56 protein-coding genes, 1 other RNA gene and 1 riboswitch (2 of these 58 cut by a window edge) are annotated in these 55,142 nt (G+C 58.8%); of the genes, 32 read left to right on the top strand and 25 right to left on the bottom strand.

Going from position 1 to position 55,142, the window contains the following annotated elements:
• On the top strand, positions 1 to 423 hold the 3' portion of the coding sequence (locus ACR0JB_RS15935; RefSeq protein ID WP_170398294.1) for an RluA family pseudouridine synthase. It extends 225 nt beyond the left edge of the window; the window shows 423 of its 648 coding nt (coding positions 226-648); the start codon falls outside the window, past its left edge; it ends in the stop codon at positions 421 to 423.
• A 2-nt stretch (positions 424 to 425) separates the two neighbouring features.
• On the opposite strand, the gene ACR0JB_RS15940 is transcribed toward ACR0JB_RS15935, so the two are convergent.
• Positions 426 to 611, bottom strand: coding sequence for a hypothetical protein (locus ACR0JB_RS15940; RefSeq protein ID WP_170398297.1), 186 nt, complete (start codon positions 609 to 611; stop codon positions 426 to 428).
• A gap of 102 nt (positions 612 to 713) precedes the next feature.
• Here ACR0JB_RS15940 and ACR0JB_RS15945 point away from each other — a divergent pair, with 102 nt between their 5' ends.
• The 4 genes from ACR0JB_RS15945 (at position 714) to ACR0JB_RS15960 (ending at position 3,689) form a co-directional block, all read left to right on the top strand.
• Positions 714 to 1,406: a helix-turn-helix transcriptional regulator gene (locus tag ACR0JB_RS15945; RefSeq protein ID WP_170351019.1), complete on the top strand. Its 693-nt coding sequence runs from the start codon at positions 714 to 716 to the stop codon at positions 1,404 to 1,406.
• A 118-nt stretch (positions 1,407 to 1,524) separates the two neighbouring features.
• Positions 1,525 to 2,196, top strand: coding sequence for a YiaD family glycine zipper/OmpA-like lipoprotein (locus ACR0JB_RS15950; RefSeq protein ID WP_170351018.1), 672 nt, complete (start codon positions 1,525 to 1,527; stop codon positions 2,194 to 2,196).
• Positions 2,197 to 2,310: 114 nt separating this feature from the next.
• On the top strand, positions 2,311 to 2,853 hold the full coding sequence (locus ACR0JB_RS15955) for an NADPH-dependent FMN reductase (protein ID WP_170398300.1): 543 nt from the start codon (positions 2,311 to 2,313) through the stop codon (positions 2,851 to 2,853).
• Between the two features lie 38 nt (positions 2,854 to 2,891).
• Entirely contained in the window at positions 2,892 to 3,689 is a 798-nt protein-coding gene (locus ACR0JB_RS15960) for an HTD2 family dehydratase (RefSeq protein WP_170398303.1), read from the top strand.
• Here the strand turns inward: ACR0JB_RS15960 and ACR0JB_RS15965 are convergent.
• Positions 3,681 to 4,721 (bottom strand): NAD(P)/FAD-dependent oxidoreductase, encoded by a 1,041-nt coding sequence (locus ACR0JB_RS15965; protein ID WP_170578104.1) that lies wholly within the window; start codon positions 4,719 to 4,721, stop codon positions 3,681 to 3,683. The two genes, ACR0JB_RS15960 and ACR0JB_RS15965, sit on opposite strands and share 9 nt — an antisense overlap.
• 49 nt (positions 4,722 to 4,770) lie before the next feature.
• On the opposite strand from ACR0JB_RS15965, the gene mnmC2 reads away from it, so the two are divergent.
• Together mnmC2 and ACR0JB_RS15975 are read left to right on the top strand one after the other, a co-directional pair.
• On the top strand, positions 4,771 to 5,436 hold the full coding sequence (gene mnmC2, locus ACR0JB_RS15970; RefSeq protein ID WP_170578102.1) for a tRNA (5-methylaminomethyl-2-thiouridine)(34)-methyltransferase MnmC2: 666 nt from the start codon (positions 4,771 to 4,773) through the stop codon (positions 5,434 to 5,436).
• Positions 5,433 to 6,302, top strand: coding sequence for a DMT family transporter (locus ACR0JB_RS15975; RefSeq protein ID WP_480645135.1), 870 nt, complete (start codon positions 5,433 to 5,435; stop codon positions 6,300 to 6,302). The genes mnmC2 and ACR0JB_RS15975 overlap by 4 nt, the downstream gene beginning before the upstream one ends.
• Here ACR0JB_RS15975 and ACR0JB_RS15980 read toward each other — a convergent pair.
• Positions 6,276 to 8,240, bottom strand: coding sequence for a lytic transglycosylase domain-containing protein (locus tag ACR0JB_RS15980; RefSeq protein WP_480790068.1), 1,965 nt, complete (start codon positions 8,238 to 8,240; stop codon positions 6,276 to 6,278). The genes ACR0JB_RS15975 and ACR0JB_RS15980 overlap by 27 nt on opposite strands.
• A 134-nt stretch (positions 8,241 to 8,374) precedes the next feature.
• Here ACR0JB_RS15980 and dapA point away from each other — a divergent pair, with 134 nt between their 5' ends.
• Complete coding sequence (dapA, locus tag ACR0JB_RS15985) at positions 8,375 to 9,247, top strand: 4-hydroxy-tetrahydrodipicolinate synthase (protein ID WP_170362315.1); 873 nt, start codon at positions 8,375 to 8,377, stop codon at positions 9,245 to 9,247.
• A 100-nt stretch (positions 9,248 to 9,347) separates the two neighbouring features.
• On the opposite strand, the gene ACR0JB_RS15990 is transcribed toward dapA, so the two are convergent.
• The 7 genes from ACR0JB_RS15990 to pdxR form a co-directional block, all read right to left on the bottom strand.
• Entirely contained in the window at positions 9,348 to 10,220 is an 873-nt protein-coding gene (locus ACR0JB_RS15990) for a dimethyl sulfoxide reductase anchor subunit family protein (RefSeq protein ID WP_170398313.1), read from the bottom strand.
• Positions 10,220 to 10,969, bottom strand: coding sequence for a 4Fe-4S dicluster domain-containing protein (locus ACR0JB_RS15995; protein ID WP_170362313.1), 750 nt, complete (start codon positions 10,967 to 10,969; stop codon positions 10,220 to 10,222). Before ACR0JB_RS15995 ends, ACR0JB_RS15990 begins: the two co-directional genes overlap by 1 nt.
• Positions 10,966 to 13,785, bottom strand: a complete 2,820-nt coding sequence (locus ACR0JB_RS16000; RefSeq protein WP_480790069.1) for a molybdopterin oxidoreductase family protein — start codon at positions 13,783 to 13,785, stop codon at positions 10,966 to 10,968. Before ACR0JB_RS16000 ends, ACR0JB_RS15995 begins: the two co-directional genes overlap by 4 nt.
• 24 nt (positions 13,786 to 13,809) lie before the next feature.
• Positions 13,810 to 14,841, bottom strand: coding sequence for a YeiH family protein (locus tag ACR0JB_RS16005; RefSeq protein ID WP_170398320.1), 1,032 nt, complete (start codon positions 14,839 to 14,841; stop codon positions 13,810 to 13,812).
• 71 nt (positions 14,842 to 14,912) lie between these two features.
• Positions 14,913 to 15,935, bottom strand: a complete 1,023-nt coding sequence (pta, locus tag ACR0JB_RS16010; RefSeq protein ID WP_480645131.1) for a phosphate acetyltransferase — start codon at positions 15,933 to 15,935, stop codon at positions 14,913 to 14,915.
• Positions 15,936 to 15,939: 4 nt separating this feature from the next.
• Positions 15,940 to 17,715 (bottom strand): sulfoacetaldehyde acetyltransferase, encoded by a 1,776-nt coding sequence (gene xsc / locus ACR0JB_RS16015; RefSeq protein ID WP_170398326.1) that lies wholly within the window; start codon positions 17,713 to 17,715, stop codon positions 15,940 to 15,942.
• Between the two features lie 125 nt (positions 17,716 to 17,840).
• Positions 17,841 to 19,301, bottom strand: coding sequence for a MocR-like pyridoxine biosynthesis transcription factor PdxR (gene pdxR, locus ACR0JB_RS16020; RefSeq protein WP_170398329.1), 1,461 nt, complete (start codon positions 19,299 to 19,301; stop codon positions 17,841 to 17,843).
• 136 nt (positions 19,302 to 19,437) lie between these two features.
• Here pdxR and ACR0JB_RS16025 point away from each other — a divergent pair, with 136 nt between their 5' ends.
• A complete protein-coding gene (locus tag ACR0JB_RS16025) occupies positions 19,438 to 19,746 on the top strand; it encodes an ArsR/SmtB family transcription factor (RefSeq protein ID WP_170398332.1) in 309 nt (102 codons plus the stop codon).
• Positions 19,739 to 20,770 carry a permease gene (locus ACR0JB_RS16030; RefSeq protein WP_170398335.1) on the top strand — a complete coding sequence of 344 codons (1,032 nt, stop codon included), beginning with the start codon at positions 19,739 to 19,741 and terminating at the stop codon, positions 20,768 to 20,770. Before ACR0JB_RS16025 ends, ACR0JB_RS16030 begins: the two co-directional genes overlap by 8 nt.
• A gap of 38 nt (positions 20,771 to 20,808) precedes the next feature.
• Here ACR0JB_RS16030 and ACR0JB_RS16035 read toward each other — a convergent pair whose 3' ends face one another.
• Positions 20,809 to 21,201: a hypothetical protein gene (locus tag ACR0JB_RS16035; protein ID WP_170398338.1), complete on the bottom strand. Its 393-nt coding sequence runs from the start codon at positions 21,199 to 21,201 to the stop codon at positions 20,809 to 20,811.
• A 54-nt stretch (positions 21,202 to 21,255) separates the two neighbouring features.
• Positions 21,256 to 22,017, bottom strand: a complete 762-nt coding sequence (locus ACR0JB_RS16040) for a DUF1013 domain-containing protein (protein ID WP_170351002.1) — start codon at positions 22,015 to 22,017, stop codon at positions 21,256 to 21,258.
• 130 nt (positions 22,018 to 22,147) lie between these two features.
• On the opposite strand from ACR0JB_RS16040, the gene ACR0JB_RS16045 reads away from it, so the two are divergent.
• Complete coding sequence (locus tag ACR0JB_RS16045) at positions 22,148 to 22,777, top strand: ribonuclease T2 family protein (protein WP_170398340.1); 630 nt, start codon at positions 22,148 to 22,150, stop codon at positions 22,775 to 22,777.
• Here the strand turns inward: ACR0JB_RS16045 and ACR0JB_RS16050 are convergent.
• A complete protein-coding gene (locus tag ACR0JB_RS16050) occupies positions 22,774 to 23,262 on the bottom strand; it encodes a hypothetical protein (protein WP_170351000.1) in 489 nt (162 codons plus the stop codon). The two genes, ACR0JB_RS16045 and ACR0JB_RS16050, sit on opposite strands and share 4 nt — an antisense overlap.
• A gap of 102 nt (positions 23,263 to 23,364) precedes the next feature.
• On the opposite strand from ACR0JB_RS16050, the gene ACR0JB_RS16055 reads away from it, so the two are divergent.
• On the top strand, positions 23,365 to 23,886 hold the full coding sequence (locus ACR0JB_RS16055) for a hypothetical protein (RefSeq protein WP_170362305.1): 522 nt from the start codon (positions 23,365 to 23,367) through the stop codon (positions 23,884 to 23,886).
• 34 nt (positions 23,887 to 23,920) lie between these two features.
• Here ACR0JB_RS16055 and recR read toward each other — a convergent pair whose 3' ends face one another.
• The 3 genes from recR to ACR0JB_RS16070 form a co-directional block, all read right to left on the bottom strand.
• On the bottom strand, positions 23,921 to 24,514 hold the full coding sequence (gene recR, locus ACR0JB_RS16060) for a recombination mediator RecR (RefSeq protein WP_170350998.1): 594 nt from the start codon (positions 24,512 to 24,514) through the stop codon (positions 23,921 to 23,923).
• Positions 24,515 to 24,578: 64 nt separating this feature from the next.
• On the bottom strand, positions 24,579 to 24,923 hold the full coding sequence (locus ACR0JB_RS16065; RefSeq protein ID WP_170398342.1) for a YbaB/EbfC family nucleoid-associated protein: 345 nt from the start codon (positions 24,921 to 24,923) through the stop codon (positions 24,579 to 24,581).
• 235 nt (positions 24,924 to 25,158) lie between these two features.
• A complete protein-coding gene (locus tag ACR0JB_RS16070; RefSeq protein WP_170398343.1) occupies positions 25,159 to 26,919 on the bottom strand; it encodes a DNA polymerase III subunit gamma/tau in 1,761 nt (586 codons plus the stop codon).
• Between the two features lie 133 nt (positions 26,920 to 27,052).
• On the opposite strand from ACR0JB_RS16070, the gene ACR0JB_RS16075 reads away from it, so the two are divergent.
• Entirely contained in the window at positions 27,053 to 27,547 is a 495-nt protein-coding gene (locus ACR0JB_RS16075; protein ID WP_170398345.1) for a protein-tyrosine phosphatase family protein, read from the top strand.
• 1 nt (position 27,548) lies between these two features.
• Here ACR0JB_RS16075 and ACR0JB_RS16080 read toward each other — a convergent pair whose 3' ends face one another.
• A complete protein-coding gene (locus ACR0JB_RS16080; RefSeq protein WP_170398347.1) occupies positions 27,549 to 27,956 on the bottom strand; it encodes a hypothetical protein in 408 nt (135 codons plus the stop codon).
• 83 nt (positions 27,957 to 28,039) lie between these two features.
• A riboswitch (cobalamin riboswitch) is annotated at positions 28,040 to 28,260 on the bottom strand.
• Positions 28,261 to 28,395: 135 nt separating this feature from the next.
• Between ACR0JB_RS16080 and ACR0JB_RS16085 the strand changes: the two genes are divergently transcribed.
• Positions 28,396 to 29,253, top strand: a complete 858-nt coding sequence (locus ACR0JB_RS16085) for an alpha/beta hydrolase family protein (RefSeq protein ID WP_170398349.1) — start codon at positions 28,396 to 28,398, stop codon at positions 29,251 to 29,253.
• 32 nt (positions 29,254 to 29,285) lie between these two features.
• Here the strand turns inward: ACR0JB_RS16085 and ffs are convergent.
• Positions 29,286 to 29,384: signal recognition particle sRNA small type (gene ffs / locus ACR0JB_RS16090), an RNA gene on the bottom strand.
• Positions 29,385 to 29,423: 39 nt separating this feature from the next.
• On the bottom strand, positions 29,424 to 31,304 hold the full coding sequence (locus tag ACR0JB_RS16095; protein ID WP_254437453.1) for a bifunctional 2',3'-cyclic-nucleotide 2'-phosphodiesterase/3'-nucleotidase: 1,881 nt from the start codon (positions 31,302 to 31,304) through the stop codon (positions 29,424 to 29,426).
• A gap of 189 nt (positions 31,305 to 31,493) precedes the next feature.
• On the opposite strand from ACR0JB_RS16095, the gene nudC reads away from it, so the two are divergent.
• Genes nudC through ACR0JB_RS16110 form a run of 3 tightly spaced genes read left to right on the top strand, consistent with a single transcriptional unit; the run spans position 31,494 to position 33,460 of the window.
• Complete coding sequence (gene nudC / locus ACR0JB_RS16100) at positions 31,494 to 32,474, top strand: NAD(+) diphosphatase (protein WP_170398351.1); 981 nt, start codon at positions 31,494 to 31,496, stop codon at positions 32,472 to 32,474.
• Between the two features lie 40 nt (positions 32,475 to 32,514).
• Positions 32,515 to 32,982: an SRPBCC family protein gene (locus tag ACR0JB_RS16105; protein WP_170398353.1), complete on the top strand. Its 468-nt coding sequence runs from the start codon at positions 32,515 to 32,517 to the stop codon at positions 32,980 to 32,982.
• A gap of 10 nt (positions 32,983 to 32,992) precedes the next feature.
• Positions 32,993 to 33,460, top strand: a complete 468-nt coding sequence (locus ACR0JB_RS16110) for a GNAT family N-acetyltransferase (RefSeq protein ID WP_217355403.1) — start codon at positions 32,993 to 32,995, stop codon at positions 33,458 to 33,460.
• A 10-nt stretch (positions 33,461 to 33,470) separates the two neighbouring features.
• On the opposite strand, the gene ACR0JB_RS16115 is transcribed toward ACR0JB_RS16110, so the two are convergent.
• The gene (locus tag ACR0JB_RS16115) at positions 33,471 to 34,304 is read right to left on the bottom strand and encodes a prephenate dehydratase (RefSeq protein ID WP_170350990.1); all 834 of its coding nucleotides are present in this window, start codon (positions 34,302 to 34,304) and stop codon (positions 33,471 to 33,473) included.
• A gap of 119 nt (positions 34,305 to 34,423) precedes the next feature.
• Between ACR0JB_RS16115 and ACR0JB_RS16120 the strand changes: the two genes are divergently transcribed.
• The 5 genes from ACR0JB_RS16120 (at position 34,424) to ACR0JB_RS16140 (ending at position 40,784) form a co-directional block, all read left to right on the top strand.
• On the top strand, positions 34,424 to 34,933 hold the full coding sequence (locus ACR0JB_RS16120; protein ID WP_170351131.1) for a c-type cytochrome: 510 nt from the start codon (positions 34,424 to 34,426) through the stop codon (positions 34,931 to 34,933).
• A 236-nt stretch (positions 34,934 to 35,169) separates the two neighbouring features.
• Positions 35,170 to 37,008: an extracellular solute-binding protein gene (locus ACR0JB_RS16125; protein ID WP_437436469.1), complete on the top strand. Its 1,839-nt coding sequence runs from the start codon at positions 35,170 to 35,172 to the stop codon at positions 37,006 to 37,008.
• Positions 37,009 to 37,017: 9 nt separating this feature from the next.
• On the top strand, positions 37,018 to 38,103 hold the full coding sequence (locus tag ACR0JB_RS16130; RefSeq protein WP_170350988.1) for a microcin C ABC transporter permease YejB: 1,086 nt from the start codon (positions 37,018 to 37,020) through the stop codon (positions 38,101 to 38,103).
• A complete protein-coding gene (locus ACR0JB_RS16135; protein ID WP_170506663.1) occupies positions 38,104 to 39,210 on the top strand; it encodes an ABC transporter permease in 1,107 nt (368 codons plus the stop codon). It begins immediately after the preceding gene.
• Positions 39,207 to 40,784 carry an ABC transporter ATP-binding protein gene (locus ACR0JB_RS16140; protein WP_170398364.1) on the top strand — a complete coding sequence of 526 codons (1,578 nt, stop codon included), beginning with the start codon at positions 39,207 to 39,209 and terminating at the stop codon, positions 40,782 to 40,784. The genes ACR0JB_RS16135 and ACR0JB_RS16140 overlap by 4 nt, the downstream gene beginning before the upstream one ends.
• Positions 40,785 to 40,812: 28 nt before the next feature.
• On the opposite strand, the gene ACR0JB_RS16145 is transcribed toward ACR0JB_RS16140, so the two are convergent.
• The 3 genes from ACR0JB_RS16145 to hemN all read right to left on the bottom strand — a co-directional run bounded on the left by ACR0JB_RS16145 (position 40,813) and on the right by hemN (position 44,851).
• Positions 40,813 to 41,292 (bottom strand): DUF995 domain-containing protein, encoded by a 480-nt coding sequence (locus ACR0JB_RS16145; protein ID WP_170398366.1) that lies wholly within the window; start codon positions 41,290 to 41,292, stop codon positions 40,813 to 40,815.
• 96 nt (positions 41,293 to 41,388) lie between these two features.
• Positions 41,389 to 43,320 carry an elongation factor G gene (locus ACR0JB_RS16150; RefSeq protein ID WP_170398370.1) on the bottom strand — a complete coding sequence of 644 codons (1,932 nt, stop codon included), beginning with the start codon at positions 43,318 to 43,320 and terminating at the stop codon, positions 41,389 to 41,391.
• Between the two features lie 175 nt (positions 43,321 to 43,495).
• Positions 43,496 to 44,851: an oxygen-independent coproporphyrinogen III oxidase gene (gene hemN, locus ACR0JB_RS16155; protein WP_170398373.1), complete on the bottom strand. Its 1,356-nt coding sequence runs from the start codon at positions 44,849 to 44,851 to the stop codon at positions 43,496 to 43,498.
• 61 nt (positions 44,852 to 44,912) lie between these two features.
• Here hemN and fnrL point away from each other — a divergent pair, with 61 nt between their 5' ends.
• On the top strand, positions 44,913 to 45,656 hold the full coding sequence (gene fnrL / locus ACR0JB_RS16160; protein ID WP_170350982.1) for a transcriptional regulator FnrL: 744 nt from the start codon (positions 44,913 to 44,915) through the stop codon (positions 45,654 to 45,656).
• A gap of 74 nt (positions 45,657 to 45,730) precedes the next feature.
• The gene (locus ACR0JB_RS16165; protein WP_170350981.1) at positions 45,731 to 45,982 is read left to right on the top strand and encodes a GlsB/YeaQ/YmgE family stress response membrane protein; all 252 of its coding nucleotides are present in this window, start codon (positions 45,731 to 45,733) and stop codon (positions 45,980 to 45,982) included.
• Positions 45,983 to 46,020: 38 nt separating this feature from the next.
• Here ACR0JB_RS16165 and ACR0JB_RS16170 read toward each other — a convergent pair whose 3' ends face one another.
• Positions 46,021 to 46,860, bottom strand: coding sequence for a universal stress protein (locus ACR0JB_RS16170; protein ID WP_170350980.1), 840 nt, complete (start codon positions 46,858 to 46,860; stop codon positions 46,021 to 46,023).
• A gap of 195 nt (positions 46,861 to 47,055) precedes the next feature.
• Between ACR0JB_RS16170 and ccoN the strand changes: the two genes are divergently transcribed.
• Genes ccoN through ccoP form a run of 4 tightly spaced genes read left to right on the top strand, consistent with a single transcriptional unit; the run spans position 47,056 to position 50,464 of the window.
• The gene (gene ccoN / locus ACR0JB_RS16175; RefSeq protein WP_170398376.1) at positions 47,056 to 48,663 is read left to right on the top strand and encodes a cytochrome-c oxidase, cbb3-type subunit I; all 1,608 of its coding nucleotides are present in this window, start codon (positions 47,056 to 47,058) and stop codon (positions 48,661 to 48,663) included.
• Positions 48,664 to 48,677: 14 nt separating this feature from the next.
• Positions 48,678 to 49,406: a cytochrome-c oxidase, cbb3-type subunit II gene (gene ccoO, locus ACR0JB_RS16180; protein ID WP_170350978.1), complete on the top strand. Its 729-nt coding sequence runs from the start codon at positions 48,678 to 48,680 to the stop codon at positions 49,404 to 49,406.
• A gap of 12 nt (positions 49,407 to 49,418) precedes the next feature.
• On the top strand, positions 49,419 to 49,604 hold the full coding sequence (locus ACR0JB_RS16185; RefSeq protein WP_170350977.1) for a cbb3-type cytochrome c oxidase subunit 3: 186 nt from the start codon (positions 49,419 to 49,421) through the stop codon (positions 49,602 to 49,604).
• Positions 49,601 to 50,464: a cytochrome-c oxidase, cbb3-type subunit III gene (ccoP, locus tag ACR0JB_RS16190; RefSeq protein ID WP_170398379.1), complete on the top strand. Its 864-nt coding sequence runs from the start codon at positions 49,601 to 49,603 to the stop codon at positions 50,462 to 50,464. Before ACR0JB_RS16185 ends, ccoP begins: the two co-directional genes overlap by 4 nt.
• Before the next feature lie 136 nt (positions 50,465 to 50,600).
• On the opposite strand, the gene ACR0JB_RS16195 is transcribed toward ccoP, so the two are convergent.
• On the bottom strand, positions 50,601 to 50,738 hold the full coding sequence (locus ACR0JB_RS16195; protein ID WP_170398381.1) for a hypothetical protein: 138 nt from the start codon (positions 50,736 to 50,738) through the stop codon (positions 50,601 to 50,603).
• Positions 50,739 to 50,838: 100 nt separating this feature from the next.
• On the opposite strand from ACR0JB_RS16195, the gene ACR0JB_RS16200 reads away from it, so the two are divergent.
• The 4 genes from ACR0JB_RS16200 to ACR0JB_RS16215 all read left to right on the top strand — a co-directional run.
• Positions 50,839 to 51,714 (top strand): LysR family transcriptional regulator, encoded by an 876-nt coding sequence (locus ACR0JB_RS16200; RefSeq protein WP_170398384.1) that lies wholly within the window; start codon positions 50,839 to 50,841, stop codon positions 51,712 to 51,714.
• 101 nt (positions 51,715 to 51,815) lie between these two features.
• Complete coding sequence (gene ccoG, locus ACR0JB_RS16205; protein WP_170506659.1) at positions 51,816 to 53,243, top strand: cytochrome c oxidase accessory protein CcoG; 1,428 nt, start codon at positions 51,816 to 51,818, stop codon at positions 53,241 to 53,243.
• Between the two features lies 1 nt (position 53,244).
• Positions 53,245 to 53,703 carry a FixH family protein gene (locus ACR0JB_RS16210; protein WP_170350972.1) on the top strand — a complete coding sequence of 153 codons (459 nt, stop codon included), beginning with the start codon at positions 53,245 to 53,247 and terminating at the stop codon, positions 53,701 to 53,703.
• 4 nt (positions 53,704 to 53,707) lie between these two features.
• Positions 53,708 to 55,142, top strand: partial view of a cation-translocating P-type ATPase gene (locus tag ACR0JB_RS16215; protein WP_170398393.1) — the 5' portion only. 743 nt of this gene lie beyond the right edge of the window; the window shows 1,435 of its 2,178 coding nt (coding positions 1-1,435); its start codon is at positions 53,708 to 53,710; the stop codon falls past the right edge of the window.

Genomic DNA, 55,142 nt, shown 5'->3' on the forward strand with positions numbered 1-55,142 from the left:
CACGCTCAGCGGCATTTGAGTATGCAGTTCGAAAACCGTCAGACCCGCAAGATCTATGTGGCGCGCGTCTGGGGGAGGGTCGAGGACAAGACTGGAACCGTCGATCTGCCGCTGATCGTGGACTGGCCCAACCGCCCGCTTCAGATGGTGTGTCATGAGACCGGCAAAGCGGCCGTCACCGACTGGCGCGTGGTCAAGCATGAAGGCGAAACAACCCGCATGCGGCTGTTTCCAAAGACCGGCCGGTCGCACCAGCTTCGGGTACATATGCAGGCGCTGGGTCACCCGATCCTGGGTGACCCATTCTATGCCGAAGGTGCGGCGCGGCAATTCCCGCGCCTGATGCTGCATTCCGAAGAGCTACGCCTGAAAAGCCCCGAAGGCGGGGTTGCAATGAAGTTTCGCGCCAAGGCGGATTTCTAATCCTAGGCTGTGCTGGTCCAGAACAGTTTCAGATTGCCCAGTGAAAACCGCTTCGCTCGTTTCTTAGGGGCGCAAGGTCGGCGAGCGGTCATGATTTCGCGTTCGATTTCAAAGGCGCGCAGGGTGTGATCCTGCGCCCAGCGGTCCAATTTCAAGGTCATCATCACGTGATTGTCGCGGCTTGGCATGGGAACTCTCCTTTCAACTGATCCCAAGTCTGGCCCATCACTCCTGACACCACCCTGTCAGGGGGGTGTGCTAGTGTGTCAGCAGATCAATCGGAGACCCCCATGCGCCGTTCGACACGCCTGTTTGAAATCATCCAGATTTTGCGTTCAGCCGAAACGCCGGTGACGGCTGAGATGTTGGCAGAAAAGCTGGAGGTGTCTGCCCGCACCGTCTATCGCGACATTGCGGCCCTTCAGGCGCAACGTACCCCGATCGAGGGAGAGGCTGGTGTCGGCTATCTGATGCGGCGCGGCTATGACCTGCCACCGCTGAATTTCGATGCCGAAGAGGTCGAGGCCTTGTGGGTCGGCCTGTCGATGCTGGCACGGACCGGGGATAGCACGCTGCAGCAGGCCGCCGACCGTGTGTGCCGCAAGATCGAGGCGTTGCGCGTGCCGACAGACTGGTTGCAGGTTGCCCCATGGGGGGCGCCGATGGATGATCCTGAAAAGGGTTGCGTACCGGTTGTGAACTATCGCGAGGCCATACGGAACGAGCGCAAAATCCGCATCACCTATGTCAATGCCAACGAAGATCGGACCGAACGGATCGTCCGGCCCGTTGCGCTGATCTATCATATCGAATGCACCATGCTGGCCGCGTGGTGCGAGTTGCGGAACGGGTTCCGCCATTTCCGTACCGACCGTATCTGGGCCTGCGAGTTGATTGACGATCACTTTTGCGGGCAGGGTGAGCCGTTGCGCGCGATCTGGCAGGAACAGAATCACTGGGATGTCCCCACAGGTACGTCGTAGGTGGCAGGTATTTGCCGATTTCACTTGATTGTTGCTTGAGCCCACCTGCGGGCAACGCGATATACTGCGCCAAACAATACGCGCCCGAAGAACGGGCGCCGGAGCAGAAGGTGATATCATGACGATTTCCAAATTTGTTTTGTCTGCCGGGCTATCCTCGGCTCTGGTTTTGGCGGCCTGTACGGACCCTGGCACGCTGAACCTGCCATCCGACCCCAATCAGAACACCAGACAAGGTGCGATTCTGGGTGGTCTGGTCGGGGCCGGAGTTGGCGCCATTGCAAACGACTCGGATCCGCTGTTGGGCGCGCTGGCAGGTGGTGCCATCGGTGCTGCAGGTGGTGGTCTGGTCGGCAACCAACTGGACAAGCAGGCGGCGGAACTGCGTCAGCAGCTGGCCAATCAGGGCATTACCGTCACCAATGCCGGAGATCGCCTGATTGTCACCGTGCCGAATGATATCAGCTTTGACACTGACAGCGCGACCGTGCGCCCGGCGCTGCGTGCCGATCTGGTGCGGGTAGGGCAGAACCTGACGCGGTATCCGAACTCGAACATTCAGGTCATCGGCCATACCGACAGCGATGGCGAGGCGTCCTATAATCAGGCCCTGTCCGAACGCCGTGCACGGTCCGTGGCAGATATTCTGCAGGCCAATGGGGTGAGCAGCGCCCGTCTCACGACTATCGGGCTGGGGGAAAACCGCCCCGCTGCGTCGAACCTGACGCCCGAAGGCAAGGCCCGCAACCGCCGGGTTGATATCGAGATTGTCCCCAGCGGCCAAACCTGACGAAACGGGGCACCTGCGGGTGCCCCTTTTTCGCACATTGACTGCGCGTCACATGGGCTTTGGTGCGCGCGTGCTTTGGGCTAGCTATTGGGAAACCCAAACCGGAGTTCCCCAATGTCCGCACCAATCCTTCTGAGCCTGTCCGGTTCGCTGCGTCAAAGCGCCACCAACCGCAAACTTCTACGCGAGGCGGCGCGGCTGTTCGACCCCGGCACCTATATCGAAGCCGACCTGAACCTGCCGCTCTATGATGGCGATCTGGAGGATGGTGAAGGCATTCCCGCGCCTGTTCAAACTCTGACCGATCAGATCGCGCAGGCGCATGCGGTGATCATTTCCACACCCGAATACAACAAAGGCCCGTCAGGCGTGCTGAAAAACGCGTTGGACTGGGTCAGCCGAACCGAGGGCCGCCCCTGGGCTGACAAGCCGGTCGCCGTGATGTCGGCGGCGGCGGGTCGTGCCGGGGGTGAGCGCGCGCAGATGGTGTTGCGTGGCTATATGGTGCCGTTCCAGCCGCGCATCCTGCAAGGGCCCGAGATCCATCTGGCCAACAGCTCTAACGAGTTTGATGAACATGGAAAACTGACCAGCGACCGCTATGAAAGCAGCTTGCGAACCCTGATGGAGAAGCTTCGGTCCGAGGCGGGGTTCTAAGGCTTGTTCGCACAGGTCAGGCTGCCTAATCTGCGGCCATGGCAGAGGAAATTCAGACCGATGTGATTGACCCGGCCCGCGCCGCCGCGTTTCAGGTGGCGCTGGGGCAGGAGGGAAGGGTGACCGACGGAACGCCGCTGCCGCCGTTTTTCCATCAGCTCTATTTCTGGTTGCCGCGCCCGCCGTCCCAATTGGGCCGTGATGGTCACCCCAAGGTTGGCGGGCTGATCCCCGACATGGGACTGCCACGCCGTATGTGGGCCGGAGGGCGATTGGATTTTAATGCGCCATTGATTGCGGGCCGTAGTGCCAAACGTCGGTCGACCTGCGACAGTGCAACCTCGAAAGACGGGCGCAGCGGGCCGCTCGGTTTTGTCACTTTACGGCATGAAATCTGGCAGGGGGATACCCATTGTCTGACCGAATGGCAGGATCTGGTGTACCGTCAGGACCCTTCGCCAGATCAGGTCAAGCCCGCCCCACCCACGGCGCGCACCGATGAAACTGACCGACACGAGGTCACGTTCGATTCCACCTTGCTGTTTCGCTATTCGGCGCTGACCTTCAATGGCCACCGTATCCATTACGATCTGGACTATGCCCGCGATGTCGAAGGTTATGCCGGACTGGTCGTGCATGGCCCGCTGCTGGCGCAGCTGCTGATGTTGTTTGCCGAAGAATTGAAGGGGCCTTTGGCGCGGTTCTCATTCCGTGCAACCGCGCCGTTGATGCATTTTGAAACCGCGACCTTGTGCCGGGAAGGGCAAACCCTGTGGGTGAGCGGCCCCGATGGGCGGCAATGTATGATCGCCGAAGCTGTTGCCCGGTCAGAGTGAGGCTTCGGGCCGGAAATCGTCGGGGATGTTATCGCGTCCGTCCAGAACCAGATCGGCCATGGCCTCGGCCACTTTGGGTGCCATGCCAAAGCCGATCTTGAAGCCTCCATTGGCGATGAACTGCCCCTGATGTAGCGGGTGTTCCCCCAGCATCGGGGCACGACTTTTGCTGCGGGGGCGCACGCCGGCCCAGCGGTCGATGACCTCTGCCCCATGCAATACAGGCACCGCGCGGGTGGCGCGATCCAGCACATCATCCAGCGCGGCATCCGTACTGGCCGGGTCATCATATTCGCGTTCCGAGGTCGAGCCGATCGCCAGTGTGCCATCCGCATGGGGGACGATATGGATCGCATCCGCAAACAGCTGTGGCACTTCCCCAGCATCGAACCGCAACAGCGCAGCCTGCCCCTTGACGCCATTGCCGACGGTTTTGCCGAAGGCTTGGCTAAGTTCCAGTAGTCCGGCCAGACCAGTGGCATGGACAACCTGCCCCTTGTTCGGCGCGTCTGTCACCACCTCGACACCCATCACCGCAAGCGCAGAAACCAGCGCAGCGCAGGCGCGGCGGGGGTGCATCCGGGCACTTAGCGTATCGTGGATCACGAAGCCGGTTGGGCTGGGTGGGCACCATGACCCAAGCGTATCAGTCGCAACAACACGCCATTCGGCGTGACCCTGCCACAGCTTGTCCGCCGTAACCGCGCGGGCATGGGCAAGCTCCAATGTGCGGGCGTCAGTGACGGGTTGCAACCGGCCCAGACGCGCATACCCGGCGGAAACCCCGCCGGTGGCTTCGACCTGTTTCCAGAAGGGTTCGGCCAGGATCAGGCTGTCGAATTGAAAGGCCTTCTTGGCGTTCCAGTTTTCGGGCACATGCGGGGCCAACGCGCCGACCAAACCACCGCTGGAGCCTGATCCGGGACCGAACGGATCGACAACCTGTACCTTGGCGCCGCGCCGGGCGCAGGTCCAGGCAATGGACAGGCCAAAGATGCCCGCGCCACGCACCGTTACATCGACCATTGCCATTCCCCTTATCCTTGTTCAGTGTCGCGCCGCTTAGCTACAGGATTCCCCGATGGCAGACCAGCGCGCCGAACTGACATGGACCGAGGATCAGATCCCGGTCTCGGACCGTTTCGACGATCCTTATTATTCGTTGCAGAACGGGTTGGAGGAAACGCGGCATGTCTTTCTGGCGGGTAATGATCTGCCCGCGCGATTTGCGCCGGGGTTTCGTATCGCCGAGCTGGGTTTTGGCACGGGTCTAAACATGCTGACTGTGTGGTCCGAATGGGAGAAATCTGGCCAAACCACGCCCCTGACCTTCACCAGTTTCGAAGCCTTTCCTATGACGCCCGAGGACATGTCCCGCGCAATGGCATCGTTCCCCGAATTGACACCGTGGAGCGACCGTTTTCTGGCGCAGTGGCAGAGTGGCGGGTGCGATCTGGGGACCCTGCGCCTTGAAGTGATCGAGGGCGACGCTCGTCAGACATTGCCTGACTGGGCTGGTCGGGCAGATGCATGGTTTCTGGACGGGTTTTCCCCGGCAAAGAACCCTGAATTGTGGGGGGCTGATCTGATGCAGCAGGTGGCGGATCATACGGCAGCCGAGGGCACGGTAGCCACCTACACTGCCGCCGGATTTGTGCGGCGCGGGCTGGAAGAGGCGGGCTTTACCGTCGCCCGAACCCCCGGCTATGGCCGCAAGCGTCATATGACCCGGGCGCGCAAGCCATGACGCAGCAGAATAACGTGCGGGCCGGAATTGGCCTGATGATCGCGGCCACCATCGTGTTTGCCTTGCAGGACGGTATCTCGCGCCATCTGGCCGGGACCTACAACACCTACATGGTTGTGATGATCCGCTACTGGTTCTTCGCCGCGTTTGTCATTGCGCTGGCAGCGCGCGCGCCGGGCGGGTTACGGGCCGCAGCGCAGACGAGCCAGCTGGGGCTACAGGTGTTTCGTGGCGTCTTGCTGGCGGCAGAGATTTGCGTGGCCGTGTTTGCGTTCACCGTTCTTGGCCTGATCGACACGATGGCTGTGTTTATCTGTTATCCATTGTTGGTCGCAGCGTTAAGCGGTCCTGTGCTTGGTGAGAAAGTAGGTTGGAGACGCTGGTCCGCTATTGGTGTCGGTTGCATTGGAGTTCTGATCATCCTGCAGCCCGGGGTCGGGGTGTTCAATCCGTGGGCCATCGTTCCGCTCATATCCGCGCTGATGTTTGCACTCTATGGTCTACTGACCCGGTTCGCTGCCCGTATAGACAGTGCGGCCACCAGCTTTTTCTGGACTGGAATTGCGGGCGCTGTTGCGATGACTTCGGTGGGAATGTGGTTCTGGGAACCGATGGCCCGCCCGGACTGGGTCTGGATGGCGGTGTTGTGTGTCAGCGGCGTGTTAGGCCACTGGCTGCTGATCAAATGCTATGAGATGGCCGAGGCCAGCGCGGTGCAGCCCTTTGCCTATTTCCACCTGGTCTGGGGTACGATTTTGGGCATCACGGTCTTTGGCGAGGCGCTGCGGCCAGAGGTCGTTCTGGGCGCAGCTTTGGTCGTGGCGGCAGGTCTGTTCACCCTATGGCGCGAACGACGCCAGGGTTGAACCGATTAGTTCCTGCGAGAATGGAATCGGCAGTGCAGGCTGACCCAGACGCGCGCGATAAACAGGCAGGCTTTCTGCCACCCGCATCACGTAGTTGCGCGTCTCGCTGAACGGGATGGTTTCGATCCAGTCGACCACGTCGATCTCACCGGCACGGGGGTCACCATACCGATCCATCCACGATATCGGACGGCGCGGCCCGGCATTATAGCCTGCGGCCATCATCACCACATTGCCGTTGAAATCCTCTGCCAGCCCAGACAGGTAATTGGCGCCCAGCTTGGCGTTGTATTGCCAGTCCGAGGTCAGCTTGATTGTCTTGTGACCGCTGAGAATTCCCAGCTCCTTAGCTACCAGTTGCGCCGTGGCCGGCATCACCTGCATCAGCCCGCGCGCGCCCGCGCCGCTGATCACCACCGGGTCGAACTCGCTTTCGCGACGGGCGATGGCCAAGGTCATCTCTTTCGCCATGGGCAGGCCCATATCGGCGACCGGATGCACCGGGTAATAGGCGGCGGGCAGAACAACGCCCGTTTTCGCCGCCCGTTTGGCGATCATCACCGCCAGATGCGGCTCCTTGAGTTCGATCACCAGATCGCCCAATTGCGTCGCCTGCACCTGATCCAGTTCTTCTACCAGATGGGTTAGGAAGCGCTCGGACAGGTTATCTTCGCCCGCACGCAACAGCAGCAGCCCGGCTTCCAACACGCTGGAGTCGGCAAACTCGGCCTGTTTCCAATGCGGCGCGCGGCGAGGGTTGGCCAATTCGCTGTCAAACGGTCGTCCAATGCGTTCAGCCGCCAACAGGCCATAGAACGACGTCTGATAATCCGCGCCCATCGCATAAGCTTCATAGGCTTTGTCGGCATCGCCTTGCGCGCTATAGGCCCGACCCAGCCAGTATCCGCCGCGCCCTTTCGAGATCGGAGACTGCACCGCGCCTGAAAAGTTCTGGAAATGCCGCACGGCCGTGGCCGGATCGTTCAGCTTGCGCAGGGCCAAGAACCCCGCCAGCCATTCCAGATCGGCATAGGCATAGCCCATTTCCGGCGTCATGTGATGGTTCGCAGCGATCTGATAGGCGCGATTCACGTCGCCATTGCGCATCTCAAGCCGGGCCAGACGGCGGCGGCCCTCGGCCCATTTGTCAGGTTCACCCAGCGCCTCAGGCCCGGTAGAGCGTGCCAGCATCAGGTCAATTGCGCTGTTGTCCAGCTCTTTCCGGTCGCGCCAGACAAAACGGTCAAAGGCCAACCCAGGCGCGTCGGCCAGGGATTTTGGAACGGCTGCAACCTTGCCATCTACGCCGGGCAGGCGTTTTTGCAGGGCAATCCGCGCTTCGGCCAGCTTGCGCTGATCAGCACTGACCAAGGGCAGCATCTGCCCCGCGCTGACCAGATGGTTGTCCCAAAGCATCCGGTCCAGCCGCGCCGCGTGGTGGGGTTTCAGCAGCTTGCTGAAATTCTCAAGGTAATTCTTCTGCAGACCCTTACCCATCGGCATGGTGCGCCATGCTGCCACAATGTCAGCCTCGGCATCACCTTCGCGCCCTTTGGCCATCAAGGCGACGGCATAGTTCAGCGCCCCTTCGGCGGATTGCGGCGGTACGTCGGCGTAGAATTTCAAGACCCGATCGGGATCAGCCCCGGTAAAGACCGGCTCGCTTTTGCGACGCAGCCAGGCCAGACCTGGCCAATCCGGTCGACGTTCCAGAAACACCAGCACATCGCCTGAGCTGCCATAGCCTTCGCGCAGCCAGTGCCAGACAATGATGTCGCGACTGACCGACCCCCGATTGCCCGACACCCGCAGGGCGGCATTCCAGTCGCCCTTACGCATTTCGTTCATCCCGGCCCGCAGATCACCGACCGAGTCGGCCTGCGCTTGCCCCATTGCCCCAAGAATCATTGCTATCAAAAGCGCTAGAACGCGTGTCATGCCTTGCATTTCCCAACCAACCAAGGATAGAGCCATTCAGGATAAACCTTGTGCCAACGGTATCAACTCACATCGCCATGATTGTGACGATCCTTGGGCACAAAAAACACAAACTGCACACTAAGGAGCGTGTCATGTTCAAAGGCTCAATGCCAGCCCTCGTCACACCGTTTTCAAACGGCGAGTTGGACCTGAAGACGCTCAAACACTTGGTGGAATGGCAGATTCAGGAAGGCTCGACCGGGCTGGTTCCTGTGGGCACCACCGGTGAAAGCCCGACCCTTAGTCATGAAGAGCATGAAACCGTTGTGGAAGAGGTGGTCAAAGCGGCCGCCGGTCGGGTTCCGGTTATCGCCGGGGCGGGGTCGAATAACACGGTTGAGGCAATCCGCTTTGTGCGATTCGCAGAACGGATCGGTGCCGATGCGGCACTGGTGGTGACGCCGTATTACAACAAGCCGACCCAAAAGGGTCTGGTGGCACATTTCCGTGCGCTGCATGATTGCGCCGATATTCCGATCATCATCTACAACATCCCCGGTCGGTCGGTCGTCGACATGACCCCGGCAACCATGGGTGAACTGGCTGAACTGCCGCGCATCGTGGGCGTCAAGGACGCCACTGGTGATCTGGCGCGCGTCAGCCAGCAGCGTGCGGCCTGTGGGCCCGCGTTCTGCCAGCTGTCCGGCGAAGACGCGACCGCGCTGGGCTTTAACGCGCATGGCGGTGTTGGCTGCATCTCGGTGACCGCGAATGTCGCACCGAAGCTTTGCGCCGAGTTCCAGCAGGCGACGTTGGCAGGCGATTTTGCCAAGGCGCTGGAATATCAGGATCGCCTGATGCCCCTGCACGAGGCGATTTTCCTCGAGCCGGGTCTGGTCGGGGCAAAATACGCGCTTAGCAAACTGGGTCTGTGCAGTGACGAGGTACGCTCGCCTCTGACACCGCTGGAAAACAGCACCAAGGCCGCCATTGATGCCGCAATGGCCTATGCCGGTTTGATTTGAGCCCGGCCTGGCCGGATGTTTTCACCCGGTTGGCAATCCCTTGGAAAAGATGGATTGGCCTGTCAGGCTAAAAAAGAAGGGGGCTGAGAGCCCCCTTTTATTATCGTTTTCCGTAGTACAGCCCGACGACGTGTTCGGCCTGTGCAAAGAATAGCCATCGGGAAATTGCAACGCCAGTCAGATGGGATAGGACGGCGAGCAATGCCAGTATGTGATGGAATGGCAGCATCAACAGGATCAGCGGTACGAAAATGGCCAACGTGAACGAGATGATCCGCAGCTTTTCGGCGTGTTTGCGCCCGACCACGTGGACGAACTCGCGCAGCAGATAGTTGGTGCCGGTATGGGGTGGTTCAAACGCCCGAACCGAACCGCGCCCGCCCAGGCCTGTAGCGGTGCCCAGATCAGTGCCGGATTGGGCAAAGGCCTTGTCCCCTTGCCGCCAGTACATCAGTTGCACCGCGCCGGCGATCAACAACAACGGCATCGCCCAAGCAAGTTGCCCGGACAGAAGCGCCCCGCCCGCAAGGCTGAAGCTGAGGAACATGGCGGGTGTCAGCTTCATGTTCCAGCGCGGGATGGTCTTGAGCTGGGTATAGATCATCGATGTCGTGAACACTGTTGCCAGTGAGAACAAGGAACCGAGAACGCCCAGAGCGCCCCAGCGCTGCCCAAAAAACACCGCGCCGATGGCGTAAAGCCCCATCAGGACCAGGGCGATGACTGCGCACCAGCCTTCACGGCTGAGCCAGCTTGACCGCCATTGCGTGAAGGCCTTCATCGCGCGTTCCGGGTGGCCCAGGTGGAAGGTCGAGGCCAGCAAGCCGCCGACGGAAAGACCAAAGCCGATGGCAAAAAGCGCAAAGGCGACCCAGCCGGTGACGACGGGCAAGCCGAGGCCGAGGAAAAACAGCAGGCCAAAACCCAGGCCCGAGAGGGTGGTGAAGACGATGACGGAAGGTGCGGGATGCATCAGAGCTTCTCCAGAGTTTTGTCGAGCCAGCCAAGGAATCCTTTGGGTTCTTCGGCGACCGGGGCCAGCAGCGGGGCCAGAATGTCGATCTGATCCTCGATCTGATCCTTGGGCCGGGGTGGCAGGTATTTGTTGACGGGTTTGGTGCCCATTTCCGGCATCAGGTCCATGCCCTCACGCTCAGCCACCAGTTTGCTGACGTCGCTGTCAGGATCGCCAAGATCACCGAAATGCCGGGCCCCGGCGGGGCAAGTGCGCACGCAAGAGGGGACACGATCCACCTCGGGCAGGTTCTCGTTGTAGATGCGATCAACGCACAGGGTGCATTTCTTCATCACACCTTCCGCCTGATCCAGCTCGCGCGCGCCATAAGGGCAGGACCACGCGCATAGGCCGCAGCCGATGCAGTCGCTTTCATTGACCAGAACGATGCCATCCTCGACCCGCTTATAGCTGGCCCCGGTGGGGCACACGGTGACGCAGGGCGCGTCTTCGCAATGCAGGCAGGATTTGGGGAAATGGATTAGCTGTGCGTGACCCTCATCCGGTGTCACTTCGTAGGAATGCACACGGTTCAGGAAGGTGCCCGACGGATTGGCGCCATAGGCATCCTGATCCGACAGCGGCGCGCCATAGTTTTCGGTGTTCCAGCCTTTGCAGGAAATCACGCAAGCATGGCAGCCAACGCAGGTGTCCAGGTCGATAACCAGACCCATCTTACGTTCGGTGGATTGGGGGAGTTGGGTCATTTGCCTACCTTCCACGCCAGATCTTTCGGGCCGGTTCCCACCGGCGATTTAATAGGGTCGAATTCCGGTTGGCTTTCGGCGTCACCCGGGGCTTCGGCTTTTTCGATTTTGACCTTCAGGTCGAACCAGGCGGCCTGACCGGTAATGGGGTCGGAGTTGGCCCACCGCATGCCGTCGCCTTTCGGCGGCATCAGCTCGTGAATCAGATGGTTCAACAGGAAGCCCTTGGTGGCCTCGGGCGCGTCCTCTTGCAGGGCCCAGGCGCCTTTGCGCTTGCCGATGGCGTTCCAGGTCCAGACGGTGTTTTCATTCAGCGCTGCCATTTCCATGACCGGCACCGTGATTGCCCCATGCGGCGAGCTGACCTTGGCCCAGTCACCATCCTGCAGCCCGTGCTCGCGCATCAGTTTGGTCGGGACATAAAGCGGGTTGCGCCCGTGCAACTGGCGCAGCCAGGCGTTCTGGGTGCCCCAGCTATGGTACATTGCCATCGGGCGTTGGGTCAGGGCGTTGACCGTGAAGCCTTCGTTGCTCTGTTGATCGGTCTCGTACCAGATCGGCAGCGGGTCCATCGTGTCCTTGATACGCAGGCGCAGATGCTCGGGTGGTTGCCTCTCACCATGGCCTTCGGCTGCCAGTTGGAATTTGCGCATCGGTTCCGAGTAAAGCTGGAAAAGGTAAGGTTGCGGGCTGTCATAGATACCCATGCCCACGGCCCAGTCCTGATAGGCTGCGTTCCAAGGTTTGTAGTAATCCGCACCTTCGGGAATATGCGCGACATAGAAGCCGCCGTTGTCGATATAGCGGTTCAATTGTTCCGGGTTGACCTCACCACGCCCTTCCTTGTCGCCATCTGGGCCACGGAAACCGGCCAGCGGGCCAATGCCCGGGCGGCGTTCGTGGTTTACGATATAGTCGGCATAGTCCTTCCACTTGGCGCTGCCATCTTCGTTGGTGAAGCCGGGCAGGTTCATACGGTTGGCCAGTTCGATCAACACCGACTGGAAACCGCGGACGTCGCGATCGGGTTCGATCACCGGCCAGCGGATCGCATCGGCGGCGGCATCAGCCTCGCATATCGGGCGGTCCAGCAGCGAAATACAGTCGTGCCGTTCCAGATAGGTGGTGTCGGGCAAGACCAGATCGGCATAGGCCACCATTTCCGAGGAATAGGCATCGGAATAGATGATGTTCGGAATGACGTAATTTCCGTCATCATCTTTGGCGGTCAGCATTTCCATCACGCCTTTGGTGTTCATGGACGAGTTCCACGACATGTTTGCCATGTACATAAACAGCGTGTCGATCTTGTAGGGATCACCCGCAGCAGCGTTTGAAATCACCATATGCATCAGCCCGTGGGCCGACATCGGGTTTTCCCAGGTGAACGCCTTGTCGATGCGAATGGGGCTGCCGTCATCGTCCAGCAGCAGATCGTCGGGACCGCGTGGAAAGCCCAGATGCGGCCCGTTCAGCGGTCGGCCCGGACGGCGGTCGCCATGCGGTGTCGGGTGCGCCTCGACCGGTTTGGGATAGGGCGGTTTGAAACGGAAACCTCCGGGCACTTCGACAGTGCCCAGCAGGATTTGCAGCACGTGCAGCGCGCGGCAGGTCTGGAACCCATTGGCATGGGCCGAAACTCCGCGCATCGAGTGGAAGCTGACCGGACGACCGATCATCTTGGAGTGCTTCTCACCCCGGAAATCGGTCCATTCGTGATCCAGCTCGATCGCTTCGTCAAAGGCAACACGGGCGATTTCGGCCGCGATGGCACGAATGCGGCTGGCGGGGATACCACAGCGTTCGGCCACGGCCTCGGGCGCGTTGTCGTCGCTGAGGTATTTGTCCGCCATCAGGTGGAAGACCGGGCGGTGAGTGACGCCATCTTTTTCGTAGGTCGCCGACAGGTCAGGTCGCGCACCCGGCTTGTCAAAGGCGGTCAGCTCGCCTGTGGTTCGGTCGATCACCAGCGGTTTTCCATCGGCGTCGCGCAAGAACAGGCCTTTCTCAGGGCCTTCGGCGGCATTCACCAGAACCGGCGCGTTGGTGTAGCGGCTGAGGTAATCAAGGTCGATCTTGCCCGCCTTCATCAACACGTGGATCAGCGACAGGATGAACAGCCCGTCGGTGCCCGGCGTGATCCCGACCCAGTCATCGGCGACAGCGTTATAGCCCGAACGGATCGGGTTCACCCCGATTACCCGCGCGCCGCGCTTTTTGATCTTGCCGATGCCCATCTTGATCGGGTTGCTGTCATGGTCCTCGGCCACGCCGAACAGCATGAACAGCTTGGTGTGATCCCAGTCGGGCTGACCGAATTCCCAGAACGCGCCACCCATGGTGTAGATGCCGCCCGCCGCCATGTTGACGGAACAGAACCCGCCATGTGCCGCATAGTTGGGGGTGCCGAAATTCTGCGCCCAGAAGCTGGTGAAGCTTTGGCTTTGGTCACGACCGGTAAAGAAGGCCAGTTTCTGCGGCGCGGTTTCGTGCAGCTCGTTCAGCCAGCCAACGGCAGTGCTGATCGCTTCGTCCCATTCGATCTCGCGAAACTCACCCGAGCCGCGCGGACCAACCCGGCGCAGCGGCTTGCGCAGCCGCGACGGCGCGTTGACCTGCATGATCCCCGCCGATCCCTTGGCGCACAGAACGCCCTTGTTCACCGGGTGATCGCGGTTGCCTTCGATATAGGCGACCTTGCCGTCTTTCATATGAACGTTGATGCCGCAGCGGCAGGCACACATGTAACAGGTGGTGCGCCGAACCTCGTCCGAGACTTTAGGGCTGGTGTCTATCTTCGGTTGCTGGATGGTCATCTGGCGTCCTTCTGTCGGGGCGGATCAGGTCAGGAAAGTTATTCCGGCTAGGATAATTCCTGCAATGAAAAGAGTTTCTACGACGATCAGGCCGATGGCAGCGCCGCCGACCGAAAGGATTTGTTTCAGGTTGGTTTTCATGCCCACCGCCGCGATGGCGATCAGCAGCAGCCACCGCGATGCCTGGCTAAGCAGTTCAGTGATGAAAGGCGGGATCAGGCCGAATGAGCTGGCGGCAGCCAGAACAAGAAATCCAAGGACAAAGCCCGGCAGGATCGGGGGCCGTTTGCCAGTTTCATCCATTTCAGCAACACCGCGGATGATCAGCGACGCGACCAGAACCACCGGGGCCAGCATCGCCACACGGATAAGCTTTACCAGTGTTGCGGTGTCGCCGGTCTGCTCCGAGATCGAAAATCCTGCGCCAACCACCTGTGCCACATCGTGGATCGTACCGCCCAGGAACACACCGCCCGCGATGTCATTCATTCCCAGTGTCCGCACCAGGATCGGATAGGCGATCATCGCTATGGTCGACAGAACGGTCACGCCCAGAACGGTAAAGATCAGCCGTTCCTCGGACCGCTCATCTTTGGGCAGGATGGCACTGATGGCCATTGCGGCAGAGGCGCCGCAAATCGCGACAGACCCTGCCGTCAAAAAGGCAAAGCGCCATTTGTGGCCAAAAAACCGTGCAACCAGAAGGCCAAAGCCGATCGTTGCCAGAACCCCGCCCACGACCAGCGCGATCAAATCCCAGCCCAGCCCCATCATCAGTGTCATCGAAACCCGAACGCCCAAAAGGGCCACGCCCAGGCGCAACAATGATTTCGCTGCAAAGCCGATACCGGGAACGGTTTTACCTTCTTCCCCAAGAAAGCTGAGCGCAATGCCCAACAGCAACGCCATCAGCATGGCTGGCGTCGCATAATGCTCGGACAGAAACTTGGCGGACACGGCAACGATGACCGCCACCAGAATGCCCGGAAAAAGGGTACGGGCCTTCTGCGTGGCGTTTACACCGACAAAGTTTGAAATCTGGGTCTTGGCCAGCATCAATTTAATAGTCCTTCTTGACGCTGTAGCGTCATCGGCGGGCTTGTCGCCGGGGTTGTTATGGGCTCAGGTCAACACGTCTCGGGCTCAGCTTCGGCATGCTGGGCCTGAACAGCTGTAACGGCGATCATGTGCAGCACATCATCGGCTGAACAGCCGCGCGACAGGTCGTTTGCCGGTTTCGCAAGCCCCTGCAGAACAGGGCCGACGGCCTCTGCCCCGCCGATGCGTTGCGCGATCTTGTAGCCAAGGTTACCGGCGTCGAGATTCGGAAAAACAAACACATTGGCTTGCCCTTTCAACGGCGAATCTTTGGCCTTTTTGCTGGCAACTTCGGGCACGTAGGCGGCGTCGAACTGCAGCTCTCCGTCGATCAGCAGGTGCGGGCTTGCGGCTTTGGCGATCCGGGTGGCTTCGACCACCTTGGAAACTTTGGGATGGTTGGCGCTGCCGCCTGTGGAAAAGGACAGCATGGCAACACGGGGTTCTTGGCCGGTCAGTGCGTGGTACGACGCCGCCGATGCCTGCGCGATTTCGGCCAGTTCCCGTTCGTCGGGATCAACAACCAGACCGCAATCGGCAAAGATGTGAACACCCTGAACCGCGTGGTGGTCGCGGTCATAGATCATCAAAAAGAAGCTGGACACCATATGAGCGTCGGGCGCTTTGCCAATGATCTGCAAAGCGGCGCGCACAGTGTCCGAGGTGGTTTCAACCGCCCCTCCGACGGTGCCATCAGCCAGTCCCAGGTGGACCAGCATGGCGGCATAGTTCAGGCGGCTTCTGATCAGTTTCTGCGCGTTCTCTGGCGTCATGCCCTTGTGCTTGCGCAGCTCATAATAGGTCGTGGCGAACCGATCTGTATGGGGGGATGTCGTGGGGTCATGGATGGTAATCCCGTCCACATCGGATCCGCCTTTTTCCGCCAGCAAGGCGGTGATCTTGGCGTGATCGCCCACAAGGATGATATCGGCGGCATTTTCGGCACGCGCTTTCAGCGCACCTTCCACCACACGTGGATCATCGCCCTCAGCAAGGGCGATGATCTTTTTGGAACTGGTCGCAGCCCCAAGTATTTGGCGCAGGGGCTTCACGTAATTATGCTCCGGCCTGGGGCTTCATGTCCGCAGCGTCGATACCAGCGACCTCGACGGGCTTCTTCATCGCATCGCGGCGGAACGGGTCACCCAATTCCTGGTTGATCATCGCTTCGATCAGCGTGGTGATGCCGTTTTTCTGATCGATGATCGCCTGGTTCAGCGCCGCAGTCAGCTCGTCCTGTGTGCGCGCCTGAACGCCCTTCAGTCCACAAGCTTGCGCGATGCCCGCATACGATACTTGCTGGTCCAGCTCTGTGCCCACGAAGTTGTCGTCGAACCACAGGGTCGAGTTACGCTTTTCCGCGCCCCACTGATAGTTGCGGAAAACGATCTGGGTTACAGCAGGCCATTCTTCGCGACCAATCGCCGTCAGCTCGTTCACTGCGATGCCGAATGCGCCGTCACCTGAGAAACCAACAACCGGAACATCGGGGCAGCCAATCTTGGCACCGATAACCGCTGGCAGGCCATAGCCGCAGGGACCGAACAGACCCGGAGCCAGATATTTGCGACCCTCTTCAAACGACGGATACGCATTGCCGATGGCGCAGTTGTTGCCGATGTCGGACGAGATGATTGCCTCTGTCGGCAGCGCCGCCTGAATTGCGCGCCACGCCATGCGCGGGCTCATCCAGTCGGGCTTGGCGGCGCGGGCGCGCTCGTTCCAAGTGGTGCCCGGATCGTCGTTCTCGTGGGTCAGCGAGCTCAGCTCTTGCGCCCAAGCAGATTTGGTGGTGGCGATGGTGTTTTTGCGATCTTCTCGACCTGCGTCACCAGCATGATCACCCAGACGGGCCAGTAGACCTTCGGCAACTTTCTTGGCATCGCCAACGATGCCAACCGTGACATCTTTGGTCAGGCCGATACGGTCAGGGTTCAAGTCAACCTGAATGATCTTGGCGTCGGTCGGCCAGTAGTTGATGCCGTAGCCGGGCAGGGTCGAGAACGGGTTCAATCGGGTGCCCAGAGCCAGTACGACGTCTGCTTTGGCGATCAGCTCCATACCAGCTTTCGAGCCGTTATAGCCCAAAGGACCGGCAAACAGCGGGTGCGAGCCGGGGAAGGCGTCGTTGTGCTGGTAGCCAACGCAGACCGGTGCGGTCAAACGTTCGGCCAGCTCGGCAGATGCGGGGATCGCACCGGACAGAACAACGCCAGCGCCGTTCAGGATGACGGGGAACTTGGCTTCCGACAGAATGTCAGCCGCTTCCTGCAGCGCCTCGTCACCGCCTGCGGTGCGAGCGAATTCAACGATCTTCGGCAGCTCGATGTCGATAACCTGGGTCCACATATCGCGCGGGATGTTCATCTGAGCCGGTGCCGAGGCACGCTTGGCCTGCAGGATTACCCGGTTCAGAACTTCGGCGACACGCGACGGGTCACGCAGTTCTTCCTGATAAGCCACGCAGTCCGAGAACATGCGCATCTGCTCCATCTCCTGAAAACCGCCCTGACCGATGGTTTTGTTCGCGGCCTGTGGTGTGATCAGAAGTACTGGTGTGTGGTTCCAGTATGCGGTTTTAACAGCCGTTACAAAGTTGGTGATCCCAGGACCGTTTTGCGCGATCATCATCGACATCTTGCCGGTCGCGCGGGTGTAGCCGTCGGCCATCATGCCGCCAGACCCTTCGTGCGCACAGTCCCAGAACGAAATTCCGGCCTTCGGGAAAATATCCGAGATCGGCATCATGGCCGAGCCGATGATACCGAACGCATGTTCGATCCCGTGCATCTGCAACGTCTTAACGAATGCTTCTTCAGTCGTCATTTTCATGTGTGTGATCTCCGCGCATGTGTGGAATGGCCGGGCCCGGTGCCCCGCCTTTGCATACGGTTTTGACCTATGGGGGAGGGCTGCGTTAGGGCCAGATGGATTTGCGGAATATGTCCAGTATGGCGCTAACAGCCGCGGATGGCTTCTGCAATCAATTTCACACCCGGTTCGATACGGTCCTGCCGGATCGAGGAATAGCCGATACGGTAGAAATTCTTCGGCTGATCCGGCCCCGAAAAGAACGGCGCGCCGGGTTCGATATGAACGCTCTGGCCCTGCAGCGTGTGGGCCAGTTGCGTTGTGTCGACGTGTTCAGGGGCAGACATCCACAGGGATGATCCGCCCATGATGCCACGCCCGGCCACTGTCAGCCCGTGTTTGTCGATCGCTTGGTCCAAGGCTTCGCGCCTGCGCGCCAAAGCCTTGGACATGCGTCGGATCTGCGCGTCGTAATGGCCCAATGACAGGAAATAGGCGGCGGTGCGCTGGATGTGCCCCGGTGGGTGGCGCAACACCAACGAACGCAGTGCCCGCGCCTCGCGGATGAAAGGTTCCGAGCCAACCATGTATCCCAGGCGCAATCCCGGAAATAGCGATTTTGAAAAGCTGCCGACATAGATCACGCGGCCATCGCGGTCCATTGACTTCAACGCCGGAGAAGGCGCGCCCAGAAAGGCCATTTCGAATTCATAATCGTCTTCGACCACCATCGCGTCCAAGTCATGCGCGCGCTCCAGCAATTTGTGCCTACGCTCAACGGGCATAGTTGCAGTGGTTGGGCTTTGGTGACTGGGCGTCGTAAAGATAACGTCGGCGGTGTCAGGCAATGTCTCAGGGGGCAGCCCGTCGCGGTCGACGGGTATCGGAGTCACGTCGCAATCCCAATGCTCTAGCAGGCTGCGCAGAGAGTAATAGCATGGGTCTTCGATCACCGCGGTGCGATTGTGGGTCAGCAAAATGCGTGAGGCCAGCCACAGTGCGTTCTGCGCGCCCATGGTGATCAGAATCTCTTCGGGGCGGGCGGCGATGCCGCGGCGGGGCAGGGTGTGACGGGCAATGAATTCGACCAGCAGCGGATCATCCTGATCCACGTAATCGGTGGTGAGGGATTCGAAATCCTTGTGCCCAAGGGCGCGTACGGCACACAGGCGCCAGTTGGCGTGGTCAAAAAGATTGCGATCCGCCTGCCCGTAAATGAATGGATAGCGATAGCTGCGCCAGTCCCGTGGTTTCGACAGCATGTCCCCGCCCGAGAATCGGCGGGCCAGCGCAGCATCCCAATCCACGGTTTCGGCACCGCGCTGAAGGGGTGTGTATTTCGGCGGCACCGGTGCGTTTTGCGAGACGAAATAGCCCGATCGCCCCTTTGCCGTCAGATAATCATTGGCCAGCAGTTCGGTATAGGCCAGCGTCACCGTAATCCGGCTGACACCCAGATGAGCGGCCAGTTTGCGTGATGAGGGCAGCTTTTCCCCCACATGAAACCTGCCGGACAGTATGCCTTCGGCAATCATCTGCTGGATCTGCGCCTGCAGCGTACCTTGCCCGTTCAGCTCAAGAAAGAATGTATCGACCGATATTGCCATGAGGTCTTATAGGGTGGACCTAAAAGATGAGCAATCTGGACTTATGACTTTTCCAAAAATTCCCGCGTTGCCGTGGTTGACGGTGGGTTTCAATTCACCTAAATAACTAGAAAACTAGTTTAATGGAGAATCGAATATGTGGGAAACTGCTGCAGCAGGATTTTCGGCCATGGGGTCCGAGGCCCGGTTGAAGGTTCTGAGAACTTTGGTCCGCGCCGGGCAGGCGGGCCTGACGGTTGGTGAAATTCAAGAGCGGACGGGAATAGCACCGTCAACCTTGGCTCATCACCTTCGGTTTTTGGCCGCTGGCGGTGTCGTGGAACAAGAGAAAGTCGGGCGCAGCACGATCAACCGTGCCAGCTATGACGAGTTGAGAAATCTGGCGCAGTTCATCCTTGCCGAATGCTGCGCGGACGAAGTGGGAAAGGCCGCGAACGATGGCTGAACTGACGCAAAATCCCAAAGTGTCCGTGAAGGCGCTTGATCTGATCAAAACCCCTTGGGCATTGATCGTTGCAATCCTGGCCGCCGTGGCTGTTCTGGACCCTGGTAATTGGGTTGAAATCGTGACTTTTGCTGGTAAGGCGCTGATCCATACCGGCCAGTATATCCTGTTTGCCGTTTTGTTGCTGTCCTACCTCAAGGCGACCGGGGCCGAGGTGATGGTCGCGCGCGCCTTTGAAGGGCGCGAGACGCGGATGATCTTCCTTGCTGCGGTGTTTGGTGGATTGGCGCCGTTCTGTTCCTGTGAGGTCATCCCGTTCATTGCCGGATTGCTGGCGCTGGGTGCGCCCCTGTCTGCGGTGATGGCGTTTTGGCTCAGCTCTCCGTTGATTGACCCGCCAACCCTGTTGATCACCGCCGGTGCGTTGGGATGGCCCTTTGCGATAGGCAAGGCGGTTGCTGCGGTGGCGCTGGGTCTGTTCGGCGGTTTCGTTGTGCGCGGCCTGATGCGCTCGGGCGCCTTTGCCCAACCGCTGCGCGACTACAAACCGGCCGGTTGCAGCGCTTGTGGTGGCCCAAAACAGGATGACAAACCGGTCTGGAGATTCTGGCAGGAAGCTGAGCGTCGTCAGAGGTTCCGGTCGGAATTCGTTCACAACGGGCTGTTCCTGCTGAAATGGCTGGCCCTGGCTTATGTGTTAGAGGCGCTGTTGGTCAGCTATGTTCCGGCCGATCTGATCGCCCGCGTGGTGGGGGGCGAAGGTGTCGTACCCATCGTGATCGCGGCGTTGGTTGGGATGCCTGCCTATCTGAATTCCTACGTCGCGCCGCCACTGCTAGCGGGGCTGACAGAACAGGGGATGAGTGCGGGGGCCGCGATGTCGTTCATGATCGCGGGTGCGGTCAGCTCGATCCCGGCGATGGCAGCGGTGTGGTCACTGGTCAAACTACGGGTCTTTGCCACCTATCTGGGGCTTGGGATTACCGGGGCGATCATTGCTGGTATTCTGTTTCAGATGATCTAAAGGAAAAACCGCCCGGAGATACCTCCGGGCGGTTTTGCTTATTGGTTGGCCTCGCACAGGCTCGGCAATTTGAACCTGTACCGTGCTTCTCCGCTGTTTACGTAGACACGTTTTTCGACACAGGCTGTGGTGCCTACTGTTCGTGCGACATGCTCTTTGGGTTCGTTGATGGACGTAGCCGACCCATCCGGCAATTGAACCGAGGCTATGACACCGTTCTTCAAATCCCCGTTCACGGGGGTTGCCGAAAGAACCGAAACGGTCAGGTACGAGTCATGTTCGTGCGTGCCGTTGTCATTGAAAACCAGCAATGCGGTAGCAATTGAGATGGTGCCGACGATTGCAACCGCCAACAAACCCCATGTCTTCAAAAAAGCATAGATCGATACGGCGCGGTGCGGGCCAAAGATTTTGGACAGGATGGTCAGCATGGAATCCCTGCGGGAAAAAAGCCCCAGCCTGTTCGGACCGGGGCCATCTGTGCCTTAGGGGCGCAGATCGTCTTCGTCTTCGTCCTCGGTCCCGCCTTTGGGCAGGTTGAAGAAGCTGTCGGCGTCGATGACCGGCTCTTCTTCTTTCTCTTCCACAGGCTCGTCAGACAGCGAGAAGGTTTCCAGACCTTCGATTGCGGTCGGGATCTTGGGTGCTGCATCCATTTCCAGCGATTGTTCGGTCGAAACCAGCTTGCGGCGTTCGTCATCGCTCATGACGCCACCTTCGGCTGCCTTCTTGGCCGCGGCTTTCTGAACGATGGCGTCCAGCTCGGATTGTTTGCACAAGCCCAGCGCAACCGGGTCGATCGGTTGCATGTTCGAAATGTTCCAGTGGGTGCGCTCGCGGATCGATTGGATGGTCGGCTTGGTGGTGCCGACCAGCTTGGCGATCTGACCGTCGCTAAGCTCGGGGTGAAATTTTACCAGCCACAGGATCGAGTTCGGACGGTCCTGCCGTTTGGACAGCGGGGTATAGCGCGGACCACGACGTTTTTCTTCACCGCTGGCAGCGGGGTTGAACTTGAGCTTCAGCTTATGCAGCGGGTTACCCTGCGCCGAGTCGATCTCATCCTGGGTCAGCTGGTTGTTTGCGATGGGATCGAACCCTTTCACGCCCGCGGCTACGTCGCCATCGGCGATGCCTTGCACTTCCAACTCGTGCATGCCTACGAAATCCGCGATCTGCTTGAAGCTGATCGTGGTGTTGTCCACCAGCCATACGGCTGTTGCCTTGGCCATAAGCGGTTTTGCCATCAGCCCGTCTCCTATAAATACATCTGTCCCGTCGCCGGAATTCGGCGGCCCCGTGGTTTTGGGGCAGGTTTCCGTTGTCGGGGAACTTGGGGCCTATATAGTCGCGGCAAGGCAAGAAGGGAAGAGGCGAATGCGCTGGGTGATTTTGTGGGTCTTGAGCGCGGTCGCCGCACTGGCAGACGGAGAGAAAGCCGGTGAATTCGACTATTACGTCCTGTCGCTGAGCTGGTCGCCCAACTGGTGCGCCCGCGAAGGCGATGCGCGCGGGTCAGACCAATGCGATGCGCGCCATGATCACGGTTGGATATTGCATGGGTTGTGGCCGCAATATCACCAGGGGTGGCCAGCGTTCTGTCGCACGGCTGAGGCGCCGCCAGCGCGCCGCATGACACGCGAAATGACGGATATTCAGGGCTCTTCGGGTTTGGCGTGGCACCAGTGGAAAAAGCACGGAACCTGTTCGGGGCTGTCCGCGCCCGACTATTTCGCGCTGTCTCGGGAGGCTTATGACGGAGTTGTGCGTCCGCAGGTGTTCCGACAATTGGAGACATCGGTCAAGTTACCCGCCTCGGTGGTCGAAGAGGCGTTTTTGAAGGCCAATCCCGGTTTAGAGCGGGACATGATCACAATCACCTGCAAGCAGGGCTATATTGAAGAGGTCCGTCTGTGCCTGTCGCGCGACCTTAGTCCGGTGCCTTGTGGTCGCGACGTTATCCGCGATTGCACAGCCAAAGACGCGCTGTTCGATCCGATTCGTTAGAGCTTCCGGTTCTGGCAGTCGCGGGCATAGTCCAGCGCTTTGGCGGTGCCCTTGAGATCAATTGCCATCACCACTTCGCCTGCCGGGTTATAGACGGTCATGGTTTTGTTCTGCGCGATGGCGTTAACGAAACTGCGGTCGGTGAAGAACACTGTCGCGCCCGGCACGTCACGCTGATTGAAGCCGATGGCAGTGGCATCAAAGCTTTTACCATCGAGTTCGAAGCGGATTGGGTAACTCTTACCCTGCTCAATATCGCCCCAGGCCTTGTTGTAGACGGCGAAATACCCGCGATTGTCCAACGCGTCATAGCCGATACGCACCACCGAGAGGTCTTGATAGATCGTCTGGATCAGACACCCGTTGCCAAGCGCGGGGTCCATCATGATGTTCCAACCCTCAACAAAGCCCTTATCGATCAGTTCCTGCGACCAAGCGGCAGTTGCGGTGAAGGCGGCGATTGTGAGGGCGAGAAGGCGGGTCATCAAACAACTCTCAAACTAACAGGGTTCTATTGACGTTATTAATTTTTTATTGAATTACAAAGGTATAACTTCTTTGTAAGAAATTACAGTGACTTGGAGCCGATGAAGCTGTTGCTCACCGCGCTGTTCAGCGTTTTCGCATACTCTATGACTTCTCTATTCCTGTTCGGAGGTGTTTTTCAGCCAATAGCATTTATTACGATTTGGAACGGTCGATTGGGTGCCCCATTTTGGTTGGCTTTTGTGTTTCTCGGCGGTTTTTTTGGTTTTTTTGTTGGTGCGTTCTTAAGTAAGCTTGGTTTCAAGTCCCAAGTGACCCTGCCGGTGTTTATTGTCATGGCTATGAGCCTTTCAGGCGTGTTTGTCGGGTCGTATACAAGCTTTCTACGTGCCCGAGAAATCAATGCCTTCGGTGCGGACGTAGAGTTTAGGAATTCGTTCTTTCAAACGCTTCGAAATGCGCCAAGAGAGTTTCAGTTCTATTTACATGCAGCAGCCCTAAAAGACTGCGTTCCATATGCTTGGAGTTATCGGAGCATGTCATTTTATCAACTGCCGAACAACGTCGCGGTCAATGTTCTGCCGTATGAATGGTTGGTGCAATGCAATATCACCAGAAATTAGCTTGAGCACTTGTCAAACGGAACACCTGACAAGATCAAAGCTCTTTCCGCGCCCTCAATGCCGCCGTAATCGTCCCGTCATCCAGGTAATCCAGTTCTCCGCCAATCGGCACGCCTTGCGCCAGCGAGGTCAGGCGGACCTGTCCTTCCAACTGATCGGCAATATAATGGGCGGTGGTCTGACCGTCGACGGTGGCGTTCAGGGCGAGAATGATCTCGGTGATCCCTTCGGCTGTCACGCGGTCCTTGAGGCGAGGAATGCGAAGTTCGTCCGGGCCGACACCGTCCAGTGCCGACAACGTGCCGCCCAGAACGTGATAACGACCTTTGAACACACCTGCGCGCTCCATCGCCCACAGATCGGCGACGTCTTCGACAACGCACAGTTCCCCGGTCGCGCGGTCCTCGCTGTCGCAGATGTCACAGATATCGGTGGTGCCGACGTTGCCGCAGTTCAGGCATTCGCGGGCGGTGATGGCAACTTGCTGCATGGCGTCCGACAGGGGTGTCAGCAGCAGGGCGCGCTTGCGGATCAGGTGCAAAACCGCGCGGCGGGCCGAGCGGGGGCCGAGGCCCGGCAGCTTGGCCATCAGATCAATCAGGTTGTCGATATCGCTGTTCGAACTCACCGAGGGTGCTCCTGCAAATGGGCCGGGCAGGGGCGCCCGGCCGATGATCCGTCAGGAGGGTGTATCAGAACGGCAGCTTGATGTCTGCGGGCAGGCCCATGCTTTCGGTCAGCTTCGCCATTTCGGCCTGTGCGCGTTCAGTCGCTTTGGTTTGTGCGTCCTTGATGGCGGCCAGGATCAGGTCCTCGACCACTTCCTTGTCGTCGCCGTTAAAGATCGATGGGTCGATGTCCAGACCTTTCAGCTCACCTTTTGCGGTGGCGGTGGCCTTGACCAGTCCTGCACCGGATTCGCCAACGACCGTCATGTTGTTCAGCTCTTCCTGCATGTCGGTCATCTTGGCCTGCAAGTCCTGCGCGGATTTCATCATCTTGGCCATGTCGCCCAGACCGCCGAGTCCTTTGAGCATCGGTATTCTCCTGTGTATCGCTTTGTCGCCTAAATACGGGTGGTACCCGTGTGGCACAAGGGGGTGGGGTTGCTCCCGCCCGTCGTCAAGGTCTTTGAAAGACCTTTCCTCCCGTTGGGCCCGGCAGCGCGGGCAAAGCCCGCGCTGCCGGGCCCAAGGCCGCTCAGGGCGATCGGCGTCAGCCGATGGCCCGTGGCGGGCGCGGGAGGATTTCGGGGGTGTGTGTTGAAGTGGCTCAGTCTTCCTCGAACGGGTCCCATTCGTCTTCGACCTCGGGCAGGGCTTCGGTTTCGACCTTGGCTGCGCGTTGCTCTGGCGTTTCGATGCTTTTGATCCGCGCCTTCGGGAACTGGGCCAGAACCGCCTGCACCAGCGGGTGTTCGCGGGCTTCTGCCTTCAGTGCTTCCTCAGCCGCGTTTTCCTTTTCATAGATCGTCTCGCCGCCGCCTTCGTTGACGACAGTGACTGCCCAGCGGTTACCGGTCCATCGCTGCAGGGCGGTCCCCAGACGTTGCGCCAACTGGGCCGAGGCACGCTGGGTCGGTTGGAATTCGATACGCCCGGGTTGATAGGCTGCAAGCCGCAAAGACCGCTTGACCTCATCCAGAAGCACACCGTCCCGGTTTGCGCGGATCAGTTCGACCACATGATCGAAGGTCGGATAGCGTGCCAGGGCGGCCTGCACATCCTGCGCCAACGCCGCGCTGGGAGCGCCGCCGCCCCCACCATGGGCGGGAGCTGCGTAAGAAGATGCCACCGGCGCTTGCGTCTGAACCGCGGCATGCGATGGCACCGGTATCCCGCCACCGGGTCCGCCATTTGGCGGTGGGGGCGTGTCTTGCAGACGTTTGATCAACTCTTCCGGGCTGGGCAGGTCAGCCACATGGGTCAGTCGGATCACTGCCATTTCAGCTGCCATCATTGCATTTGGGGCCGCCGAGACCTCTTCGAGCGCTTTAAGCAACATCTGCCACATCCGGGTCAGGACGCGCATCGGCAGGGCCTCGGCCATTTGTTGACCACGCGCGCGCTCGTCCGGCGAAACGGTGGGATCATTGGCTGCGTCTGGCGTGATTTTAACCACAGAGACCCAATGGGTGATCTCGGCCAGATCGCGTAGCACGGCCAGCGGATCGGCTCCTTCGGCATATTGCCCGCCCAACTCGGTCAGCGCGCCTGCAGCGTCCCCGCGCAGGATCATGTCCATCAGGTCCAGTACCCGACCGCGATCAGCCAGGCCCAGCATCGCGCGGACCTGATCGGCGCTGGTTTCACCCGCACCGTGCGAGATCGCCTGATCCAGCAGCGAGGTCGCGTCCCGAGCCGAGCCTTCAGCCGCACGGGTAATCAGCGCCAGCGCGTCATCCGCGATCTGAGCGTTTTCCGCCGCCGCAATCTTGCCGAGCAGGCCGATCATGTCCTCGGGTTCGATCCGGCGCAGGTCGAACCGTTGGCAGCGCGACAGAACCGTCACTGGCACTTTACGAATCTCGGTGGTGGCAAAGATGAACTTCACATGCTCGGGCGGTTCTTCAAGCGTCTTGAGCAGCGCGTTGAACGCGCTGGTCGACAGCATGTGGACCTCGTCGATGATATAGATTTTGTAGCGCGCGCTGGCGGCGCGATAGCGGACACTGTCGATGATCTCGCGGATATCGTTCACACCAGTACGGCTGGCGGCGTCCATCTCCATCACGTCAACGTGGCGGCCTTCCATGATGGCCACGCAATGTTCGCATTGGCCGCAGGGCTCGGTCGTTGGTTTGCCGTCACCATCGGGGCCGATGCAGTTCATGCCCTTGGCGATGATCCGTGCCGTGGTGGTTTTGCCGGTGCCGCGAATGCCGGTCATGATGAAAGCCTGTGCGATCCGGTCGGCCTCGAACGCATTTTTCAGCGTGCGCACCATGGCATCCTGACCGACGAGATCGGCAAAGGTTTCCGGGCGGTATTTGCGGGCAAGAACCTGATAGGCGGGGCTGGGCGTGTCGTTCATATCTGCTCTGTCGGATTCGGGTTCCGATGCAGCGTAGAGACCCCCGCCGCCCGCGTCCACAGCAGGCTTGGGTGAATTTCGGTTTGCAGCACAATTTGCACGCTTTAGAAGCGAGTATCAGGGAGGGTCCGTAGTGAGCCAGTTCGCACTTCATTCAGTTCAGATTGGAAACGGCACCGTTGCCTTGTCGCCCCTTCCGGGGCGCGGTGGCGGGTATACGCGGGACTTGGGAACGATCTGCGACTGGCAGCCGGATCTTGTGATCTCGATGACCACCGAGGTCGAAATGCTGCAAGAGGGCGCAAGTGGGCTTGGCGAAGACCTGCACGCACTCAATATCGAATGGGTGCATCTGCCGGTTGCGGATTTCGGTACGCCGCCTCCTGAGGTTGACGCGGCGTGGGGCAGTGTCAGCCCTGCGGCGACTGATATTCTGTCCCGCGGGGGGCGGGTGTTGGTGCATTGCCGGGGCGGCTGTGGCCGGTCCGGGATGATCGTGCTGCGCCTTATGGTCAAGCATGGCGAAGACCCCGAGACAGCGTTGGCCCGTTTGCGGGCGGTGCGGTCCTGCGCCGTCGAGACCGACGGCCAGATGGAATGGGCAGCCCTTGGGCGGACGCGCGACTAGATCAGAGCGCCACCTGTCGTTCTGCCTGTGCTACCGGGTTGGGCGGGATCGCTGTGACCTCAAGCATGGCGCAGGGTGGGGTGGTTAGCATGCCTGCAGGGCGTATAGTCACATCCGGGCCGAACATCATATCTGCGTAAGCATCCAGCGACTCGAGGGGCGCATCATCACTTGCGTCGCAAAAGACGCGGATCAGGTCTTTTTGCGCGCGAAACCGTGCGCTGCATCCTTGCGTGCAATAGGCCAGCTCAGTGCTGCCGTCGAACTCAAAATCAGGCGTCGTCGCAGGAACGGCCGCGTCCATCGCCTGCACGATCGTGCGCGCCATCCGGGCCAGCGCCGGACAGGTTTTTCCTGTGCGTTGGCAAACGGTTGCGGTAAATTGGTGTGTCTTTGTCTTCCAGATCATATTGCGCCCTCCGCGCGTGGAACGGGGGCATGGATCAGGTGTGGCAGCGTGCTGACGACCTGCCCGGACACCCCGTCCGAGTTTCGGTTTCTTGTTCGATGGCAGGTCTCCTGACTTGCGGGTCGTTGCGTTGCCGACCTTCCCAGCCTTGCGGCCAGTGGTGTTTCGGCATTGCTCACCGCTTACAGTTGCGGGGGCAGTCGCGGCCTTGGTTCGTTCCGGTATTCCGGGCAGAACCGCACCGTGTTCCCTTTTCATCCCGCCCCGGGGACCGGGGACGAGAACCATCACCCAATCGCTAGCGGGTAGGGGTGACCTGAGTCAAGCCGCCTTTTGGTGGGGCAAAGTGGACGCGTGGTCATGCGGAAACAGGATTGACTTAGGGTGGCAAAAGATGCCGTTTGGGGTGGTGAACTAATCGGTTCAGATTGAGGGCGCCATGCTGGATACCGCACAAGCTGTTTTAACCGAGGATTTTCAGTTTCCTTCTGGTTCGACCCAACTGTCGGCTCGGCTGTACCTGCCGGTGGCCGAATCTGGGATCGCAGTGGTGATCCACAGCGCCACCGGGGTGCCGCGCGACTATTATCAGCATTTCGCACGCTGGTTGGCTGCGGAACATGGCATTGCCTGTCTGACCTATGATTACAGCGATTTCGGTCATTCGCAGAGCAGGCCATTGAAGTCAGCTCAGGCCACGATGGCGGATTGGGCGCTGATCGACATGCCTGCGGCTCGGGCCGAGATGCGCAGGCGATACCCCGACGCGCAGCACTGGAGCATCGGCCATTCCGTCGGCGGTATGCTGGGGCCGATTCAGCCCGATATTGATCAGATCGACCGTATGATCTGCGTCTGCGCCGGGCCGGTGACTGTGTCGGACCATCCCTGGCCTTATCGGGCGTTGGCTTTGCTGTTTTGGTACGGACACGCGCCCCTGGCCGTAAAAGCGCTGGGTTACCTGCCGGGCAAGGCACTGGGATTCGGATCGAACCTGCCTGCCAGCGTCTATTGGCAGTGGCGCCGCTGGTGTACTGCGCCGCGCAACTACCTGCCCGAAATCGGCGTGTCCTTGCCCGAGGCCCGCTGGGCACAGTCAGACACACCAGTGGATCTGTTCAGCTTTGAGGATGACGATCTGGTGCCAATGAACGCGGTCTGGCGGCTGGCTGATCTGTACGGGCCCAACGCACGCCGCCATTTGTTGTCTCCGGCCGAGTTCGGACTGTCCGAGGTTGGCCATATCGGTGCCTTTGCCCGGCGCAATTCGGCTGTCTGGCCACGGTTGATTGCCTAGGCCTGTTCGCAACTTTTCAATGTCGGGAGTTAAAGTGAGAGGTTGGACATCGACCCAAGCGGGGCTCGTTGTGGCTGCTTCCTTCCGGACCTGACCAGGTTGGCGAGGCGCTCGCCCGCGCCAACCTCTCGGGGTCTGATATAGGCAACGGGCGCAGGAAACACAACCCGTCAGAGCGTCAAACGGATCAGCAAAAAGCCCTCATCGTCTTCTCTGACGACGTGAGGGTCATATTCTTCAAGCTCGGCAATGTGGGTTTGTGCCTTCGGACCGGTTCTTAACAGCGCAGTCGCGCCCTGCATCGGGGCAAAGCCAAAAGGATAGGGCGCATATTGCAAGGGATCTTGCGGCAGTGCGCCGGACAGATAGTCCTGCAAGACGCGCTGAACAGGCAGGTTCGGCAGCGCGATGGGCTCGGCCTGATCAACAAAGGGAAAGTGACCCCCGCCATTGGCACGGTAATTGTTCAGTGCGACGACGAACCGTTGATCGGCGGCCATCGGTTGGCCGTCAAAGCGAATGTTGCGAATGCGCCGGTTGACGGGGTCGATCAAGTGACCGCCAGCGTCGAACCGAGCCGGTTGAGAGAGATCAAATTGATAAGTAAGTCCCTGTATAATATCAAAATTATGCCCCGCCCTGTTGATGTCGACCAATGTGGTCTGATGTCCCGGCGTAATCTGGTTGAACACACCTGCAGACATCTCAAGCCAGTCGCTGATCTGCTCTCCGGTGACAACTACCGCCTGCAGCTCATTGGGAAACGCATACATGTCGTTGACATGGCGCAGGCATATCTGGCCGGGCGGGACGTCGGTGAAAAACCGGGGGCCGGCACGCCCCCCGAACTTTGAAGGCGCGGTCGCGGACAGAACAGGAAAATCCGCAAATGACGTGTCCTGCAGATAGGGCCGCAGGGCTGCTGCCTGGGCCGCGGCGGTCAGAACCAAACCTCTGTCCGGGGCGCAAAAACTGAAATAGCTGTGCAAATGCTGATCGGTCTGGCCAACGGGTTGCGCCGTGCGCCGCCGGGTTTCCGAATGGCCCCGGGCGAAAAGGCGCGCCAAAACAGGGTCTTCCTGGATAAGCTTGGGTGAGCCGTCGGGTTTGGTTGGGCATATCGAACGCAGACTGACGCGATGATCCTGAACGGTCCAATGGCCATTTCCCGCCCTGTCCAATGTCAGGTCGATCACCCCCAGAAATGACCCGGACGCACCGGGCATGACCACCGGCTTTCCGTGAACCAGACCCCGATTTGCATCGACGTGCTCAATCCCGTCATGTGCGTTTCCGGGCAGTGTCAGATGTGAATGCCCGGCAATCAGCGCATCAATTCCTTCGATACCGGCCAGCGGGATGACGGCATTTTCCAAACCCGTTTCCGGTTCGGCCGACCCTATCCCTGTATGCGCCAACGCAAGGATCAAATCGCAACCCTGCGCTTTCAGATTCGTCACTTTTTGTGCGGCGCAGGTCAGGATATCTTCGATGACGACCTTGCCTTGCAGCAGGTGTGCTTCCCATTTGGCTGTCTGCGGTGGTAGGACTGAGAACGCACCAATTTTCAGCGTAACATGTTGATCATCAAATTTTATTTCTCGATTCAACATCGTATGATCTTGCCAGCAGTTGGGGGCGTCTTGTCGGTGTGCATTGCTGCAAATCACAGGGCACGCAGCATCTGCAATTACGCGGTCCAGCGTTTCCAGTCCAAAGCCGAAATCATGATTTCCGAGGCCGATTGCGTCATAACCCAGCTCGGAAAATGCCTGCATCAGGATGTGCGGTGCATTTTCGGATTGAACCGCCCATTCCCCCAGTGGCGTGCCTTGCAGTGAATCTCCGTTGTCGCACAGAACCACCAGAGCACCCTGCGCTTCGGCCTCGGACCTGGCTGCGCGGATCAGGCTGGCGGTGCGGGTAAAGCCGATTGAGGGGTCGGGGCTGTCCGAAAAATAGTCGAAGCCGCATAGATTCATGTGCAGATCGGATGTTGCCAGAACCCGTATCTTCAGTGGCGCGCGGGACGGGGGAAGGGGATGTGTCAAGTTTCTACTTCTGGCGGTTATATGTTAATCATTTTCTCCAAAAAGTATAATAAATGCAACTTGCATAGCGTGCTTTTAGTCAATTGACGGCTTCAAGTTTTCGGGTGGTGCGAATTGGCATTGCAACATTGGCATTGCAACAAAAGGGCAGCCGTGGCAGCCCTGTGCCGACGACCCAAGGGAAATCCTATGAAACACGCGGAACTGGTGACATTTGGCAGCTCGGGCCTTGATCGCGCGGCGCATATTCGAGGGAATGCAGACCATTTGGCGCAGGTGCGCGCGCATCCGCAAGCGACCTGCCTGTTGCTGTGGCGTGGTAAGCCGCTGGTTCAGGGGGAAGCACTGGACCGCCTGGGGTTGATTCCCATAACCCACGGACTGGTACAAAACGGCCCGGGCGGCAGTATTGAAGAACCTGTATTTCTGGGACTTTCAGACGGTGATCCGGTTTTTGCGCTGGATATCTCGGGCTGGTCCCCCGAGGGGCTGGACATGTCGCAGGTCGGTGCCTTTATCGACCCGTCGGAACAGCAACACCCGGACCTGCCAACAGGCTATGTCTTTGCTGAGTTGCGCCGGATCATGACCCGACTGTCTGCCCGCGATGCGGAATTGGCTGCGGCCGCCAAGGCCGTTATTGGCTGGCACGAAACGCATCGGTTCTGTGCCCGTTGTGGCGCACCCAGCGAAGTATCCCAAGCTGGATGGCAGCGCAGTTGCGCCGAATGCGGTGGTCAGCATTTTCCGCGCACCGATCCGGTGGTCATTATGCTGATCACCCATGGGGATTCGGTTTTGATGGGGCGATCACCGGGCTGGCCCGAGGGGATGTATTCCCTGCTGGCTGGATTTGTCGAGCCCGGAGAAACGCTTGAGGCAGCGGTTCGACGTGAGGTGATGGAAGAGGCAGGCGTGCCGGTTGGCCCGGTCAGCTATCTATCCAGCCAACCCTGGCCATTCCCGGCCTCGCTGATGTTTGGTTGCGCGGGTGAGGCGTTGTCGCGCGAGATCACCATTGATCCGGTGGAAATCGAAGATGCAATGTGGGTCAGCAAGCCCGAGATGATGCAGGCCTTTGCCGGGGAACACCCGGTCCTGCTGCCAGCTCGCAAGGGGGCCATTGCGCATTTCCTGCTGCAAAACTGGCTTGCGGATACGCTGGACTGACAAAATACTAGGCCAATAGACAAGAGACCCACGAACCATCATGCAGTTTACAGCACGCGAAGATATCGAAGCCCCGATCAATGCGGTATTCGAAATGGTCGCTGACTTTGAGCGGTTCGAACGCATGGCCATGCGCCGGGGGATCGAAGTAAGGCGCATGTCGGGTCATATGGGTGTTGTGCCCGGTACGCAGTGGGAAACCGAGTTCAACCTGCGTGGCAAGCCCCGCCATGTTGCGGTTGAGATGGCTGAATGCGATCCGCCTGCCTTGATGCGGTTTCAGGCAGCAAGCAAGGGCATGAACGGGACAACAACTGTCGAGTTTCTGGCCTTGTCGCAGCGCCGCACCCGCTTGAGTGTCGAGATGGCGCTGGCGGCGAAAACTCTGCCGGCCCGGTTGTTGCTGCAGTCACTGAGACTGGGCCAGTCGCGGTTCCGACGACAATTCCAACTGCGGCTCAGCGAGTTCGCGCGCGAGATGGAAGAACGCCATCTGCACGGTTCCTGACAGGAGGCAAATGGACAATCTGATCATCCGACAGGCCGGTTTGGACGACGTCCAAGGCATTTCAGACGTGTTGCATGAAATCACTGCTGCCGGAAAACGCACAAGACCGAGTGACCCGGGCTTTGTACTGACGAACTATGTCGGGCACCCGGATCAGTTGACATGTGTCTTGGCACTCAGCGAAACCCGACTTTTGGGGTTCCAGTCCATGAAACGGGCGGTCGCAGCCAATCCTTACGGAGTACAAGTCGGCTGGGGAATCATCGGTACCCACATTCGACCCTCGGCCGCGCGTTGCGGGGTGGGGCGGGCCTTGTTTCAGGCGACATTGAAGGTTGCCACAGAGCAGGGCATTCCCGCCATCGACGCCACCATTGCGGCGAGTAACGCCGAAGGTTTGGCCTATTACGCCGCAATGGGGTTTATCGATTACAGATCACACGAAGGGGCTGTGTGCAAAGCCTACACAGTTGGATGAAACCAGGCGCTTACCCGCGCGAATGCGCTGCCGGGTAGACGCCCAGTACTTCGACATTGGTGGTGAAATGCTCCAGCTCTTCCATGGCCAGCTGCACGTTGCGGTCTTCGGGGTGCCCGACGATATCGGCATAAAACTGGGTCGCAGTGAATGACCCGTCGACCATATAGCTTTCCAGCTTTGTCATGTTGATACCGTTGGTGGCAAAGCCGCCCATCGCTTTGTACAGCGCAGCCGGAATGTTGCGCACCTGAAACACGAAGCTGGTGATCATGCCATGCGGGCCGCGTCGGGACATGTCCGCCTGCCGCGACATAACCAGGAACCGCGTGGTGTTGTTGTCCTGATCTTCGATGTGACGGGCCAGCACGTTCAGCCCATAGATTTCGCCCGCCAGCTCACTGGCCAGTGCCGCAGAATGCAAATCACCTTGCTCCGAGACCTCACGCGCGGCGCGCGCGTTGTCGGGGCTGACGCGGCCGCGAATGTCGTGTTCTTTCAGAAAGCCTGCGCATTGCGGCAGTAGAACCAAATGCGAATGCGCCTCGGTGATATCTTCAAGCGTTGCCCCGGGGACGGCTAGCAGATTGATATGCACGCGTACGAAGGCCTCATCAATGATGTGCAGCCCACTATGGGGCAGCAGGCGGTGAATATCGGCCACCCGGCCATAGGTGGTGTTTTCGACCGGGAGCATCGCCAGATCAGCTTCGCCTGACCGAACCGATTCGATCACATCTTCGAAAGTACGGCAGGGCAGGGCCTCCATATCGGGGCGCGCATTGCGGCAGGCCTCGTGGCTATAGGCGCCTGGTTCTCCCTGAAATGCGATACGATTGCTCATTTGGTCGATTCCGTGCAACAAGTTCTACAATTGGGCGTTTAGTCGCGGTGTCTATACCTTGCCTCTTGCAAGGGGAAGCCTTAGACACCCCGCAGACAGCTGAAATGGACTCGCGATCAATGTTCGACACGATGACAGTTACCAAGGCCGCCGCAGGCCTATTTGGCACCTTCCTGGTGCTTCTTCTGGCCAAATGGGGTGCCGAAGTTCTTTACCATGCGGATGGGCATGGCGAGACAGCCTCTTACATTATCGAAACCGAAAGCGCTGGTGAAAGCGCCGACGGTGAAGAGGTGGTCTTCGAAGATATGCTGGCCGCCGCCGATCCGGAAAAAGGCGCCCGTGTCTTCCGTAAATGCACCGCCTGCCACAAGCTGGAGGACGGCGCAAACGGTACCGGCCCCTACTTGTACGGTGTCGTAGATCGCCCGGTTGCATCAGCCAACGGCTTCACCGGCTATTCAGCCTCGATGCAGGCCCATGGCGGCAATTGGACTCCCGAAGCGCTGGATGCGTTCCTCGAGCGCCCAAGTGCTTACATCTCGGGTACTTCGATGAGCTTTGCAGGCCTCAAGAAACCGCAAGAGCGCGCCGATCTGATCGCGTATCTGCAGACCATCGGCAATTGATCGTTTGATCAAAGCATGATTTTCTAAGCCGCTGCCTCGCGCAGCGGCTTTTTTTTGCCTAAGAAAAACTTCACAAAGTGTTCACGCATTCTAAACTTGAACCTGACAGTGCTGGTCATTTAGCTGGCGCGAACAAGATAAAAGACACAACGACCCAGAGGATGAGCAAAATGATATCCAATCGACTTACTGCACAGGCGCGCTCGGTGGATATTAAGGGTTGGTCGCACGCTTTGATGTTCGGGTTGATTGTGGTCATGCTGACCTCGGCGCAGCTTTTTGCGGAAGAAAAGATAATCAAAAGCCACGGATTCTCGGAATTCGGCGATCTGAAATACCCCGAAGGTTTCGCTCATTTCGACTATGTGAACCCCGACGCTCCGCGCGGGGGAGAGCTATCTTATGCCGCGCAAGGCACGTTCTCTAGTTTGAACCCGTTTACGCGGAAAGGGCGCGCAGGCGCGCGGTCTGCTGACCAATATGAAACCCTGCTGATACCATCCTATGATGAGCCCGCAGCCTATTACGGGTTGCTGGCCGAAAGCCTGGAATACCCCGAAAGTCAGGATTGGGTTATTTTCAACATGCGGCCCGAGGCCCGGTTTTCAGACGGCAGCCCCGTGACAGCCGAGGATGTTGTGTTTTCCCACAATCTGCTGCTGGATCAGGGGCTGAAATCTTATGCAGATGCGGTGCGCAAACGTATCCCACGCGCCGAGGCACTGGATGAACACAGGGTCAAATTCTATTTCGCACCGGATATCTCGCGCCGGGCATTGATCTCGCAAGTGGGCGGAACGCCGGTGTTTTCCAAAGCCTGGTTCGAAGCAGACCCGGAAAACCGGCGTCTGGATGAACCGCGTTTGGTTCAGGGGGTTGGATCGGCCCCCTATGTTCTGGACAGCTATGACATCAACCGGCGCATCATTTACAAGCGCAACCCCGATTATTGGGGCGATCACGTCAACGTAAACGTGGGTCGCAACAACTATGACACCATCAGGATCGAGTATTTCAGTGACTCGATTGCCGCGATGGAGGGATTCAAGGCAGGTACGTTCACGTTGCGGCAGGAAAACAACTCGAAAAGCTGGGCGACCGCCTATGATTTTCCGGCCATTGCGAACGGCTCAGTCATTCGGGACGAGTTGGCGAATGGAAACGTGCCATCTGCGTCGGGCTTCATCATGAATCTTGATCGCCCACAGTTGCAGGATCCGCGTGTTCGCGAAGCCATCCAGCTCGGTTATAATTTCGAATGGACCAACGAAAGCCTGCAGTACGGGTTGTTCCAACAGCGTAGTTCTTTCTGGGAAGGCACGCACCTTGAGGCGACTGGCCTGCCCGAAGGGCGTGAATTGGAGGTGCTGCAAAGCCTCGGCGATGCGTTGGACCCGGACGTTCTGACCGAGGAACCGGTCAGCGCCCATGAATCGCGCCCGGCGCGTCAGAACGACCGTCGCAACCTGCGCGCGGCGATGAAGCTGTTGGACGAGGCCGGTTGGCTGGTTGGTGATGACGGCATTCGCCGGAACGACAAGGGCGAAGTGTTGTCGATCGAGTTTTTGTCGGACCAGCCGACGCTGGACCGCATTGTTCAGCCCTTTGTCGACAACCTGCGGGCAATGGGTATCGACGCGCTGTATAACCGGGTGGACAATGCCCAGTTCACGCTGCGCCGCCGGGATCGGGATTTTGACATGATCGTCGGCGGGTATCCGAAATCACTGCAGCCTTCGACTGGCCTGTATCAGCAATTCGGGACCGAGGCGGCCTCGTATTCCGTATTCAACCCGTCGGGTGCGCATGGTCCCGATATTGAACCATTGATCGACAACATCGTTGCCGCCACCGAAAGCGAGGAGCTTTTCGCCAATGTCCGCGCGTTGGACCGTGTTCTGCGGGCCAAGCGGATCATGGTTCCGACATGGTATCTGGGCAAATATTGGGTCGCGTATTGGGACATGTACGAATACCCGCAAAACCTGCCACCCTATGCGTTGGGCGTGGAAGACCTGTGGTGGATCAACGCCGAGAAAGAAGCCGAGTTGAAATCCTCGGGCGCGTTGAGGTAATCCGCCCCCATGGGAGCATATATTCTAAGACGCCTGTTGCTGGTCATCCCCACATTGCTTGGGATCATGATCGTCAATTTCACGCTGGTTCAGTTTGTCCCCGGTGGTCCGATTGAACAGATGATCGCCCAGATGCAAGGGGGCGGTGACGTGTTCGAAGGCATCGCAGGCGGCGGCAGCGATATCGAGCAGCAAACCAGCAGCGTGAATGACCGCTATATCGGCGCGCGCGGACTGCCGCCCGAATTTATCGAAGAGTTGGAAAAGGAATTTGGATTCGACAAACCTCCGGTCGAACGGTTCCTTGACATGTTGGGCAACTACATGACGTTGGATTTCGGCGAGAGTTATTTTCGCTCGATCAGCGTGATTGATCTAGTGCTGGAAAAAATGCCCGTTTCGATCTCGCTGGGCCTGTGGTCCACATTGATTGCCTATCTGGTGTCGATCCCGCTGGGTATTCGCAAGGCGGTCAAGGATGGTTCAAAGTTCGATACCTGGACCAGCGGCACCATCATTGTGGCTTATGCCATTCCCGGGTTCCTGTTTGCGATCCTGCTGTTGGTGCTGTTTGCCGGTGGGTCCTACTGGCAAATCTTCCCGCTGCGGGGGCTGACATCTGACAATTGGGACAGCCTCAGCCTGATTGGCAAGATCGCGGACTATTTCTGGCACATCACACTGCCGGTCATTGCCCTGACGATTTCCGCCTTTGCGACGCTGACGCTGCTTACCAAAAACTCGTTTCTGGATGAGATCAAAAAGCAATATGTCATGACTGCCCGCGCAAAAGGTCTGAGTGAGGGCAGGGTGCTGTATGGCCACGTGTTCCGCAATGCCATGCTGATCGTGATTGCAGGCTTCCCGGCAGTGTTCATTGGCGTCTTCTTCGGAAGTTCGATCATCATCGAGACAATCTTCTCACTCGATGGTCTGGGCCGTCTGGGGTTCGAGGCAGCTGTCGCCCGCGACTACCCGGTGATCTTTGGCACGCTGTTCATCTTTGGCCTGATGGGTCTTGTCGTCGGTATCGTCAGCGATTTGATGTATGTGCTGGTCGACCCGCGCATCGATTTCGAAAAGCGGGAGGGGTAAATGGCGCTTTCCCCCCTCAATCAGCGCCGGTGGCGTAATTTCCGGCGCAATGGCCGGGCTTTTTGGTCGCTGATCATCTTCTCGGTACTGTTCGGTATCTCGCTGTTTGCCGAGTTCATCGCGAACGACAAGCCGATCCTGGTGAAATATCGGGGCGAGTTTTATACGCCGATCTTCAACTTCTATGCAGAAACCCAGTTCGGTGGTGATTTCCAGACCGAGGCGATCTATCGCGACCCCGAAGTGAAATGCCTGATCGATAGCGGCGGTCTTGAGGAATGTTTCGACGATCCCGAAGGGATCATTGACGAAATAAAAGACGGGACCTTTCAGGCCGAGGGGTTTGAACGCGGTTGGGCGATCTGGCCGCTGATTCCATATTCCTTCAACACCAGTGTGGATCGTCCGGGGGCCGCACCGCTGCCGCCCAATGGGCAGAACCTGTTGGGAACCGATGACACCAAGCGCGATGTGTTGGCTCGGGTAATCTATGGCTTCCGCTTGTCGATCCTGTTCACATTGATGGTCACAGGGGCCGCCAGCCTGATTGGCATTTTCGCCGGTGCCATTCAGGGCTTTTTCGGCGGCTGGTTGGATTTGGTCTTTCAGCGCATCATCGAGATCTGGTCGGCCACCCCATCGCTGTACGTGATCATCATCATGTTCGCCATTCTGGGTCGAAGTTTCTGGCTGCTGGTGGCGTTGATGATCCTGTTCAGTTGGACCGGATTGGTCGGCGTTGTCCGGGCCGAATTCCTGCGCGCGCGCAATCTGGAATATGTCCGCGCGGCACGGGCGTTGGGCGTGGGCAACATGACGATCATGTTCCGTCATATGCTGCCCAACGCGATGGTTGCGACGCTGACATTCATGCCCTTCATCGTCACTGGCACCATTGGCGGATTGGCATCGCTGGATTTCTTGGGCTTTGGCTTGCCGTCTTCGGCGCCGTCGCTGGGGGAATTGACGTTGCAGGCGAAACAAAACCTGCAGGCGCCGTGGCTGGCCTTCACTGCGTTCTTCACTTTTGCCATCATGCTATCGCTACTGGTCTTCATCTTTGAAGGCGTTCGCGATGCGTTTGACCCCAGAAAGACCTTCTCATGAGCCTTTTGGATGTGAACAACCTTAAGGTCTCGTTCAAGCAGGACGGGCAGGTGAGCGCGGCGGTCAAAGGTGTTTCGTTCACTGTGGACCGGGGGGAAACCGTCGCACTTGTGGGGGAATCCGGATCAGGCAAGTCGGTTACGGCTTTGTCCACCGTGTCGTTGCTGGGGGACAGTGCTATCGTCGAAGGTTCGGTCACCTATGACGGTGATGAGATGATCGGCGCCACGCAAGACAAGCTGATGGACGTGCGCGGCAATGATATCAGCTTTATTTTTCAAGAGCCGATGACCTCGTTGAACCCGCTGCACACCATCCAAAAGCAGATGGCAGAATCGCTGGCCCTGCACCAGGGTCTGAGCGGAGATGCGGCACGCACACGTATTGTTGAACTGCTGACCAAGGTGGGGATTCGTGATCCACAGGATCGGTTGGACAGCTATCCACACCAGTTGTCCGGTGGGCAGAGGCAGCGGGTCATGATCGCAATGGCGCTGGCCAACAAGCCCGACATTCTGATCGCGGATGAACCGACAACTGCCCTGGACGTGACCATTCAGGCGCAGATTCTGGAGTTGTTGGCCGAGCTGCAAAAGTCTGAGAATATGGGGATGCTGTTCATCACCCATGATCTGGGCATTGTGCGGCGCATCGCCGACCGGGTTTGCGTGATGAAGGATGGTGAGATCGTCGAGACCGGCGCCACTGCCGAGATCTTCAACAACCCGCAGCACCCCTATACGCAGAAACTGCTGGGGGCCGAGCCATCGGGCCATCCCGACCCCGTCGCCCCCGAGGCCGAAGAGGTCGCCCGTACCGATCACCTGAAGGTCTGGTTCCCGATCCAGCGCGGGTTTTTGAAACGGACCGTGGGCCATGTGAAGGCAGTGAACGACGCCACGCTTAGCGTGCGTGCGGGCGAGACGGTGGGCATTGTCGGTGAAAGCGGGTCTGGTAAGACGACGCTGGCGCTGGCGATCATGCGCCTGATTGCGTCCGAAGGCGCCATCACTTTCCGCGAACAGGACGTGCGCCGCTGGTCCACGCGAGAGTTGCGGCGGTTGCGCAAAGACATGCAGATCGTGTTCCAGGACCCGTTTGGCAGCCTTAGCCCGCGGATGACCTGCATGCAGATCATTGCCGAGGGCTTGGCGATCCATAAGGTCGACCCCCACCGTGCCCCGCGCGAATTGGTGGCCGAGGTGATGACCGAAGTGGGATTGGACCCGGCGGCAATGGACCGATACCCGCATGAATTCTCGGGCGGACAACGTCAGCGTATCGCGATAGCGCGCGCCATGGTGTTGCGGCCCAAGCTACTGGTACTGGACGAACCGACCAGCGCGCTGGACATGACGGTGCAGGTGCAGATCGTTGATCTTTTGCGCAATCTTCAGCGGAAATACGGGCTGGCCTATCTGTTCATCAGCCACGACCTGAAGGTGGTCCGGGCGATGTCTCACAAGGTGATTGTCATGCGGAACGGAGATGTCATCGAAATGGGTGCGGCCGAAGATTTGTTCGAAAATGCTCAGACAGATTATACCCGTGAACTGATTGCGGCAGCGGGGTAGGGTGAGTACCTACCCGCGCGGCAAAGGGTTATAGACCCAGATCTTTCTTCAATTTGTTGAACTTTCTCTGGTGCGGGTTGCCTCTGACTTGCGAACGGATACTGTGGCGATACCAGTTTGACTTCTCAGGGACAAACCTCTCCCAGATTGTTCCGTCCGGGGCTGTCACAAACTCCCAACATTCTTCGAAACGTTTGTATTGCCTCACCCCGTTTTCGAACCAGTACCAGTCAGTCTCGTTACACAGTTTACCTCTGTTTGTGACGTACCATCGCCCAATGCCAACGGCGCCTTCTTTTTGTCCGATCCCCTGTAAGGTGCCGTTAGGAGCCCAATAGAACGACCCTCCAAGTCTCCAATTTGTTGTCTTGCCGGAATAGAGCTGAGCTATCGTTTGTGGGTCAGTGCGTTTTGCGCCTTTGGGTTTCCCCTTGGCAAGGCTTTCCCCGGCAGCCAGAAATATGGCCGCGACTACAAATGTCGTCAGGACGGTTGTTGAATACGCCATAACTGCGGCTCCTCTTTAAATAACAAACCTGTAATGCGGGGCGGCCCTCCTGTGTATTCTCTGACCGGGGTGCCGGTCAGAGGTTTTCTGAGAATTTCACTGTGCGTTGGCGGCCTCGCGCGCTGCACTTTTCGGAAGTGGTCCGCGCAGCTCTTCATAGTGATCAAAGCTCAGCTTGACCCAACCGGTGCCGCGTGTGGCACTGGCGAGGGTTCGGTGCAACTCGTCCTCGGCCACGGCGGGCAATTGGGCGTTGAAGATCTCCCAGCCTGAGGCGTTGGGATTGCCTTCAAAGCCCAGAACCTGGCCTTGCAGCGAACTTATGGTCGGAACCAGATCGCCTACAAAATCCGACGGCAGGTGGATTTCGGCACTCAGGATCGGCTGCAGGACCACCGGTTTGGCCTGTGGCAGGGCCTCACGCACAGCATTCTTGCCCGCGGTACGGAAGGCATAGTCCGAGCTGTCCACGTTGTGGTGCTTGCCATCGCTAAGCGTGACTTTCACATCAACCACCGGAAAGCCCTCGGGCCCCTGCACCAACGCATCCTTGGCGCCGTGTTCGACCGATGGAATATAGTTCTTGGGCACCGCGCCACCTTTTACGATTTCCTCGAACTGGAACCCCGAACCCCGCGGCATTGGCGCAACCGAGATTACTACGTCTGCGAACTGTCCAGCCCCACCAGATTGTTTGCGGTGGCGGTGACGGTGTTCGACGGGTGCGCGAATGGTTTCGCGATAAGCGGTCTCGACCGCGTCGGCAGTAATCTCGATCCCGAAATCCTCATCTAGTTTGGCGGTGACACGACGCATGTGTTGCGGACCTTGTGAACCCAGAATTGCATGACCGCTAAGTTCGTCCTGTTCCAAATGCAGGCCGGGGTCGATCTCGACCAGTCGGGTCAGTGCGTTAGACAGGCGCACGTCGTCTCGCTCATGGGTGGGCGACACGATCTGACGATGCGCTGCCGGGTGGGAGGCGGCCCATTCGGGCAGAGGGGTCGCCGAAGAACTGTCATAGAGATTGCCGGGATTTAGATGATCGGATTTCACGGCGAGCCCAATTTGCCCAGCTGGTAGCTCGGCAATCTGCGTCTTGGCGTCCAGCGTAGTCAGGTTGCCGACGGTTTCGCCGCCCAGATTCTCATGCGCTTTCACACCTGCGCCCAGCCCGCGCAGAACGACGATCTTGCCGATATGTTTTTTTACATCCGCGAAGCCAGCGATCGCGCGGGCGTTTTCTGCCGCTTCGTCGCGCCCGGCGGCTATGTCAAACTCCGGGGCCTCGTGCCGCAAGGCTTTCATCAAACGAGTCAGCCCGTTTCCATGGCTGGCTGCGCCCAAACAGGCGGGTATCAGCTGGTGGTTCTGCAGCACTTGTGCGGCCAGATCGTAAACCTCGGCGCTGGGCGGTTGCTTGTCTTCGATCAGTTGCTCAAGCAAGTTGTCGTCGAAATCTGACAAAGTTTCCAACAATTCCGTGCGGGCCTCCTGCTCGCGGTCCTCGACCGATTGCGGCAATTCGATCAGGGCCGAGGGCTGGCCCTCCTGATATTTCCAGGCCCGCTCCGAGATCAGATCAACCGCACCGACGATCGTGTCGCCCTCGCGGATCGGCACCTGACGCAGAGCGATGTGGTGGGTGCAATAGGTCTGCAACGCCGCAATGATGTCGCGAATCCGGCCATTGGGGTTGTCCATACGGTTGATGAACAGGAAGCAGGGAATGCCAGCCTCTTCGACCAGTCGCAGATATGGGGCGCACAGAACGGCAGCCAGTGGGTCGGGCGGCACGACCACCACGGCGGCGTCCGAGATTGCCATGGCAGGGCCGACATAGGCCAGATTATCGCCGCCGCCATCGACATCAATGGCGCACCAGGGTTCGTCTAAATAAGAAAAACCGTGCAAATGCACGGTTCCGGATACGTCGAATGTGGTGGACCGGCCGTCGAGGCGGCTGATGGCCTCGACCAGAGTGGTTTTGCCCGATTGGCTGGGGCCGAGGACGGTGAAAACGCGCATGGGTGCTGTCCCTCTTTCAAATTGCAGATCGGCTGCACGAAAGGGATAGCCTTACGCAAATGCGTTGGCGCGAACTGTCTGGTATTGGGCCTGCCTCGGGTGCGGGCGGGTTCCGCCCGCCCTGCAAGTGTGGAAAAAACCGACCCGCCGCGTCAAGCCCTGACCTGCCTTGATGTCAGATTGCCGAACTGTGGCCGGCCAAGCTCAGGTCATAGGCGTCAAAGCTGCGGGCAATCATGCGGGTCAGCGGCCGGGCCTCGGGCGGGATGAACAAGCCATCTTCGGTGATCCGCAGCAGGCCGTCAAAGGCTGTATTGGCAGCCTGATATATAGCCTGCAACTCTGGCCCGGTGATGTCGTGATTGCGCAGAATCTCGGCTGTATTGATCTGGAAATCGCACATCAGCGCTTCGATCAGCCGGGCGCGCAGAACGTCCTGCCCTTTGAACAAGTGCCCGCGTGAGGTCGAGAACCGCCCTTCGCGAATCGCCTTGGTATGGGCAGATGTTGCGGGCGCATTCTGGGCATAGCCTTGCGGAAAGCGCGAGATAGAGCTGGCACCAACCCCGATCAGAACCTCGGCCTGATCGTCGGTATAGCCCTGGAAGTTCCGCTTTAGCTGCCCGGCCTTCAGCGCATGGGTCAGGCCGTCATCCTGCGTGGCGAAATGGTCAATGCCGATCTCGGCATAGTCATCCCACATGAACAGGCGGCGGGCGGTGTCGAACAGATCAAGACGTTCTTCGGGGGTCGGCAGGGCATCTGAGGGGATCAGTTGCTGCCGCTTGGCCATCCATGGCACATGGGCATAACCGTATAGCGCGACACGATCCGGGCTGAGCGACAGAAGTTTCTGCACGCTTTCCGTCATCCGCGATTTGGTCTGGTGCGGCAGGCCATACAGGATATCCGCATTCAGGCTGCTGATACCACGGGCGCGGATCATGTCCACGGCTTTGCGTGTGACGTCATAGCTTTGGATACGCCCGATGGTCTTCTGAATTTCGTCGTCGAAATCCTGCACCCCGATTGAGGCGCGGTTCATCCCGGCCTCGGCCAATGCGTCCAGACGGGCCTCATCAATCTCGTTCGGGTCGATCTCGACCGAGAACTCGGCATTCGGGCCCAGCGGTACGACATCCAGAATCCGCGCGGCCAGATCCCGCATCAGATCGGGGTTCAACAGGGTTGGCGTGCCGCCACCCCAATGCAGGCGCGACAGGGTAATTCCCTCGGGCAGGCGTTCAGCCAGCAGGTCAAGCTCGGCTTTCAGAACGTCCACATAGGCAATCACCGGGTTGTCGGTTTGCGTGCCCTGCGTGCGGCAGGCGCAGAACCAGCACAGCCTGCGGCAGAACGGGACATGGATGTACAACGACACCTCGCTGCCCGGCTTCAGGCCGGAAATCCAGTCGGAATAAAGGCTTGACCCCACGTCATTGCTGAAGTGGGGGGCGGTGGGATAGCTTGTATAACGCGGGACTTTCGCGTCAAATAGTCCAAGCTTGGCCAATTGTGGTTTCACTATCATGGCGATAGCTTTAAGGGACGGACCGTCTAGATGCTTTGACCGAGATCAAGTGGAAACGTGCATGACACCGATACTCAAATTCGACCATACAAACTGCGGAGATTGCCCCATCCGGCATCGTGCAGTATGCGCCCACTGTGATGCGAACGAGCTGGTAGAGCTTGAAGGCATTAAATACTATCGCAGTTTTGAGGCGGGTCAGACGATCATCTGGTCGGGGGATCAGATGAATTTTGTGGGCTCTGTCGTGTCAGGCATCGCCTCGCTGACCCAGACAATGGAAGACGGTCGCACCCAAATGGTCGGCCTTTTGCTGCCCAGTGATTTCGTCGGGCGGCCAGGCCGCGATTCTGCGCCATATGATGTGCTGGCAACAACCGATCTGGTCATGTGTTGTTTTCGCAAGAAGCCGTTCGAAGACTTGATGAGCAATACCCCGCATATTGCACACCGGCTGTTGCAAATGACGCTGGACGAGCTGGACGCCGCGCGCGAGTGGATGTTGGTGCTGGGGCGCAAGACTGCGCGAGAAAAGATTGCCAGCCTGCTGTCGATTATCGCCCGGCGCGATGCGTCGATCAATCAAAAGGGAAACACGGGGCCGATCGTGTTTGACCTTCCGCTAACCCGCGAGGCGATGGCGGACTACCTTGGGCTGACGCTGGAAACAGTCAGTCGGCAGATCTCGGCCCTGAAAAAGGATCAGGTCATCACGTTGGAAGGCAAACGCCACGTGACGATTCCGGATATGGGCCGCCTGATGGAAGAGGCAGGCGACGACTCGGATGGAGGTTTTCTGGTCTGACACGCTTGCAGCGTGACTGGATCGGCTGGCCATGTTTAACTGGGGTCATTTGAAGCAGACCTCAGGAGTAAGTCATGGGATTCAGTAGCATTCTGGCGATGCTGTTCATCGGCGCGATCGCCGGGTGGCTGTCGGGCAAGATCATGGAAGGCCGCGGCTTTGGCCTGATGGGCAATATCATCGTCGGCATCGTCGGCGCGTTTCTGGCCGGTCTGATCTTTCCCGCGCTGGGTTTTGCTGTGGGCGGTGGTGTCTTTTCATCTATTTTCTTTGCCACCATCGGCGCGATCATCCTGCTGTTCCTGATCGGATTGGTGAAAAAGTAAAAACCGCCCCAGGAGGCGGTTTTCTGTAACGGCCTATACTAGTGAGCCAGGAACACCGGTACTGTGGCTTGTTCCAACATGTTCCGTGTCGCGCCGCCCAAAATGGCTTCGCGGAACCGCGAGTGCCCATAGGCCCCCATCACGATCATGTCTGCCTCGGTATCTGCGGCGTGGCGGTTCAGGATATCGGATACCCGCGTCATGGTCTTGCTCAGCACGTCGATTTCGCATTTCACGCCATGGCGGGCCAGCATCTGCGACAGCATCCCACCAGGGTCCGAGCGGTCGGGGCCGTGGCGCGGCGGATCAATCACGACGATGCGCACCAGATCGGCTTGCGTCAGAAACGGCAGGGCGCGGCGGATGGCCCGCATGGCCTCGACGCTCTCGTTCCAGCCGATCAGGATGTTGCCCGGTCGTGCGAACGGGGTTGCATCGTCAGGAACGACTAGAACAGGCGCGTGACCTTCGAACATGGCAGCTTCGACAATGGGTTCGGCCTCGGCGTCGCGGTCAGGTCCGTAAGGTTGCGGGAGAATGACAAGATCGGAAAACCGCGCGCGGTGCGCCACGTGGCGCCCGATATCCGAGATCTGGGCAACACCGCTTTCGGCGGACCAGCGGATTCCAGTCTTGCCCAGATAGTCTTTGGCATAGGCCAGTACCTCTTCGGCTTCGGCATTCGCGCGGCTCAGTGTTTCCTGAAGTATCAGGGCGTTTGCGCCGGCGTAGTAATATCCCGTCTGGCTGCGGTCGACGCCCAGACACAAAGCCTCGGCATGCGCGTCTTGCGAAGCAGTCAGAGCGGCCATCTGGGCCAGAGGCGCGTCACTGTGGTTCGTGTCTGTCATCACCGTGAGAAGAGATTTGTATGCCATTTTGACCTCTTGTCTTTCAGGCTCATGTACCTGCGGCCCTATGGCCCAGTTGTCAGTTTACGATTGTCACAGAAATCAGTGTATTGTCTTGACACAGATCAAAGTAATTCTGGCCGCCGTTCGACAAAACGGCAACCAGTCAAAAGGGTCCTGCGATATACAAGAATCACGTGGGGCATGGCAAAGGGACGCAATATGTCAAATTACATCAAGCTGATCGTGCTTGGTCTGGTTGTGGTGTTCACTGCGATCGGGTCCAACTATGCACGCGATTTGGCGTATCAGGTGCATTCGATTCTGGTGATGCTGATCGCCGGTGGTTTGTTCATCTGGACGCTTAGAAACACCGACGAGCCAGATATTCTTGTAGACCGTTCGGGTGAATACATGGATGGCGTGATCCGCTATGGCGTGATCGCAACTGCCTTTTGGGGCGTGGTCGGGTTCCTTGCAGGGACTTTCATCGCGTTTCAGCTGGCCTTTCCAGCGCTGAACTTCGAATGGGCGCAGGGCTATCTGAACTTTGGTCGTTTGCGTCCGCTGCACACATCGGCGGTGATCTTTGCCTTTGGCGGTAACGCCTTGATCGCAACCTCGTTCTATGTGGTACAGCGCACCAGCGCCGCGCGCCTTTGGGGCGGCAATCTGGCGTGGTTTGTGTTCTGGGGCTATCAGCTGTTCATTGTACTGGCAGCGACCGGCTACGTTCTGGGTGGCACTCAGTCCAAAGAATATGCCGAGCCTGAATGGTATGTTGACCTTTGGCTGACCATTGTGTGGGTTGCCTATCTGGCCGTTTTCCTTGGAACGATCGTCAGGCGGAAGGAACCCCACATCTATGTGGCGAACTGGTTCTATCTGGCGTTCATCGTGACTGTCGCCATGCTGCATCTGGTCAACAACATGACCATCCCGGTCAGCATCTGGGGCTCGAAATCGGTTATCGTCTGGTCTGGTGTGCAGGATGCCATGATCCAGTGGTGGTACGGCCACAACGCTGTGGGTTTCTTCCTGACCGCGGGTTTCCTGGGCATGATGTATTACTTCATCCCGAAACAAGCCGAGCGTCCGGTATTCAGCTATAAACTGTCGATCATCCACTTCTGGGCTCTGATCTTCCTGTATATCTGGGCTGGTCCGCACCACCTGCATTATACCGCGTTGCCTGACTGGGCTTCGACGCTGGGCATGGTGTTCTCGATCGTGCTGTGGATGCCGTCATGGGGTGGAATGATCAACGGTCTGATGACCCTGTCGGGTGCATGGGACAAGCTGCGCACTGATCCGGTTATTCGGATGATGGTGATCTCGGTCGGCTTCTATGGAATGTCCACCTTTGAAGGCCCGATGATGTCGATCCGTGCGGTGAACTCGCTGTCGCACTACACCGACTGGACCATCGGTCACGTGCATTCGGGCGCGCTGGGCTGGAACGGCATGATCACTTTTGGTGCGCTGTACTTCTTGGTGCCTGTCCTGTGGAAGCGTGAGCGTCTGTATTCGCTGCAGATGGTCAGCTGGCACTTCTGGCTCGCGACCATCGGCATCGTGCTTTACGCCGCGTCGATGTGGGTCACCGGCATCATGGAAGGTCTGATGTGGCGTGAAGTGGATGCCAACGGCTTCCTGGTGAACTCGTTCGCCGACACCGTGGCTGCCAAGTTCCCGATGTATGTGGTGCGTGCTTTGGGTGGCGTGATGTTCGTCGCTGGCTCGCTGATCATGTGCTACAACCTGTGGATGACTGTGCGGAAAGCGCCGGCCAAAGAGGCCAGCCTGTCCGTCGCGGTCCCGGCTGAATAAGGAGGGCCGGAGCAATGGCAATTCTCGACAAACATAAGATCCTCGAGACCAACGCGACCCTCCTGCTGATCTTCAGCTTTCTGGTCGTGACCATCGGTGGCATCGTACAAATCACCCCGCTGTTCTATCTTGAGAACACCATCGAGAAGGTAGAGGGCATGCGCCCATACACCCCCCTCGAATTGGCCGGGCGTGACATCTACATCCGCGAAGGGTGCTATGTCTGCCACAGTCAGATGATCCGCCCGATGCGGGACGAGGTTGAGCGCTATGGTCACTACTCGCTGGCGGCTGAATCGATGTATGATCACCCATTCCAGTGGGGCTCCAAGCGTACCGGGCCAGATATCGCTCGTGTCGGTGGCCGTTATTCGGACCAGTGGCAGGTGGACCACCTGCGTGATCCGCAATCGGTTGTGCCTGAATCGGTGATGCCGAAATATGGCTTCCTCGAGCATCGGAAGATCGACGGTAAGTACATCGGTGATGTCATGGCTGCCAACTCTGTGGTCGGTACGCCGTACACAGACGAGATGCTCGAGCAGGCACAGGCGGATTTTCGGGCACAGGCGGATCCGGACAGCGACTATGACGGATTGCTGGAACGCTATGGCGACAAGGTCAATGTCCGCAATTTCGATGGTCAATCTGAGTTGACCGAGATGGATGCGCTCGTTGCTTACCTTCAGATGCTGGGCACGTTGGTTGATTTCTCGACCTTCACCCCGGACGCTAGCCGATAACAGGAGGGTGTGATGGAAGAATATACTCTCTTACGGCAGTTCGCGGATAGCTGGATGTTACTTGTGCTGTTTGCCTTCTTTGTAGGCATCGTGATCTGGGTTTTCCGCCCCGGTGCCAGCAAAGAATACAAGGATACCGCCAACATCCCTTTCCGGCATCAAGATAAACCCGCCGAAGTCAAGGAGGCGAGGAAATGAGCAAAACACCTGAAAAACAGCCGGGTGATCCGAATACCACCGGCCACAGCTGGGACGGAATTGAGGAATTTGACAATCCGATGCCGCGCTGGTGGCTGTGGGTCTTGTACGCAACCATTGTTTGGGGCGTGATCTATACGATCATGTATCCGGCTTGGCCGTTGGTTCGGTCTGCAACGGCTGGTGTCATGGGATGGTCTTCCCGAGCACTTGTGCAGGAAGAGATGATCTCGTTCGAGGAGGCCAATGCGCCGTGGAACACCAAGCTGATTGAAACGCCGCTGGAGGATATCTCGAAAGATGCCGAGTTGCAGCAATACGCGGTGAACGCAGGCGGTGCGGTGTTCCGTACCTGGTGTGCGCAGTGTCACGGCTCGGGGGCGCAGGGTGCGCCGGGTTTCCCGAACTTGCTGGACGATGCCTGGCTGTGGGGAGGGTCGCTTGAGGATATCGAGATGACCGTTGCCTATGGTATTCGCAACGAAGAAAGCGACGATGCGCGCTATTCTGAGATGCCGGCCTTTGGCGAGGTTCTGGAACAGGACGAAATCACTCAGGTGGTGCAGTATGTCATGTCGCTGACCAACGCTCAGACTGATGATGCGGCGGCGCAGGCGGGCAAAGTTGTTTTCGAGGACAACTGCGCAGCATGTCATGGCGAAGACGGCACCGGTGATATCACTCAGGGCGCACCGAACCTGACCGATGCAATCTGGCTTTATGGCGGCAGCGAAGAGGCTTTGACCGAAACGGTCACCAACAGCCGCTTTGGCGTGATGCCATCCTGGGAAAACCGTCTGACCGACGCGCAGATTCGCGCGGTCACAGCTTATGTCCACCAATTGGGTGGCGGTCAGTAACGGCAAAAGAATACCTTCGGACGGTTCGCCGCCCGAAGGTTAGGCACCGGCTGTTCCATCTGTTCGCGCGTTTCCTGAACAGCCGGTGCTACAAGTTCAGATTAGTTCTCTGTTTTGATCGGGTCCAGAGGGCCCGTCATTTCGCACGGGAACGTGTGACGCGCGTGGTTCTCTTCCACCAATTGTCCTCGGGGCGGTGTTCGCGGTTTTGCGGTGTCGTTAGCCCATCCGTGTGGGTGGCGACCATGAATGTACGTGCAAGAATCGATAGCATCTGATCTCTCCTTAAGTTGGGTCTGATTGCACTCAGGATTGATGTTTTGCGAGGAATATGCGACTCAATTGCCATTGGATAATGTAATCTAGGCTTACATATGAACTGGATGACAATGCCACCCCTTGCATCGCTGAAGGCTTTTCATGCCTTTGCGGAAGCAGGAAATGTGGTGCAGGCCGGGGTCCTGTTAAATGTCAGCCACGCTGCCATCAGTCAGCAATTGCGCGCATTGGAAAAACACCTTGGGGTGACCCTGCTGGACCGCAGCGGTAAGTCCATGACGTTGACGGTCGAGGGTGAAAAGCTGGCCCGCGCCTTACATCTGGGTTTTGGCGCGATCGGGGCAGCCGTAGCGGATCTGACGCATATCGCCGAAGATCGCCCGGTTCATGTATCCTTGACGGCATCTTTTGCCGCGTCCTGGCTGATGCCCCGCTTGCCGGCGTTTCAGGCCGAGTATCCTGATATACCCCTGGCACTGGACCCTTCGCCTGACCTTGCCAGTCTGCGTCCGGGTGGTGTGGATGTGGCGATCCGATACGGGGATGGATCCTGGCAGGGGGTGAATGCAGAGCCTCTGTTGCAAAGTCCGGTCGTGATAGTTGCTGCGCCGTCGCTACTGGGAGGCCGGGAAACCATTACGCCGGATGAGCTTAGCCAACTGCCTTGGTTGGAAGAGCTTGGAACTACAGAGGCAACATCGTGGCTGGCCCGCCGCGGGGTTGAACACGGCCCGCGGGCTGGGCGAATCTTGTTGCCCGGCAATCTGGTGCTTGAGGGGCTGCGCGCTGGTCAGGGTGTGACATTCACGGCGCGACATTTTGTCGAAGCTGATATTCAGGCGGGTCGCATCATCGAGTTGTTTCGCGAACCTGGCGCGCGTGGATACCACATTGTGACAGGGGATGCGCCACTGCGCCCGGCTGTCAAAATTTTTGTTAGCTGGCTCAGGCGGCAAGCTGGTATGGTGTGACAAAAGGTGTCTGCGCGATGCGCTTTTGACCCATGTCAAAGTGACTGCTTTTGTGATCTGGAAAAAGACGCCTAAAAGACAGCCACATCTGGAGCCTGCTTGTGAGCGATTCCGACCCTGCCCCCAGCCTTTACGCTGCAAGGGAGCCGATCTTTCCCCGGCGCGTGTCCGGGCCATTTCGAAACCTGAAATGGATCATCCTCGCGGTTACGCTTGGCATCTATTATGTAACGCCCTGGATCAGATGGGACCGCGGCCCCAGCCTGCCGGATCAGGCGGTGCTGCTGGACCTGGCAAACCGGCGTTTTTATTTTTTCTGGATCGAAATCTGGCCGCATGAGTTTTATTTCGTGGCTGGCCTGTTGATCATGGCCGGTCTGGGCCTGTTTCTGTTTACCTCTGCGCTGGGGCGCGTGTGGTGCGGCTATGCCTGCCCGCAGACGGTGTGGACGGACCTGTTCATTCTGGTCGAGCGCTGGATCGAAGGCGATCGCAACGCCCGTTTGCGACTGCACCGGCAGGAAAAGCTGGATTTCCGCAAGGCGCGCCTGCGTATCACGAAATGGACGGCGTGGTTTCTGATCGGTCTGGCAACCGGCGGGGCCTGGGTGTTCTATTTTGCCGATGCCCCTACGCTGATGCGGGATCTGGTCACTGGAAACGCTCATCCGGTTGCCTATACAACGGTCCTGATCTTAACAGGTACGACGTTCTTTTTCGGCGGCTTCGCCCGCGAGCAGATTTGCATTTATGCTTGCCCGTGGCCGCGTATTCAGGCCGCTATGATGGATGAGGACACTCTGGTCGTCGGGTACCGCGAATGGCGGGGCGAACCGCGCGGCAAGGGTAAGCGTACTACCGATTCCGAGCTGGGCGACTGCATCGACTGCATGGCTTGCGTGAATGTTTGCCCGGTTGGGATCGACATTCGCGACGGGCAGCAGATGGAATGCATCACCTGCGCGCTGTGCATCGACGCTTGCGATGACATGATGGCCAAGATCGGCAAGCCGCGTGGCCTGATCGACTATATGGCGCTGAGCGACGAAGCTCATGAACGGGCAGGCGAGCAACCCATCAACGTCTGGAAACACATCCTGCGTCCGCGGACGATCCTGTATACGGCTTTGTGGACCCTGGTTGGCCTTGCGCTGTTGTTTGCACTGTTTATCCGGTCCGATATTGATCTGACCGTGGCGCCCGTGCGCAACCCGACATTTGTCACTTTGTCCGACGGAACAATCCGCAATACCTATGATGTGCGCCTGCGTAACAAGCATGGCGAGGACCGGGCGTTCCAATTGTCCCTCGCGGGTGATCCGGCCTTGCAGATCCAGATCGAGGGCGTCGAAGGTGAGATTGTCAATGTCACGGCAGATACGGCACAATTGACCCGCGTCTACATCGTTTCTGCGGGCGACGCCGGGCCGGCGGCTGCGGATGCAACCTCGGTGCGCATCTGGGTCGAGGATCTGGAAAGCGGTGAACGCGCCTATAAAGACACCACTTTCAACGGGCGAGGGAACTAGTATGGCCGAGCGTCAATTTACCGGTAAGCACGCTCTGGCCATTTTCGTCGCCGCGTTTGGTGTGATTATCGCCGTAAACCTCGTACTGGCCTATAGCGCGGTCAAAACCTTTCCGGGGCTTGAGGTAAAAAACTCTTATGTCGCCAGTCAGGAGTTCAACGACCGTCTGAAGGAACATCAGGCGCTGGGTTGGACCATTCGTGCCGAAATGTCTGGCGGCTTGTTGATCCTGCATATCACTGACAAAACCGGAGCTCCGGTCGAAGTGGCCGAGTTGCAGGCTGTTGTGGGTCGCGCCACCCATGTCGAGGATGATTTCTCGCCCGAATTTATCTTTGACGGTCAGGCCTATGCAACGCCGGTATCGTTGGGCAAAGGCAACTGGAACATACGGCTGGTTGCCAAGGATAGCGCGGGTGCAGAGTTTGCCCAGCGTGTGCCGTTGTACGTAAAAGGGTGATGGGATGACGACGCAGTTCACATCCGGCACTGCGGCCTGCCCCGGTTGTATCGCCAGCCCGGCGGAACCGGCGCGGCCCATCCCACAGGATGCTCAGATTGCGTTATCGTTGCCGGGCATTCATTGCTCGGCTTGTATTGCCACGGTCGAACGGGAACTGAACGCCTATCCGGGGGTCGAGGACGCGCGGGTGAACCTGACACTCAAGCGGGCGATGGTCAAAGCGTCGCCTGATCTGCGTGCAGCCGATCTTATTCCTGTGTTGGAACGGGCGGGCTATGAGGCGCACGAGCTGGACCCAGGTTCGTTGTCAGCGACGCAGGCCAATAAGGCCGGTCGCGATCTGTTGATGCGGCTGGCGGTGGCCGGTTTCGCTTCGATGAACGTGATGCTGCTGTCGGTGTCGGTCTGGTCGGGCGCATCGGATGCCACGCGCGATATGTTCCACTGGATTTCCGCGGCCATTGCGTTGCCAGCCATAGCCTTTTCGGCGCAGCCTTTTTTTGCCAACGCCTGGAGCGCCCTGCGGGTCAAACGCCTGAACATGGATGTTCCGATTGTTTTAGCCATCCTGTTGGCGTTGATCACATCGCTTTGGGAAACCGCGCTCAGCGGCAAACACGCTTATTTCGATGCCGCGCTGACGCTGACCTTCTTCCTGCTGGCGGGGCGGTATCTGGATTACCGCACCCGCGATGCCGCCCGATCCGCGGCCGAAGAACTGACCGCACTAGAAGTACCGCGCGCCATCCGCCTGGTCTACGGTGTCGAGGAAGAAGTGGCCGTGGCCACCCTTGCAGTTGGCGATCTGATCCTTGTCCGGCCCGGTGGGCGTATGCCGGTGGATGGCGAAATTGTGTCAGGGCAGTCAGAGCTTGATCGGTCCCTGTTGACCGGGGAAACCCTGCCTGTTTTTGCGCAAGCGGGCATGGCAGTCAGCGCTGGTGAGGTTAATCTGACTGGCCCGCTGACCATTCGGGCGACAGCGGTGGGTGAGGATACGTCGCTGCACCGTATGGCCGATCTGGTCGCCATCGCTGAATCGGGCCGGTCGCGCTATACCTCATTGGCGGACAAGGCGGCCAAGCTTTATGCGCCGGGTGTACACATCCTTGCGGGGCTCAGTTTTCTGGGTTGGTACATCTATTCCGGCGATATCCGCACCGCGCTGAACATTGCAGCTGCGGTGTTGATCATCACCTGCCCCTGTGCGTTGGGTCTGGCGGTGCCTGCGGTGACAACGGCAGCCTCGGGGCGATTGTTCCGCAAGGGGATGCTGATCAAACATTCCACCGCCCTGGAACGTCTGGCCGAGGTGGATACGGTGGTGTTCGACAAAACCGGCACGCTGACCTCGGGCACGCCCGAACTGATCAACCTGGGCGATCATGCCCGCGCTGATCTTGAAGTGGCCTTGGCGCTGTCCGAGGCCTCCTCGC

It is taken from the genome of Ruegeria sp. BI7, from assembly GCF_056537925.1.

Bases quoted from the DNA above. Each gene is read 5' to 3' on its own strand.
- mnmC2 (WP_170578102.1), top strand. From the start codon at position 4,771: ATGGCAGACCAGCGCGCCGAACTGACATGGACCGAGGATCAGATCCCG.
- ccoO (WP_170350978.1), top strand. From the start codon at position 48,678: ATGGCAATTCTCGACAAACATAAGATCCTCGAGACCAACGCGACCCTC.
- ACR0JB_RS15960 (WP_170398303.1), top strand. From the start codon at position 2,892: ATGGCAGAGGAAATTCAGACCGATGTGATTGACCCGGCCCGCGCCGCC.
- fnrL (WP_170350982.1), top strand. From the start codon at position 44,913: ATGACACCGATACTCAAATTCGACCATACAAACTGCGGAGATTGCCCC.
- pdxR (WP_170398329.1), bottom strand. From the start codon at position 19,301: ATGGCAATATCGGTCGATACATTCTTTCTTGAGCTGAACGGGCAAGGT.
- ACR0JB_RS16050 (WP_170351000.1), bottom strand. From the start codon at position 23,262: ATGACCCGCCTTCTCGCCCTCACAATCGCCGCCTTCACCGCAACTGCC.
- ACR0JB_RS16085 (WP_170398349.1), top strand. From the start codon at position 28,396: ATGCTGGATACCGCACAAGCTGTTTTAACCGAGGATTTTCAGTTTCCT.
- nudC (WP_170398351.1), top strand. From the start codon at position 31,494: ATGAAACACGCGGAACTGGTGACATTTGGCAGCTCGGGCCTTGATCGC.
- ACR0JB_RS16035 (WP_170398338.1), bottom strand. From the start codon at position 21,201: ATGCTGACCATCCTGTCCAAAATCTTTGGCCCGCACCGCGCCGTATCG.
- ACR0JB_RS16210 (WP_170350972.1), top strand. From the start codon at position 53,245: ATGGCCGAGCGTCAATTTACCGGTAAGCACGCTCTGGCCATTTTCGTC.
- ACR0JB_RS16120 (WP_170351131.1), top strand. From the start codon at position 34,424: ATGTTCGACACGATGACAGTTACCAAGGCCGCCGCAGGCCTATTTGGC.
- xsc (WP_170398326.1), bottom strand. From the start codon at position 17,715: ATGAAAATGACGACTGAAGAAGCATTCGTTAAGACGTTGCAGATGCAC.
- ACR0JB_RS16065 (WP_170398342.1), bottom strand. From the start codon at position 24,923: ATGCTCAAAGGACTCGGCGGTCTGGGCGACATGGCCAAGATGATGAAA.
- ccoP (WP_170398379.1), top strand. From the start codon at position 49,601: ATGAGCAAAACACCTGAAAAACAGCCGGGTGATCCGAATACCACCGGC.
- dapA (WP_170362315.1), top strand. From the start codon at position 8,375: ATGTTCAAAGGCTCAATGCCAGCCCTCGTCACACCGTTTTCAAACGGC.
- ACR0JB_RS15955 (WP_170398300.1), top strand. From the start codon at position 2,311: ATGTCCGCACCAATCCTTCTGAGCCTGTCCGGTTCGCTGCGTCAAAGC.
- ACR0JB_RS16170 (WP_170350980.1), bottom strand. From the start codon at position 46,860: ATGGCATACAAATCTCTTCTCACGGTGATGACAGACACGAACCACAGT.
- ACR0JB_RS16115 (WP_170350990.1), bottom strand. From the start codon at position 34,304: ATGAGCAATCGTATCGCATTTCAGGGAGAACCAGGCGCCTATAGCCAC.
- ACR0JB_RS15995 (WP_170362313.1), bottom strand. From the start codon at position 10,969: ATGACCCAACTCCCCCAATCCACCGAACGTAAGATGGGTCTGGTTATC.
- ACR0JB_RS16150 (WP_170398370.1), bottom strand. From the start codon at position 43,320: ATGCGCGTTTTCACCGTCCTCGGCCCCAGCCAATCGGGCAAAACCACT.
- ACR0JB_RS16185 (WP_170350977.1), top strand. From the start codon at position 49,419: ATGGAAGAATATACTCTCTTACGGCAGTTCGCGGATAGCTGGATGTTA.
- ACR0JB_RS16070 (WP_170398343.1), bottom strand. From the start codon at position 26,919: ATGAACGACACGCCCAGCCCCGCCTATCAGGTTCTTGCCCGCAAATAC.
- ACR0JB_RS16030 (WP_170398335.1), top strand. From the start codon at position 19,739: ATGGCTGAACTGACGCAAAATCCCAAAGTGTCCGTGAAGGCGCTTGAT.
- ACR0JB_RS15965 (WP_170578104.1), bottom strand. From the start codon at position 4,721: ATGGCAATGGTCGATGTAACGGTGCGTGGCGCGGGCATCTTTGGCCTG.
- ACR0JB_RS16140 (WP_170398364.1), top strand. From the start codon at position 39,207: ATGAGCCTTTTGGATGTGAACAACCTTAAGGTCTCGTTCAAGCAGGAC.
- ACR0JB_RS16080 (WP_170398347.1), bottom strand. From the start codon at position 27,956: ATGATCTGGAAGACAAAGACACACCAATTTACCGCAACCGTTTGCCAA.
- ccoN (WP_170398376.1), top strand. From the start codon at position 47,056: ATGTCAAATTACATCAAGCTGATCGTGCTTGGTCTGGTTGTGGTGTTC.
- ACR0JB_RS15940 (WP_170398297.1), bottom strand. From the start codon at position 611: ATGCCAAGCCGCGACAATCACGTGATGATGACCTTGAAATTGGACCGC.
- ACR0JB_RS16130 (WP_170350988.1), top strand. From the start codon at position 37,018: ATGGGAGCATATATTCTAAGACGCCTGTTGCTGGTCATCCCCACATTG.
- ACR0JB_RS16200 (WP_170398384.1), top strand. From the start codon at position 50,839: ATGAACTGGATGACAATGCCACCCCTTGCATCGCTGAAGGCTTTTCAT.
- ACR0JB_RS16145 (WP_170398366.1), bottom strand. From the start codon at position 41,292: ATGGCGTATTCAACAACCGTCCTGACGACATTTGTAGTCGCGGCCATA.
- ACR0JB_RS16005 (WP_170398320.1), bottom strand. From the start codon at position 14,841: ATGCTGGCCAAGACCCAGATTTCAAACTTTGTCGGTGTAAACGCCACG.
- hemN (WP_170398373.1), bottom strand. From the start codon at position 44,851: ATGATAGTGAAACCACAATTGGCCAAGCTTGGACTATTTGACGCGAAA.
- ACR0JB_RS16045 (WP_170398340.1), top strand. From the start codon at position 22,148: ATGCGCTGGGTGATTTTGTGGGTCTTGAGCGCGGTCGCCGCACTGGCA.
- ACR0JB_RS16000 (WP_480790069.1), bottom strand. From the start codon at position 13,785: ATGACCATCCAGCAACCGAAGATAGACACCAGCCCTAAAGTCTCGGAC.
- ACR0JB_RS15950 (WP_170351018.1), top strand. From the start codon at position 1,525: ATGACGATTTCCAAATTTGTTTTGTCTGCCGGGCTATCCTCGGCTCTG.
- ACR0JB_RS16125 (WP_437436469.1), top strand. From the start codon at position 35,170: ATGTTCGGGTTGATTGTGGTCATGCTGACCTCGGCGCAGCTTTTTGCG.
- ACR0JB_RS16040 (WP_170351002.1), bottom strand. From the start codon at position 22,017: ATGGCAAAACCGCTTATGGCCAAGGCAACAGCCGTATGGCTGGTGGAC.
- ACR0JB_RS16105 (WP_170398353.1), top strand. From the start codon at position 32,515: ATGCAGTTTACAGCACGCGAAGATATCGAAGCCCCGATCAATGCGGTA.
- ACR0JB_RS16135 (WP_170506663.1), top strand. From the start codon at position 38,104: ATGGCGCTTTCCCCCCTCAATCAGCGCCGGTGGCGTAATTTCCGGCGC.
- ACR0JB_RS16165 (WP_170350981.1), top strand. From the start codon at position 45,731: ATGGGATTCAGTAGCATTCTGGCGATGCTGTTCATCGGCGCGATCGCC.
- ACR0JB_RS15980 (WP_480790068.1), bottom strand. From the start codon at position 8,240: ATGACACGCGTTCTAGCGCTTTTGATAGCAATGATTCTTGGGGCAATG.
- ACR0JB_RS16110 (WP_217355403.1), top strand. From the start codon at position 32,993: ATGGACAATCTGATCATCCGACAGGCCGGTTTGGACGACGTCCAAGGC.
- ACR0JB_RS15945 (WP_170351019.1), top strand. From the start codon at position 714: ATGCGCCGTTCGACACGCCTGTTTGAAATCATCCAGATTTTGCGTTCA.
- ACR0JB_RS16025 (WP_170398332.1), top strand. From the start codon at position 19,438: ATGTGGGAAACTGCTGCAGCAGGATTTTCGGCCATGGGGTCCGAGGCC.
- ACR0JB_RS16195 (WP_170398381.1), bottom strand. From the start codon at position 50,738: ATGCTATCGATTCTTGCACGTACATTCATGGTCGCCACCCACACGGAT.
- ACR0JB_RS15990 (WP_170398313.1), bottom strand. From the start codon at position 10,220: ATGCATCCCGCACCTTCCGTCATCGTCTTCACCACCCTCTCGGGCCTG.
- ACR0JB_RS16055 (WP_170362305.1), top strand. From the start codon at position 23,365: ATGAAGCTGTTGCTCACCGCGCTGTTCAGCGTTTTCGCATACTCTATG.
- ACR0JB_RS15975 (WP_480645135.1), top strand. From the start codon at position 5,433: ATGACGCAGCAGAATAACGTGCGGGCCGGAATTGGCCTGATGATCGCG.